This window comes from Mesorhizobium sp. 01N446 (genome assembly GCF_056399285.1).
The window spans coordinates 276,684-332,418 of record NZ_JBFTRA010000002.1; the positions used below are offsets into that span (position 1 = coordinate 276,684).

A 55,735-nucleotide genomic window follows, 5' to 3' on the forward strand; every position below is an offset into this window, starting at 1 on the left:
AAATTCTCCGGCGACAGGCCCTCGGGATTCTCGACCACCTTCTGCAAGGTGGTGCGGGCATTCGGGCCCCAGATGCCGATGGTGACGTATTTCTCCGTCACATCGGTGATGGTGGCGTCAAAGCCCTTGTCCTGCGCGGTGCGCTGCATGTAGCGGAAGTCGCGCGGGCCGGCGTCGGCGCCGTCGATGACGCGGCAGCGGTCGGCCATGCGGATCACGGTGAAGTCGGCGCGCACCATGCCTTCCTCGTCGAGGAAGTGGGTGTAGATGCCTTTGCCGATGTTGTTGTCGCCGCCGATCTTGGCCGCGCACAGCCATTCCAGCAGCGCGACATGGTCAGGCCCTTCGACGTCGTACATCGAGAAATGCGACAGGTTGACGATGCCGCAATCCTCGCTCATCGCCAGATGCTCGGCATTGGAGACGCGCCAGAAATGGCGGTTGTCCCACTCGTTCTCGCGTACGGGTACCCGGTCGCCATACTTCTCAAGCAGGTGCTCGTTGGCGGCATAGCCGTGTGCGCGCTCCCAGCCCCCCAGTTCCATGAAGTAGCCGCCGAGTTCCTTCTCGCGCTCCCAGAACGGCGAGCGCCTGATGTTGCGGGCCTTGGAGAATGGCTCGCGCGGATGCACCGCGGGATTATAGACCTTCATCGCCGTCTCGGTGCAGCGATCCCAGATGAACTGCTCCTTCGTCTGGTGCGGGTAGAAGCGCGCATAGTCGATGGCGTGGTGATCGATCTCGGTGCGGCCGTCGGTCATCCAGTCGGCGATCAGCTTGCCCATGCCGGGGCCGTCCTTGACCCAGATGGCGACGGCATACCAGAGACCCCTTACCTTCTGGCTTTCGCCCATGGACGGGCCGCCATCGGCGGTCACCTGCAGCAGGCCGTTGAAGGAATGGCTTTCATTGTAGCCTAGCTCGCCCAGGATCGGCGTCAGTTCCATGGCGCGCTCGAGCGGCGCCAGGATCTGCTCCATGTCGAGGTCGCGCTGCGACGGCGACAGCCGGGCCTCATGCTTTTCCAGCAGGTCGCGCGGATGGCAAAGGCGCGGGTTGTTTTCCTCGTAGTAGCCCCATTCGATCTGGCCGCCCTCGGCGGTCTTGGGGTCGCCGGTGTCGCGCATATAGGCCGAGTTGCCCTGGTCGCGCAGCAGCGGCCAGCCGATCTCCTTGCCGGTGCCGGCGAACTCGTTGTAGGGGCCGAAGAAAGTCAGCGGATGGTCGATCGGCATGACCGGCAAATCCTCGCCGACCATTTCCGCGATCAGCCGGCCCCAGATGCCGGCGCAAACGATGACATAGTCGGCCTCGATGGTGCCGCGGTCGGTCACCACGGCGCTGATGCGGCCGTCCTTGACGACGAGCGACTTGGCCGGCGTGTTGGCGAAGGATTTTAGCTTGCCCGACGCTTCCGCCTGGTCGACCAGCTTGCCGGCGACCGTTTGCGAGCGCGGGATGACCAAACCGGCGTCCGGATCCCACAGGCCGCCCTGCACCATCCCCTCTTCGATCAGCGGAAACTTTTCCTTGATCTCGGCCGGTTCTATCAGACGCGCACGCGTGCCAAAGGCCTTTGCCGAGGCGATCTTGCGCTTGATTTCGTCCATGCGGCTGTCGTCGCCGACGCGGGCCACTTCGAGACCACCAATGCGGGCGTAATGGCCCATCTTCTCGTAGAAATCGATGGAATAGAGCGTCGTCCAGCAGGACAGGAAATCGTGGCTGGTCGTGTAGCAGAAATCGGACGCGTGCGCGGTCGAACCGATATCGGTCGGAATGCCCGACTTGTCGATGCCGACAATATCGTCCCAGCCACGTTCGATCAGATGATGGGCGATCGATGCGCCGACAATACCGCCGAGGCCAATGATGACGACCTTCGCCTTTTTCGGAAACTCTGCCATTGCCCGCGACTCCAGATGCTATTGCGGGCAGCGTCGGCGCCCGTTGATCGGCGCACAATATGCAGACGACAGGGACGGCGCTACCGCCTGTTTGCGACACGCCGCAGGTGCAGCGCGACCCCAATTCGGATCGGGAAAACGCTGGCCGTCAGGCGAAGGCCCAGACGTCCTCGGCCTGGAAGCCGACCTGGTAGCCCGCCGTCTTCAGCTTGACCACGACCTGGCCGATCTCGGTGGCCGGCAACGCGCCGACCTCGACCTTGATCATCCCGGGGCGATAGCGGTTCAGATCAAGCTGTTCGAAGACGATCCAGTCGGCTCCCTCGCAATCGACGAGGAAGGCATCGATATGGCTGATGCCGTTGCGGTCGAGCAGTGTCTGGAGCGTTTCCGACGGCACCTCGATATCCCTCAGATGCGGCGCGAATTTATTGAAGTTGGCGTCGGCCTCACCCCAGGCATTCTTGCCCGACATCAGATTGGTGTCGGTGACCGAGGAGCAGCCGATGAATTCGATCGGCAGCGTGCCCGCCTCGAGCGCCGCGGCGTCGAACGTGTGGACCGTGATCGTGCCCTTGGTCTTTGTGACGGCCACCGGCTCGATGATGAAGCGGCCCGTATCGGGATAGTTGGCGCGCAGCCGCTTCTGATTGTACGGGATCGGCTCGACCAGCATGGCGCGCGCGCCGGCAATCCTATGGAGCCACGGCGTCACGTCGTCGAACAGCGCGCCGTCGCAGGCGCCGACATTGACCATCTGGAACGGCTGCCCTGCCCCACCGAAGCGCGCCTTCAGCGCCGCCTTGGCGAGGAATTTCGTGCCGCGCAGCGACGGCCCGCGATCGAGCAGGCCGGAGGGCAGGCCGAGCGACAAGGCAATGCGCGCCAGGCTGGATAGCGAACTCATGGCTTGTCTCCGGGAATGATTTGCAAGGCGGCGCGATGCTGGCCGCGGGCCACGGCTGCCCACAGCGCCATGAACGGCGGCGCCAGCAGCAGGAAGGGCGGGATCAGATGCGGGAAATAGATACGCGTGTCGTGGATCGGGAAGACCGTGAACTTCGCCAGCGCACCCAGCACCAGCGCGGCGAACAAAATGCCGGCGCGGCGATCGAGGCGGAAGCCGGCATGGGCGGCGGCGAACCAGCCGGCCAGCGCCAGGACAGAAACGCCGACCCAGCTGTTCAGATTGACGGCGCGCAACAGCGACGTCGCGAACGCCCTGAGATAGGCGGTGACCGAGAAGGCCGGCTCGAACCCGTCCATATTGTAATGCTGTTCGATGCTGGAGAACCAAAGATGCGGCCACCAGCCGGGATGCTGGGCCCAATGCGAAATGGCGAAATAGGCGACGAAGGACGCGGCGAAGCCGGCCAGCGCGCCCCAGGCCTTCTGCCGGAAGGCGACCAGCAGCACCACGAAAATCGCAAGGAAAACAATATTGTCCGGCCGCACCATGAAGGCGAGGAAGAGCAGGATCGCCGTCGCCACCTCGCGGCCCCTGACATAGGCGTAGAGCCCGCCGAGCAGCAGCGCCGACGTCAGCAGGTCCGGCGTCGAGGCCCGTGCCGCATCGCCGAAATCGGCCATGATCAGCACGGCGCCAACCGCCGGCGCCAAGGCCAATGCCTTTTCCCTTCGCAGCCAGAGCAGCGTAATCGCGCCGAACAGCAGCACCGAAAACACCTGCACCAGACGCATCGCCTCGACCGGCGACATCACCGCGCTCAGCGTCGACAGGATCTCGGCATAGAGGAATTTGATCCGGTACATGCCGAGCAGCGAATGGAAGTCGGCGGCATTGTCCGTCATGTGGCTGCGGAAACCGCCGCCATCGTCGGTCAGCGCCTTGTAGTCGCCCGCCGAAACGCCCGCCTTGACGGTGCTGTAGGCATAGTCGTGCAGCGCCTGCGCATCGGGATAGCTGCCCTCTTCGGCGATGGCGAGGTACGGCAGCATGTCCCAATTGGCATCGGGCATCACCCATGCCGTGAACGCCGTCAGAAGGATGTAGAGCGCGAAAGCCGCCGCGCCGATCGGGGCGGCCAGCCTGGAATAGGTCCCCTCGCTCCACGCCAGGCCGGTCTCGGCGAGCCGGTCGAGCATGTTCTGCGAAGCGGGTGACTTGGTCAGCATCGTTCTGCCCAATCAGCTTTCTTTTAGCGGACCTGGCTTTTGACGAAATCCTTCACGATCGACACGATGCCGCGCGACAGCAGGCTGTCGAAGGCATCGACGAAGCGGTCGACATGCTCGCGCTGGCAGATCAGCGGCGGCTCGAGCCGGATGACGTTGCGGTTGTATTCGGTAAAGGCGACCAGCACATCGTAGTCGCGCAGCAGCAGCGCGCCGACGAAACCGGACAGCGAGCCTTTCAGCTTGTCGTCGAGCACGCTGACGATCGGGCGCAGCACCATCGGCAAGGTCTGCGAGAAGTCGTGGAACTCCAGCCCGACCATGAGGCCCTTGCCGCGCACGTCCTTGATGATCTTCGGGTATTTGTCCTTGAGGGCATGCAGCCGCTGCAGCAGATAATCACCAGTGACGGCGGCATTGTCGATCAGCCCCTCGTCATAGAGCACGTTGAGGCCCTCGATCGCGGTAACGCAGGCTTCGCCCATGCCGCCGAAGGTCGCCATGGCATGGATCATCGCCGTCTTCGGCGTGCCATAGGCCTTCATATAAATTTCGCGCCTGGCGATCATCGCGCCGACCGCCGCCTTGCCGCCGCCGAGCGACTTCGCCAGTGCCGTCACGTCTGGCACGACGCCGTAATGTTCGAAGGCGTAGAAGCGGCCCGAGCGGCCATAGCCGCACTGCACTTCGTCGGCCACCCACAGCACGCCATACTGGTCGCACAGCGCGCGCAGCTTCTGCCAGTATTCCGCAGGTGCCTGGATGATGCCACCGCCGCCCTGGATGGTTTCCAGCACGATGACGCCAACCTCAGGATCGCTGCGGAACAGGCGTTCGACCGCTTCGATGTCGCCGAAGGGAATGCGCACAGTGTTCTCGGCCATCTTGAAGTCGGCGCGATAGAGCTGGCCGTCGGTGATGCCGAGCACGCCCTTGGTCTTGCCGTGGAAGGAATTCTCGGCATAGACGATCTTCGGCCGCTTCGGGCCGGCAGCGCGTTCGGCGAGCTTCACCGCCGCTTCCATCGCTTCCGAGCCGGACGAACCCAGAAACACCATGTCGAGATCGCCGGGCGAGCATTTGGCGAGGTTGTGCGCCAGCGCCGCCGCATATTGCGACATGAAGGCGATGGCGATTTCCTGGCGCTTCTCCTCCTGGAACTTCTTGCGCGCTTCGAGGATGCGCGGATGGTTGTGGCCGAAGGCCAGCGAGCCGAAGCCGCCGAAGAAATCGAGAATCTTGCGGCCGTTCTGGTCGATATAGAACATGCCCTCGGCGCGCTCGATCTTGATCTTGTGGAAGCCGAGCAGCTTCATGAAATGCAGCTGGCCGGGATTGAGATGCGCCCTGAACAGGTCGGTCATCGCGGCGACATCCATCGCCTTGGCCTGCTCGACGCTGATCAGATCTGGCTTGGCGATGGTGGCGGGCGACAGCGCCGGCGCGCTCACTAGGGTGCGCGCATTCGTCTGTTCCGGCTTGGCCATGACGGTCATTTCAATCTCCTGTCCGCGCTACGACGACCAGCGTCGTGCGCCATAAAATTGTTTGGCGGACCTGCTACTCGGCGGGCACATGTTTGGTGACGACAGCTGGCCCGGCCTTCTTGGCGCGGTATTCGCTGTAGGCGGCGATCAGCATGTCCTCGTCGCGATATTGCGGCACCCAGCCGAGCTGACGCTCGGCCTTGGACACGTCGAGCACGCATTCCTCGTCGGCGATCAGATATTGCTCCGGATCCATGATCGGCATGTTCATGACGTCGAGCAGGTCGAGCGTGCGCTTGACCGCCCAGCCGGGTGTCGGCAGCAGGATCGACTTGGAGCCGGCATGCCGGATCAGGTCGCCGAGCAATTTCTTCACCGGCGGCGGGTTGAGGGAACCCAGATTATAGGCCTCGTTGGGCACGCCGGCCTTCCAGGCCGCGCGGGCAGCTTCCGCGCAATCGAACACGGAGATGAACTGATAGGGGTTCCTGCCCGAGCCGATCATCGGCACCGGAAGGTTCCAGTCGATCAGCTTGAACAGTTTTTCGAGAATGCCGAGCCGGCCGGGACCGATGATCAGCCGCGGCCGGAACAGCGCGATCGACATGCCGCGCTTACGCCATTCGACAGCGAGTTCCTCGGTCTTCTGCTTCGACCAGCCATATTCGCCGAGCGGCGCGACCGGATGCTCCTCGGTCATCGGCTGGGTGACCGTGTGGCCGTAGATCATGTCGGTCGTGTAGTGGACGAGCCTTGGCGCACCGGCCTTGTCCATGGCCTGCATGATGTGCTCGGTGCCATGGAAATTCACCGGAAAGAAGAAGTCATGCCGCTTGGCCCGTACCTGGATCGGCGACAGCATCTTTGCCGACAGATTGTAGACCATGTCGTCGGCCTTCAACCCCACGGCGGCGACCGAGGCCGGATCGGTGACGTCGCACTTGATGAAGCGGACGTTGCGATAGTGCGGCAGGTCGCTCTTGACGATGTCGGCGACGACGACCTCTTCGCCATCGGCCACGAGCTTGGGCGCAAGGTGGCGGCCGACGAAGCCGTCACCGCCGAAAATCACATGTCTCATCGAAGGGTCTCGCTTGCAGGGATCTTGTCGGGTGCGATGGAAGCGGTCTGGTCTTCATGCCCTCGCCCGCTTTGCGCGATCAGCACCGTGCCGACGCAGATGAAAGCAATGCCGGCGACGCGCCAGCCATTGAGATCCTCGCGAAAGACGAAATAGGCAAAGATGGCGACGGCGACATAGGCGAGGCTGAGGAAGGGATAGGCAAAGGAAAGCTCGACCTTCGACAGCACATAAAGGTGCGAGGCCATGGAAATCACGAAGGTGCAGAGCCCGAGGAACACCCAGGGGCTGAAGACGATCTGCAGCAGCTTGACGAGCGGATTGACGCCCTCGAACGAGATCGGCCCAAGCGACATCATGCCTTGCTTCAGCATGAGCTGCGCGGCGGCATTGGTCATGACCGTAAAGAGAATGAAGACGATATATTTCATGCCTGCTCACCACCCCGCGCCATCGATTAATACAAAGCTGAAAAGATTTCGTGAACTCGCATGAATATTTTCAGTAAACCTTGCCGTTAATCGTTCGATAACCATAATTCATTCCAATTTTATCTATTCGGCGGCCTCGGCCCCGCGCCGCCGCAGGTCGACTCTGCCGGCCGTGCGCGCCCAGAAATCGGACATGAAGGCAGGGTCGCGCAGCGCTTCCAGCCTCGGCCAGTCCGCGAACGAAGCAGCAAAGGTTACCGCGCCCATGCGCGCATCCTTGTAGGGATTGACCGCCCCGCCGGCCGCGACCGTGATGCGGTCGAGCTCGCCAAGCAGGGTAAGCGTCGCCGCTCCCTTGTTGGGGAAATCCAACGTCAGCGTGTAACCCGGGCGCGGGAACGACAGCAGCGCCGGCGAGCGGATCGAGCCGAAGCGTTTCAGCACGGTGAGGAAGGAGCCCTGCCCGGCCCGCCGGGCAGCGGCAAGCAATTCGGGCACGACGGTGCGCGCAGCCTCTTCCGGCACCACGCTCTGGTGCTGGAACAGTCCTTTGGGGCCATAAAGCCGGTTCCAGTCCCGCACGCCGTCAAGCGGGAAGAAGAAGCCCTGGTAGCCGGTGTGGCGCGGCACCGTGGCCCGGCCCTTCTTCCACCGGTAGGCGGCATTGAAAGCAGTCAGGAACGGCCGGTTGAGCATATTGAACGGCGGCTGGAACGGCACGGAAAGACTGCCGCCGGCGCGCGCGGCCGTGTGCGAGCCATGCTCGGCGTGGTTCCCGGTAAACAGCAGCCCGCGCCCGCTGTTGCGGCCACCGGCGAGCTGGTCGATCCAGGCGACCACATATTCATTGGCCTGGTCCGCCGCCGCGGCCAGATCGAAGAATTCGCCGAGGTCGCGAAACGGCATCGTCTTCTCGACGATGTCGAGCGAAGGCACCCGCATCAGTCGGATCGAGGCCGACAGGATGAGGCCAGTCAGCCCCATACCGCCGATGGTCGCCGCAAACAGGCGCGGATTGTCTGATACCGAGCAGCGATAGGTCTTCCCGTCGGACCGCAGCAGCGTGAAGCTTTCGACATGGCAGCCGAACGTGCCGCGCCGGTGGTGGTTCTTGCCGTGCACGTCATTGGCGATGGCGCCGCCGAGCGTCACGAATTGCGTGCCCGGAACCACCGCTGGGAAGAAGCCGTAAGGCGCAGCATGCGCGATGATATCGGACAGCAGCACACCGGCATCGGCTTCGAGCACGCCGGTCTCGGCGTTGAAGGCGCGGATGCGGTTCAGCGTCCGCATGTCGACGACCGTGCCGGCCTGGTTCTGGCAGGAATCGCCATAGGAACGCCCATTGCCATAGGCCAGCAGCGACCCTTCCTTCGTCTTGCCACCCTTCAGCAACGCAATGGCGTCGTCGGCGCTTACCGCGCGTGACGCCGGCGGCGTGGCAAGGCCGAAGCTCAGAAAACGCTCGGCCATGCCTACCAGCCTCCGATGACCAGCAGCACGGCGCCGATCGCGACCACGATCTGGCTGCGCCAGTCGCGGATGATGAAGACGACCGGGTCGTCATTCATCTCGTCGCGCCGCGCCAGGATCCAGACGCGCATGGTGAGGTAGAGCACGATCGGCGGCAGCGGCCAGATCAGCCAGGGATGCGGATAGAGCTCGCGCACCGCGACGCTGTCCATGTAGAGCGCCAGCACCAGTGCTGAGGAGAAGGCGGAGGCCATGCCGGCCTGGGCGACGATCTCCTGGTCCTCGGTACGATAGCCACGCCCGGCAATGCGTTCGCCGGGCGGAATGGCGGTGGTGCGCAGTTCGACGAAGCGCTTCACCAGCGCCAGCGACAGGAAGAAGAAGATCGAGAAGGCGAGTAGCCAGAACGAAACGTCGACGCCGGTCGCGGCAGCACCCGCGATCACGCGGATCGAATAGAGGCCGGCCAGCGTCAGCACATCGACCAGCAGCATGCGCTTGAACGACAGCGAATAGGCCGTGGTGACGACCATGTAGCCGCCGAGCACACCGAGGAATTCGATTGGCAAAAACAGGCCGGCGCCGATGCCGATCGCCACCAGCACCGCCATCGCGCCGAGGCCGAACGGGATCGACAGCGCCCCGCTGGCGAACGGCCTGTTGCGCTTGGTGGCGTGCTTGCGGTCGAGCGCGAGGTCGAAGAAGTCGTTGAGGATATAGATCGCCGAGGCGACCGCGCTGAACGAGATGAACGCCAGCAGGCATTGCCAGATCATGTTGGTGTTGAAATATTCGTGCGACAGCACCATCGGCACGGCGATCAGCGAGTTCTTCAGCCACTGATGCACGCGCAGCATCTTGACGACGGTCCGCAAGGTCGGCTTCGGCGCCGGCATGGTTTCGGCGCCATGCGCCGCCTGCCAGCGCGCGGCATGGCGGTCGGGCGCAACGACGATTGCATTGCGAGCGGCATCGAAGACCTGGAGATCATGGCGGCTGTTGCCGGCATAGTCGAAGCCGCCATCGCCATAGGCCGATATCAGCGAGGCCCGCTTCTTGCCGGAGGTGAGATTGTCGAGGCCGTCGGTCGCCAGCACACGGTCGAAAATGCCGAGATGACAGGCAATGGCATCGGCGAATTTGCGCGGCGTACCGGTCGCCAGCACGATCTTGCGGCCCTCGCCGTGCTCAGCGCGCAGCCGCTCGAGCAGTGGCGCGCGATAGGGTAGCGTCGCGGGATCGATGTCGATGCGCTGTGCGATCGCCTGCTTCAGCCGCGCCGGCCCGCCGGCCGCCCAGAACGGCACCAGGAAAATATAGAGCGGGTTCTTCTTGAGGAGGAGGAACAGGCCTTCCCACAACAGGTCGGTCGCGATCAGCGTGCCGTCGAGATCGACCGCAAGCGGTATTGCGTTCCTGTCCGACCGCGCATCCATGCCCGTCCTGCCCTGCCAGCGTATGATCCGAAAAAACCGGAGTTCCGTTGCGCGCCGCTTTTCGGCGTCTTGACGCTGGTATAGCGGGGGATGGCGTAGCGAACGTTAAAACGCCTGGTTGCAGGCGGCTGCCGCGGCTGTATTTCCGGCGTCATTGTTAAACAACCGCTACCGGAAACGATAAAAGGCCGAGCAAATGCCCGGCCTTTCCAATCATGCTGCCGACACTACTTGATGCGGGCGACGCCGCCGGAAATTTCAACGGTTTCCGAGCCCGTCAGGGCCTCGAGGTCGCCGTTCGGCAAGGTGACGAAGCAGCCGTTCTGGCAGAATTCGACGGTTTCACCTCCGGCCAGCGCAAGGTCGGTCTTGCTGCCGCCTTCCGTCACGACCAGCGTGCGGGTCTCGGCGTCCTTGTTGACCGCGCTGGCGGCATGGACCGAGCCGCTCACGGCGAGCAAGGTCACGGCAGCGACGAGAGACTTCCACATGTTGCAATATCGGTGTTCCCACCGCCTCTGTTGCATTTCGCAAGGCATTTTCGCCCTTTGCATGGGAGCTTATATGAGATGGAAGCTGAACCGCAACTGAATGCCGCATTCATGCCGCAATTGGTTTTGGCATTCTCCAATGCCGGCTGCGGGCGCTCGCCCAGCTCTGTTAATTTCGCCAGACGGCACGATATGAACCGAAGGCAGCAACGCGAAGAAAAACCCATGCACGACAACTGGCTCGAAACGATCGGCGTTGGAGTTGAGCAGCGAAGGATTGCCGCGCGGCTGACCCACTATGTGCCTGCATCCGTCAACCATCGGCTTGGAATCCACGTCGGTGCGCCGGTCAACGCGTCGTGCCAATGCGACGGAAGGCATCACCGGCGGGTCCAGTCGGATGGCGATATCGATATTGTACCCGCCGGGCTCGATGGTGACTGGGAAGATGACGCGGACTGCACCATCCTGCGGCTCTGGGTCAGTCCCGCGCTGGTTCGGCGTGCCGCCGAGGATCTCGAAATCGATCCGGACAGGGTCGTCGTCCATCCGCAGTTCCAGCGCCGCGATCCGAGGATCGAACATATCGCCCATGCCCTGGCGACCGGGCTGAACCCTGACGTGGCATCCGATCGGCTGTATTTCGAAAGCCTGGCCAAGGCGCTGGCGGTGCAACTCATCCAGGGCGCCGCCTCAAGGCCGGACGTTCCAGCCAGGCAAACGCTCTCCTTCGGCCAGAGGCGCAGATTGGCCGATTTCATCCAAGCCAATCTCGACCAGGACCTTTCGCTGGATGAGCTGGCGCAAGTGGCTGCCATCAGCGGCTCGCATCTGAAGGTACTGTTTCGCCGCACCTTCGGCATGCCTCCCCACCAATATGTCATCCATCGCCGGGTCGAACGGGCCAGGACCCTGCTGCATCAGGGGAAAATGCCGCTGAGCCAGATCGCGCTGGAGGCAGGCTTTTCGCATCAGAGCCACATGGCGCAGAGCATGAAGCGCATCCTCGGCGTCACGCCCGCCGCCCTTATCCGCATGCAGCGGTAACCGGCGGTCCGACATTTCGCCGTCGTACCGTCACCCTGATTCCGATCATCCGTTTTTGTCTTCCGCCGTCCATATCTGGGCGACCCGAGCGCACCCATCCGGCATTGCTGACATCCCATTGATCAGGATGAAGGGATACGGACATGTTTGTTGTGTTGGGCGCTGCTGGAAAAATCGGAAGGGCGACCATCGCCGCGCTGCGTCGGCATAACGTTCCGATCAGGGCCGTGGTGCGAAACCCGTCGCATGCCGAAGAGTTCCGTGCGCTTGGTTGCGAAACAGCAATCGCCGATCTGCGCGATGCCCTGGCATTGGCGCGGGCAACAAAGGGCGCCACCGCTGTTCAGGTTATCTGTCCCACCGGCATCCGCGCCGCTGATGCGTCGGCGGAAATGCAATCAACCATCCGGTCCATCGTCGACGCACTTGATCAGGTCAGGCCGGAAAGCATTTTGGCGATTTCGGACTATGGCGCCCAGCTTGCCGCCGGCACCGGCATCACGCTCACCTTCCACCATCTGGAATCGCAGTTGAAGACAATCCCGGCGGCGCTGACGGTGCTGCGTTCGGCCGAGCACATGCAGAACTGGAACCGCCTCGTTGGTCGCGCGATCGAGACCGGCGTGCTACCGAGCCTGCATCATCCCGTCTCCAAATCCTTCCCGACGGTCTCGGCAGGTGACGTCGGCCTGATGGCCGCCGATCTCCTCCTTTCAGGCAACGGCGATGCACTGCGCGTGGTCCACGCCGAAGGGCCTGACCGTTACAGCGCAACCGATGTGGCGCGGACGCTTGGCGAGATTGCCGGCCGCGAGATCGTTGCCCGCGAATTGCGGAGGCAGGACTGGGTTCCCGCCCTCGTTGGCGGCGGCATCAGCACGAGTTACGCCGAACTGGTCGCCGCGATGTTCGATGCCCACAATGCCGGCCGCATCGATGCCGAGCACGGCGCAGGCGAGATCAGGCGCGGCGAGACCGATCTTCGGACAGCACTTGCCGCCCTGATCGCCAAAAGCTGACAGGGCCTGGCCTCTAATCGGGGTCGGGTTTGCGTACCTTGCGTCCTGATTTGGCCAGCTTTTTCGCCTCGACTGCGGCGTCGACCTTGGCCTGCTCCTGTTCGACGAAGTCGGCCTCGATCTTGTCGTCGTCGGTCGGCCATGCCTTCGCATTCTTGGTCTCGATAACGGCGCGCGGCGTCGAGGGGATTTCGATATGCTGGTCGCTGAATTTCTCCAGCACAGCGAAGCGGACGTCGTTTTGCACGATGTTGCCGTTCATCACATCGGCCAGGAACACACGAATTTCGAATTCGAGCGCCGCGGGACCGAAATTGGAAAACAGTACGAAGGGTTCGGGGTTTTTCAGCACCATCGGGTGGCCGCGTGCGATCTCCAGCAGGATGGCGTGAACCTGCTTGACGTCGCTGCCATAAGCGACGCCGACTTTGATGTCGATGCGGCCGAGCTTGTTGCGATGCGTCCAGTTGCCAACGGCGTTGTTGATCAGGTTTGAATTGGGCAGGATCACCGACTGCCGCTGGAAGGTTTCGATCTCGGTGGCGCGCACGCTGATCTTCTTGACCGTACCGCTGACGTCGCCGGCGACGATCCAGTCGCCGACCTTGAACGGCCGCTCGGCCAGAAGGATCAGGCCGGAGACGAAATTCGAGACGACATTCTGCAGACCGAAACCGATACCGAGGGAAAGCGCGCCGGCGACCAGGGCCAGGCTGGAAAGATCGATACCCGCCGCCGATATGCCGACCAGCCCCGCCACGGCGACGCCGGCATAGCCGACCGCCAGCCGGATCGAATTGCGCACGCCCGTATCGACCTTGCCGCGCGCCATCACCGACCCGTCGAGCCAGCCCTGAAACCAGCGCGTCAGGAAATAGCCGATGATGAAGACGACGATGCCCGAAAGGATGCCGGTGACCGATATCGTCACCGAACCGATGGTGATCCCGGTCGCCAGCTTGTAGGCCCAGGCCTGGATGTCGCCGGGCTGGAACCCCCACATCAAAAGGATCAGCGGCAGGAAAACCAGCACGATCATCAAATTGATGGCGACACTGACGACGAGGCCGAGCTGGTCGAGTGCTGCCTCCTCGTAGCTGGAGTTGGCCGACAGCCAGCGCCCGACAGTGGTGTTGGCGAAAGCGCCCTCCTCGCCGATCGCCTGCGCCGACAGGAAGCCGATATAGGCGGTGATCAGCGCCGTGCCGGTGACCACGACCTGCAGCGAGACGAAAAGCGCAAGGCCGATAAAGCCAAGCAGCGCGGCGGCGATGGTGAACAGGCCAAGCGCCAGCGCCAGATAGCGCAGCCAGGCCGGCCACGGCCGCCAGCTTCCGTCGCGTGCCTTGAACGGCCGCAGCATTGCCATCAGGATCAGGATGATGCCGACGACAATGGTGGCGACGAAACTGCGGGCGATGGTCAGCGACAGTGGCGAGCCCATCTTGTCGTTGACGATCGACAAGAAATTGTTGACACCGATGACCACGGCCATGGCGGTTGTCAGCCGCACCAGCCAGCGCGCCGGGCCGGTTTCGACAGGAATGAGCCGCCAGTTCGGCAGCCGCGGCTCAAGCGCGGCATTGGTCAGCCGGTTGACGCAGAACACCACCGCGATGACGGCTGCCAACGCATTGAGGAAGACGCCGATGTCGCCGCGCAACACATTGTAATAGTTGAAAAAGAACACCGTGGAGGCCAGGAACACGCCGACCGCCAGCGTCGGCAGCAAGGTAGACCAGAACGCTACGGACAGGCGGCTGAGATAGGACGGATCCTCGACCGCCGGATCAGCTTCGAATATGCGCCCGAAGAGCCGCCTGCCGCCGACCAGCAGCACCAGCGCCAGTCCGAGCGCCACGAAGGTCGCCGCCAGGACGGCCTGGAACTTGAACTTGAACGCAAAGCTCAGCCAGGACGACACCGCTTTGTAAAAATTGGCGTATTCATCCTGGGCGTCGGAAAACACCTGTGGGCTCAGCGCCTCGGACAGCGCGTAGCGCTTGGTCAAAAAGTTGCGGAACTGCTCGCTGCGCATATTGCCGATCTTGTCGATCAGTCCGCTGATGCGGATCGACAGGTTCTGCGCGCTGGCGACGACCGCGTTGATCTCGGCCTTCTCCGACGCCAGCGCCTGGCGTTCGCCGGTCACAATGTCGGGCTCCTGCGGCTGGCCCGCCGCCGGCGGCGGACCCAGCACCTCGATGCGGTTGTTGATGTCGGTAAGCCGCGAACGAAACGCCAGTGCACTGGTCAGCGCCGCCCGCGACAGGTCCTCCAGCTGCAGGCGGATATCCACGAGCGAGGCATCGTCCTCACCGTCCTGCTGTATCTTCTTCTCGAGATCGTCGGTCTTGGCCGTCAGGCCCTGGATGACTTTCTGCTGATCGGTGATCAAGCCGGCGGCGCCCTGGCCAAGCGCCTGCGCCATCACTTCGAGCGAAGGCGACGCCGAAATGACGAGCGTGAAAACCAAAATGAGGCGAAGCAATCTCAAAAGCATGATTTGTTGGCGACTCACACGCGGCAAAGGCATTCAAAAAGCCTCTCCTTGATAAAGACGGCCATATCGTGGGGCAAGCCGTCGCGTCCGATCGCGCTTGGATCGCGATCCGAGCGTCGGCCAGTCGAAAGGCCATGGCGCAATATTGGCTTTGCGGGTGCGGCCTGCTCTATAGTCTGCCGCATCGCCCGAACCGGATGACAATGATGGCAGAGTACTCGGCCTTTTCGCTGCTCGCGAACGCGCTCAAGGGAAACAAGGACTGGAAGCCGGCCTGGCGCAAGCCCGACCCGAAGGCCTCCTATGACGTCATCATCATCGGCGGCGGCGGCCACGGGCTGGCGACCGCCTACTATCTGGCCAAGGAACACGGCATCACCAACGTCGCCGTGCTGGAAAAGGGCTGGCTCGGTTCCGGCAATGTCGGCCGCAACACCACGGCTGTTCGCTCGAACTACCTGCTGCCGGCCAACACCCGCTTCTACGAACATTCGATGAAGATGTGGGAGGGCCTGTCGCACGAGCTCAACTACAACGTCATGTTCTCGCAGCGCGGCTGCCTGAACCTGGCGCACACGCCGGCCCAGTTCGACGACTATGCCCGACGCGGCAATGCCATGCGCCATCTCGGCGTCGACGCCGAACTGATGACGCCGGCGCAGATCAAGCGCCTGATTCCGGCGCTCGATATCTCCGGCGACGCACGCTTTCCCGTCGTCGGCGGCCTGATGCAGCGGCGCGCCGGCACCGCCCGCCACGATGCCGTGGCCTGGGGTTATGCGCGCGGCGCCGACCGGCGCGGCGTCGACATCATCGAGAATTGCGAGGTCACCGGTTTCCTGCGCGACGGCGACCGCGTCACCGGCGTCACCACGTCGCGCGGCGATATCCGCGCCAGGAAAGTGGCGGTCGCGGTCGCCGGCAGCACCGGGCGCGTCATGCAGTTGGCCGGCGTCGAGACGATGCCGATCGAGAGCCATGTGCTGCAGGCCTTCGTGACGGAATCGCTGAAGCCCTTCATCGATACGGTCGTGACCTTCGGCATGGGGCATTTCTACATGTCGCAGTCCGATAAGGGCGGCCTTGTCTATGGCGGCGACATCGACGGCTACAACAGCTACGCCCAGCGCGGCAACCTGCCCATCGTCGACGAAGTGATGAGCGAGATGCTGGCGCTCTTCCCGGGCCTTGCGCGTGTGCGCATGCTGCGTTCGTGGGGCGGTGTGTGCGACATGTCGATGGACGGCTCGCCGATCATCACCACCGGCCCCCTGCCCGGCATGTATCTCAACTGCGGCTGGTGCTATGGCGGCTTCAAGGCGACGCCGGCCTCCGGCTGGACCTTTGCCTGGACCATCGCCAAGGACGAGCCGCACGATTTCAACGCGCCGTTCACCCTTGACCGCTTCCACCGCGGCCTCGTCATCGACGACAAGGGCCAGGGCGCGAACCCGCGGCTGCATTAGGAACATTCGATGCTGATCACCTGTCCCTATTGCGGCCCGCGCGACGTTATCGAGTTCACCTACCAGGGTGACGGCAACCGCGAACGTCCCGACCCCGCTTCGCAGAATTTCGAGGCGTGGAACGCCTATGTCTATGACCGGCTGAATCCGGCCGGCGACCACAATGAGATCTGGCAGCATTCCGGCGGTTGCCGCGCGCATCTGCGCGTCGTGCGCAACACGCTGACGCATGAGATTTCGAGTATCGCCTTCGTGCGCGGCGATCATGGCTCGGCCGCACGCCGCAAGGCGGAGGACAAGGCATGAGCCCGCGCCGCACCGACACCGGCGGCCGCATCGACCGGCTGAAGACGATCCGCTTCACCTTCGACGGCGTTGCCTATACCGGCCATGCCGGCGACACGCTGGCCTCGGCGCTCATGGCCAAGGGCGTCACGCTTTTCGGCCGCTCGTTCAAATACCACCGCCCGCGCGGCCTGCTGACCGCGGGCGTGGAGGAGCCCAACGCGCTGGTGACGGTGCTGAAGGGCGAGGTGCGCGAGCCCAATATTCCAGCGACCATGGTCGAGATCCATGACGGACTGGTGGCGATCAGCCAGAACCGCTTCCCGTCGCTGGCCTGGGACATCAACGCCGTCAACCAGCTTGGCGGCAAGATCCTGTCGGCCGGCTTCTACTACAAGACCTTCATGGGGCCGGTGATCGGTCCGCTGAAAGGCACGCGCTTCTGGATGTTCTGCGAGCATTTCATCCGCCGCGCCGCCGGTCTGGGCAGCGCCGGATCGGCGAAGGATCCTGCCCGCTACGAGCGCATGAACGCCTTTTGCGACGTGCTGGTGGTCGGCTCCGGACCTGCCGGCCTGATGGCCGCCAAGGCGGCCGCCGACCAGGGCGCGCGTGTCATGCTGGCCGATCTCGAACCGCGTTTCGGCGGCTCGACCAACTGGTCGGGTGAAACCATCGACGGTGTGCCGGCCGCCGATTGGGCGCGCCGCACCGTCAACCAGCTCGAAGGCCGCGACAATGTCCGGCTTTTGCCGCGCACCACGGTGTGGGGCTATTACGACAACAACACGCTTGCCGCACTCGAACGGGTCAGCGACCACAAGGAACAGCCCGCCAAGGGCGAGCCCCGCCATCGCTACTGGGCGATCCGAGCCAGATCGGTGGTTCTGGCCACCGGCGCCTTCGAACGCCCGCTGGTCTTCCCGGGCAATGACAGGCCAGGCGCGATGCTGGCCCATGCCGCCGAACGCTACGTCAACGAATTCGGCGTGCTGCCGGGCGAGCGGATCGCGCTGTTCACCAACAATGACAGCGCCTACCGGGCGGCCGTCGCCTTGAAGAAGGCGGGGGCGGCGATCGTCGCCATCGCCGACGTCAGGTCCGAGCTTTCGCCAGAGATGCGCAAGCTGGCGACGGAGGCCGAGGCCGAAGTGTTGGCCGGCCATGCCGTCATCGCCACCGAGGGCGGCAAGGCGCTCTCCGGCGTCAAGGTTCAGCGTTTCGACATGGTCACCGGGGCGCTCACCGGTGACGAGCGCAGCATCCATGCCGACTGCCTGCTGATGTCGGGCGGCTGGTCGCCGACCATCCATCTGGCCAGTCAGGCCGGCGCCAAGGCGGAATGGAATGCCGCGCGGCAGGCCTTCCTGCCGCCAAAGCCGACGCAGCAGTGGTCAACACAGCAGTGGATTGGCGCCGGGGCCTTCACCGGCAGTTTTTCGACCGCCGAGGCGATCGCCGAAGGCCGCGCCGCCGGCCTTGCGGCGGCCGGTGGAACGAGTACGCCGGCGGCATTGCCGACGGCCGAAGCGGTACCCGGCGATCCCGATCCGGCGCCCGTCTTCGAGATCAGAGCCAAGGGCAAGAGCTTTGTCGACTTCCAGCACGACGTTACGGCTGAGGATGTGCGGCTGGCGCACCGCGAAGGCTTCGTCTCGGTCGAGCATCTGAAGCGCTACACCACGCTCGGCATGGCGACCGATCAGGGCAAGAGCTCCAACGTTCCCGGCCTTGCCATCATGGCCGAGGCGCTGGGCAAGCCGATCCCCGAAGTCGGTACGACACGTTTCCGGCCGCCCTTCGCACCCGTTTCGATCGGCTCGCTGGCGGCGGAACGCTTCGGCGACCTCAAGCCCGAGCGGCTGACGCCAATGCATGACTGGCATGTCGCCAACGGCGCGACCATGTATTCCGCCGGCCTCTGGTACCGGCCGATGATCTACGGGCTTTCAGGCGAAACCATCGAGCAGGCCTATGTGCGCGAGGCCAAGGCGACACGCGAAAGCGCCGGCATTGTCGATGTCTCGACGCTGGGCAAGATCGCCGTGCAAGGCCCCGATGCCGCAACCTTCCTCGACCGCGTCTACACCAACATGTTTTCGACGCTCGCCGTCGGCAAGGCGCGCTACGGGCTGATGCTGCGCGAGGACGGCCTTGCCTTCGACGACGGCACCACCTGGCGGCTCGGCGAACAGGATTTCCTGATGACCACCACCACCGCCAATGCCGGCAAGGTGATGCAGCATCTGGAGTATTTCCTCGACGTGATCTGGCCGGACCTCAAGGTTCACGTCACCTCGGTGACCGACGAATGGGCGGGCGCCGCGATCGGAGGACCGAAGGCCCGGCAGATCCTCGCCGCCTGCGTCACCGGCACCGCGGTTGACAACTCCACCTTGCCCTTCATGGGCATTGTGCGTGGTGAGATCGCTGGCGTTCCGGTGATGATTTGCCGGCTGTCCTTCTCCGGTGAAATGGCCTTCGAGGTCTATTCCGGGGCCGGCCACGGCACGCATGTCTGGGAAGCCCTGATCGAAGCCGGCAAGCCGTTCGGCCTGGTCACCTACGGGCTCGAGGCGCTGGGCACGATGCGCATCGAGAAGGGCCATGTCACCGGCGCCGAGATCGACGGACGCACCACGGCGCGCGACCTGCATCTCGACTGGATGCTGTCGAAGAAGAAGCCTTTCATCGGCTCGGCGATGATGGACCGCGAAGGCCTGATCGCGTCTGACCGGCTGGAACTGGTCGGCCTGATTGCGCTCGACAACCGGCCGCTCAATGGCGGCGCGCATATTGTCGAAGAGCTTGACGAGGCCAATCCGCACGGCTCGATCGGCCACATCACCGCCTGCTGCTATTCGCCGGCGCTCGGCAAGCATATCGCGCTGGCCCTGGTCGAGGGCGGCAAGGCCAGGCACGGTACCCGTGCCCATGTCTCCGATCCCTTGCGCAGCCGTTTTGGACCGGTCGAGATCGTCTCCAACCATTTCTACGATCCGGAAGGGACCCGCATGCATGGTTGAGCGCCAATCCCCCCTCGAGCCGGAGTTTCATGTCGGCTCGCATGGCAATTTCGAGCATGGCGTCGAGATCCTGCTGACCGAGACCAGGCCGGGCTCGATCGTGCAGATCGCCGCCTGGCCGGGCGAAGAGAAGAGACTGATCGCCGCCATCCGCACCGTCACCGGCCTTGCGCTGCCCGACGGCGCCGGCGGCGGCCTGAGCGACGGTGTGAAATCGGTGTTCGGCTTCGCGCCGGGAAAATTCACCGTGGCCGACGAGGCCGAAGGGCTGGCCGCGGCTTTTGCCAAGGTGGTGACGCCTTCCATCGGCACCGTGACGGACCTGTCGCACGGCCGTACCGCCATACGCATCGCCGGGCCGAAGGCCGAATGGGTGCTGGCGAAATTCTTCGCCATCGACTTCGCGCTGCCGGCATTCCCGGTCGGCGCCGGTCGCTCGACCACGCATCACGACGTTTTCGCCCAGATCCAGCGCACCGGCGCCGACCAGTTCGACATCTATGTCTTCCGCTCCTTCGCGCGTTCGTTCTGGAAGGCGCTTTGCCATGCCAGCGAGGAAGTCGGCTACGAGGTGCAGTAGCGCCACCTAGCCTGGTGCCTGCTAAGACTGCGCGACGGCGTGCCAGTCGGCGTTCTGCAGGACGACGCGATAGCCGTCGCAATCCTCGAAGGTGACGCCCTGCCTGTCCCAATAGGGATTGAAGGACGGCACGGTGGCGTAGCCGTGTTCCTTCATGCGCTGGATGGCTGCTTCCCAAGCGTCACGATCCGGCATGTAGAAGACGACCAGATTGTCCGCTGTGGGCGCCCTGCCCGCATCGTGACCATGGGCGTGGGTGAATTCGAAATGATAGGTGTCGCCGGGCCGCCCGAACATGACGCCGTCGAAGCCGTCATGATCGCTAAAGCGGAACAGTTCCTGCAGGCCAAGGCCATCCCGGTAGAAGCGGGTGACTGCCGCGAGATCGTTCGTTGGCCGCGCAACGCGCAGCACGAGCTGAGTTTTCATTTGCTGTCTCCTTTATGGACAGGATTGAAGTCGAGTTGGGTTGCCTGTGGTGCAATCGTGCTTGCCCATTGCGTGACGATCAGCCCGCCGATAATCAGCGCAAGTCCGGCGAAACGAGCTACTGTGACCGGTCGATGGGCAAAGCCCATCAAGGCAAAGTGATCGATGACCAGTGACGCCATCATTTGGCCGGCGCTGACGGCAACGATGAAGCTCGCGGCGCCGAGCTTCGGTGCCAGAAGCAGTGCGGCGGTGATGTAGACCACGCCTGCCGCGCCGCCGATCCAGATCCACCACGGACCTTTCAGTGCCACCCCGACGGCTGGAACCGGCAGCCTGAAGACCATCATGACCGGCACGATCAGCACGACGCTGACCCCCAGCGAAACGAAGGTTGCCCAGAGCGGATGACCGAGCAGGCGGCCAAGCATGGCGTTCGCCCCCGCCTGGAAGGGAACGGCGGCCCCTGCAAGCAGGGCGGCGATCAGAAAGGAAAAGGTGCTCGGCATGAGATTGTCTCCATATCGATCATGCCGAAATAGACCATCAGTTTCACGTATGGAAATTCGATTGTCATACGAGTAATATGCATGAAATGAATAACCTCGCCGGTGTCGATCTGAACCTGCTCGTCGTGCTGGAGGCCTTGCTGGCCGAACGCCACGTCTCGCGGGCGGCAATCCGGCTAAACAAGAGTCAGCCCGCCGTGAGTCATGCGCTCGCCAGGCTACGTCACCTTCTCGATGATCCGCTGCTGGTCAGGCGACAAGGTGGCTTCGACCCGACGGCGCGCGCCTTGGAAATCACCCCTGCGCTCACCGAGGCGCTCGACCGCATGCGGCACCTTCTGGCACCGGCCGGGTTCGACCCGGCGACGGAGCGCCGGACGTTCCGGCTCGCCATGTCGGACTATGGCGCGGCGGTCATCCTGCCGGCACTGCTGCCGGTCATGCGGGCGCAGGCACCGCAGGTCGACCTTGTGGTCAGCCAGGCGAGCCGCGAGGTGATGGTTTCGCAAATCATCGACGGCGAGATCGATCTTGCCTTTGGCGTCTTTCCCAGCCTCGATCGGTCCGTGCGCTCGCATCGCTTGTTCGACGAGCGCTTTGCCTGTCTCGCCGATGCGGCAAGTCTTGGCGGCAGAAAGACGATAGATCTGGCGAGTTATCTCGAACGGCCCCACGCGCTGGTCGATCTGCGCCCCGAACGTCAGAGCGAGGTCGACAAGGCCTTGGCCGAAATGGGCCACAAGCGGCGGCTCTGTCTCATCATCCCGCATTGGGGCGTGGCGCCGCGCCTGATCACCGGCACCGACCTGGTGCTTACCGTCGCCCGTCGGATACTGCCGGCGCCCGACAACCGGCTTTGCGTGTTCGCCCCACCTTTCGAAATTCCGGCCTTCCAGTTCACGCAGATCTGGCACAAGCGACGGGATGGCGACCCGGCGCACCAATGGCTGCGGTCGCTGCTTCAGCATCTGCTTGACGGTTGAGCTCGGAAAACCTTCTGGCCTCAATGCCGGCCGGTTCTGCCGCTAGAGAATCGCTCCGCGGGCGGCCATGGTGGAAAGACATGGCCGCCAGATCGGCCCAAGGGATAAGAAATCCCGTCTCAGACTCGGCACATTCGTTTGGTTCGAACATCCCCATGACCGCAGAACTATCCGCCGGCGCCACGGATCGCGCCGATGTGTCGGCCAGAGCCTTGCTCCTGCTGCCGCTGACGGTCGCCTGCGGCGTGTTCATGACCAGCCTCGACCAGAATGTCGTGGTGACGGCGCTGCCCGGCATTGGCGAAAGCCTCGCCCGCCCGCCGAGCCAGCTCGGCCTGCTGATCACCGTCTATGTTGCCAGCCTGATCATCTCGATGCCGCTCGGCGGCTGGGCGGCCGACCGCTTCGGCCTGCGCAACGTCTACTGCTTCGCCTTGCTGGTGTTCGCCACCTCATCGGCGCTCTGCGGCCTGTCCAACGACATCTGGACGCTGGTCGGCGCCCGCGCGCTGCAGGGGTTTGGCGGCGCGCTGATGGGCACGCTCGGCCAGGTCGTCATCCTGTCGAGTTTCCCGCGCAACAGGACGCTGAAGATCAACATGTATATCTCGGTGGCCAGCCAGACCGGGCCGCTGGTCGGGCCGCTCGTCGGCGGCGCGCTGACCACCTACATTTCCTGGCGCTGGATCTTCTTCATAAACGTCCCGTTCGCGCTGGCGGCGGCGGTCCTTGCCGCCTCGCTGTTCCCGACGGTGACCAAGCCCGTGCGTACGCGGTTCGATTTTCCAGGTTTCCTGCTAGTCGGCAGCGGCATGATCCTGCTGGTCTTCGGCATGGATTCGCTGGCCGCCAAGGATGCTGCCGGCGGCATGATCGCCGGCGAACTGGCGCTGGCGGTCGTCATCCTGTCGATTGCCTCGCTCTACTGCCTGCGCGTGCCAAATCCCCTGCTCGATTTGAAGCTCCTGCGCATCCGCACCTTCCGCATCTCGTTCCTCACCGGCGGCGGGCTGGACACGATCGGCCTGAGCTCCGTCGCCTTCCTGCTGCCGCTGATGTTCCAGCTCGGCTTCGGCATGAGCGCGGTGCAGGCGGGATCGCTGACCTTCGTTGCCGCGCTCGGCTCGGTGATCATGCGTTTCTTCATGCCGCGCGTCCTCAACCGGTTCGGCTTCCGCCGCGTGCTGGTCTTCAACACGCCGGTTGTTGCCGCCATGGTGGCCGGCTTCGCCTTGATGCAGGCGACGACGCCGGTGTGGATCGTGCTTGGCTACATCTTTGCTTTCGGCGTCTTTCGCTCCGTCCAATGGGCCTCGACCGGCAACCTCGCCTATTCCGACATCGCCCCCGACCAGCTCGCCCGCTTCAGCGCGCTTTATTACATCCTCTGGCAGCTCGCGGTGGCGGTCAGCGTCGGCCTGGCGGCGGCCATGCTGTCGTTCCTGGCCGGCGGTGGCCCTGCCGTGACCAATGATTTCCGGGTCCTGTTCGCGATCGAGGGCGTCATCACGCTCTGCGCGCTGCTTGCCTATCTCAAGCTGACGCCGCAGGACGGCGCCCATGTCAGCGGCCATGGCATGCAGATGAATACGGAATAGCCGGCAAGCGCCGCCAGGCCGGGCAGCCGCTCTACTCGCTGAACGTCACCCACTCTTCCAGCGGCACGCGGTCGGTGCGGAAGGCGTTTTCCGGCTTGGAGGTGTCCTCATAGCCGAGCGCCATGCCGCAGACGACGATCTCCTCGTCGGGAATGTTGAGCACCGGCCGGATCTGCCGGTGATAGGGCGCGAAGGCGGCCTGCGGGCAGGTGTGCAGGCCCCTGCCCCGCGCCGCGACCATGATGTTCTGCAGGAACATGCCGTAGTCGATCCACGAACCCTGGTTGAGCCGGCGGTCGATGGTGAAGATCATGCCGACCGGCGCGTCGAAGAAGACGAAGTTGCGGTCATGCTGGGCACGCATCTTGTCGACCTCGCGGCGGCCGATGCCGAGCGCGCCATAGAGGCCGAAGCCGTTGGCGCGTCGCCGCGTCAGATAGGGTTCGAAGAACTGGGTGGGATAGTAGCGGTACTCGTCCCAGTCGGCCTTTTCGGCGCGGATACCGGAATTCAGGATGGCATCCGAGATCTGTTGCTTGGTCTCGCCCTTGGTGACGTAGACCCGCCATGGCTGCATATTGGTGCCGGAAGGCGCGCGAGCCGCAACCGCCAGAATGTCGCGGATAGTGTCGTCTTCGATCATGTCAGGCAGAAATGCGCGCACCGAACGTCGCGACACGATCGCCTCGTCGACGATCTCGGCCTCATCCGCGATTCGAGCCTTCTTTTCCAACATGGGCCGTCCCTTAGCCTTTGCGTCGATCGGACGTCCCCACTCGCCGCTCGCGGCGGAGCCTTTGCATGAACCGTCAAAATCCTGCAAGCAAATCTTGAGCATTGGTGAAAATCTACTTGATTTTTTCATGAGCTTGATTTCTCATGAAATTCGGTTTGAAATTTTCATGAAGTGAGCGTTTTGGCGTCTCCTACCGCACGAACATTACAGGGACCTGACGAACGCGTGCTGGCTGGCGATATCCGGGCGCTGCGCAGGGCGCGCGGGCTGACGCTCGCCGAAATCGCGCTGAAACTCGGCCGTTCGGTCGGCTGGGTCAGTCAGGTCGAACGCGGCCTGTCGACGCCGTCGCTCAGCGATCTCAGGGCGTTCGCCGAACTGTTCGGCGTGCCGATCAGCCTGTTCTTCAGCCATGACGTGCCCGTCGAGAGCGAGCGCGGCGTGGTGGTGCGGGCCGGCAGGCGCCGCACCCTTGGCACCAGCGAATCCGGCCTGGTGGAAGAACTCCTGTCGCCCGATCTCGGTGGTAGCTTCGAAATGGTGCGCTCGATCTTCGCGCCGGGCGCGGAAATGAAGACCGAGCAACTGCGGCCGACCGAGGAAGCAGGCTATCTTGCCTCCGGTATTTTCGAGATCGAGATAGCGGGTATCTGGCACCGGCTCGTCGAAGGCGATTCCTTCCGCTTCGAAGGCAAGCCCTATCGCTGGCGCAATCCAGGCACCGAGCCGGCGGTTGTCATCTGGGTGGTTTCGCCACCGGTTTATTGAGTCAATTTTGGGAGAAGAAGATGGCGGGGTTGCCGAGCACGGCGCGCGTGGTGATCATCGGGGGTGGCGTGGTCGGCACCTCCTCGCTCTATCATCTCGCCAAGGCGGGCTGGACCGACTGCGTGCTCCTGGAAAAGAACGAGCTGACATCAGGCTCGACCTGGCATGCCGCCGGCAATGTGCCGACCTTTTCCTCGTCCTGGTCGCTGATGAATATGCAGCGCTATTCGACCGAGCTGTATCGCGGCCTGGCCGACGCGGTCGACTATCCCATGAATTACCACGTCACCGGTTCGCTGCGGCTCGCCCATTCCAAGGAGCGCATGCAGGAATTCCAGCGCGCCAAGGGCATGGGCCGCTATCAGGGCATGAATATTGAAGTGGTCGGCGTCGACGAGATCAAGCGCCGCTATCCCTTCATCGAGACGCATGATTTGGAGGGCGCGCTCTACGATCCGAGCGATGGCGACATCGACCCGGCGCAGTTGACCCAGGCGCTGGCCAAGGGCGCGCGCGATTTGGGCGCCAAGATCATCCGCTTCTGCCCCGTCACCGGCGTGCGCCGCGAGAAGGATGAGTGGGTGGTCGCCACGCCGCAAGGCGAGATCCGCTGCGAAATCGTCGTCAATGCCGCCGGCTACCGTGCCGCCGAAGTCGGCAAGATGTTCGGCCGCGAAGTGCCGATGATGGTGATGAGCCACCAGTACATCCTGTTCGAGGAAATCCCCGAACTGGCCGCATGGTCGAAGGAACAGGGCAAGAAACTGCCGCTGCTGCGCGATGTCGACACCTCCTACTATCTGCGCCAGGAAAAGACCGGCATGAATCTCGGCCCCTATGAGCGCAATTGCCGCGCGCATTGGGCCACCCCCGGCGATCCGATGCCGGAGGATTTTTCCTTCCAGCTCTTCCCCGACGATCTCGACCGGCTGGAACATTATTTGGCCGATGCCGTCGCCCGCGTGCCGATCCTGGGCACCGCCGGCCTGTCCAAGGTCATCAACGGGCCCATCCCCTATGCGCCGGACGGCAATCCGCTGATCGGCCCGATGCCCGGCGTCCCCAACGCCTTCGAGGCCTGCGTCTTCACCTTCGGCATTGCCCAGGGCGGCGGCGCCGGCAAGGTGCTGGCCGAATGGGTCACGCAGGGCCAGACCGAATGGGATATGTGGTCCTGCGATCCGCGCCGCTTTACCTCCTTTGCCTCGGCGCCGGATTATTGCGTCGCCAAGGGCATGGAAATCTACGGCAATGAATACGCCATCCAGTTCCCGCGCCACGCCTGGCCCGAAGGGCGCGACCGCAAACTGTCGCCGATCCACGACCGCACCAAGGCGCTCGGCGGCCGCTTCGACGCCTATAATGGCTGGGAACGTGCCACCTGGTATGCGCAGCCGGGCGACGACATTTCCGAGGAAGCGACGCTGACCTTCCGCCGTGAAGGGCCCTGGCAGCATCGCGTGCGCGAAGAGTGCCTGGCCGTGCGCGACGCCGCCGGCATCCTCGACCTGCCCGGCTTCTCGCGCTTCAACCTGGAAGGACCCGGCGCCGCCGAATGGCTGAGCCTGCAGGTCACCGGCCTGGTGCCGAAGCCCGGCCGCATCGGCCTCGTCTATTTCGCTGACGACAAGGGCCGCATCGTCACCGAAATGTCGGTCGTGCGCCACGGCGAGGACCAGATGACGCTGATCACCGCGGCGGTCGCGCAATGGCATGATTTCGAATGGCTGAAGTCGCGCATGCCGAAAGACGCCGCCTTCACCCTGACCGACCGCACCGAGGACTATTCCACCCAGATCCTGGCCGGCCCCAACTCGCGCAAAATCCTCGCCGATGTCTGCGACGCCGACCTCACCCTGCCATGGCTGACGCATCAGGAAACCACCATCGCCGGGCGCTGGGCGAAGCTGGTGCGCGTCTCCTTCGCCGGCGAGCTCGGCTGGGAGATCCACACCAAGGTCGACGACACATCGGCCATCTTCGACGCCATCTGGGCGGCCGGGCAGAAGCACGGACTGAAACCGTTCGGCATGTACGCGCTGGATTCGCTCCGGCTCGAGAAGGGCTACCGCACCTGGAAAGGCGATCTGTCGACCGACTATTCCATCCTGCAGGGCGGGCTTGAGCGTTTCGTCAAATGGGAGAAGCCCGACTTCCGTGGCAAGGCCGCATTGCAGAACGAAAAGCAGCAAGGCGTGAAGAAGCGCTTCGTCACGCTGGTCGTCGAAAACCCCGGCGATTGCGACGCGCCCTACATGTCGACGCTGTGGCATGGCGGCCAGATCGTCGGCGAGACCACGTCGGGCGGCTGGGGCCATCGCATCGACAAGTCCATCGCGCTCGGCATGCTGCGCGTGGACTTGACCGAGCCCGGCACCTCCGTCGAGGTCGAAATCTTCGGCGACCGATTCCAGGCGGTGGTGCAGAAAGACGAGCCACTCTGGGATCCGAGGAACGAAAGGCTGCGGGCATGAAGAATGTCATCCTTACCGATGGCGGCATGGGCCAGGAACTGGTCCGCCGCAGCAAATCCGAGCCGACGCCACTGTGGTCGGCCAGGGTCTTGATCGACGAGCCCGATCTGGTGCGCGACCTGCATGCCGAATTCATTCGCGCCGGCGCCCGCGTCATCACCCTCAACACCTATTCGGCAACGCCCGAACGGCTGGCGCGCGAGGGTGCCGAGGAGCTGTTCAAGCCGTTGCAGAAGCGCGGCATCGAACTGGCCAGGCAAGCTTGCGACGCAGCCGGCGAGGCAGCGATCGCCGGCTGCCTGTCGCCGCTTTTCGGCAGCTACGCGCCGGCGCTGACCATCTCCTATCAGGAAACGCTCGACATCTATCGCCGCATCGTCGCCGAGCAGGCGGATGGCGTCGATCTCTTCCTGTGCGAAACCATGGCCTCGGCCGATGAAGCACGCGCGGCCGTCACCGCGGCATCGGAAAGCGGCAAGCCGGTCTGGGTATCCTGGACGCTCGCCGATCACGGCGCGCCGCGGCTGCGCAGCGGCGAAACAATAGCCGCCGCGGCAAGCGCGCTCGATGGCCTGCCGATAGCGGCGCGGCTGCTCAACTGCTGCCGGCCGGAAGCGATCGCCGCCGCCTTGCCTGAGCTGATCGAACTCGGCGGCCCGGTCGGCGCCTATGCCAATGGCTTCACCTCCACAGAGGCGCTCAAGCACGGCGGTACCGTCGACGTGCTGCACGCCCGCCACGACCTCGGCCCCGACGCCTATGCTGATCAGGCCATCGGCTGGGTCGAGGCCGGCGCAGAAATCGTCGGCGGTTGCTGTGAAGTTGGTCCCGCCCATATCGCGGCGCTGCGCAGCCGGCTCGAACAGGCCGGCTACCAGATCTCGGGAGTTCAATGATGCCCAGACCATCATCGCGTATTTCCGGCATCGTGCCTTCCGGCAAGGATGGCTGGGAGGTTCATTCCGCCGCCTGGGCCCGCAAGGAAGCCGGCGAGGACATCATCATGCTGTCCGTCGGCGACCATGATTTCGACACGCCCTCTGAGACGATCGAGGCCTGCGTCACCGCGGTTCGCGGCAGCAACCACCACTACACGCCGCTGCCCGGCCTGCCGCGCCTGCGCCAGGCGATGGCGGTCGCTTCGAGCGCCTGCACCGGCGTCGAGACAACACCGGATCAGGTCATCGCCACACCTGGCGGCCAGGCCGCACTTTACGCGGCCGTGCAGGCCGTGCTGGATCAGGGCGACCACGCCATCGTGGTGGCGCCGTACTATGCTACCTATCCCAACACGTTCAGCGCCGCCGGGGCCAGCTTCACCGTCGTCGAGACGCCGGCCGAGGACGGGTTTCAACCCCGCGCCGACATGATCCGCGCGGCACTCAGGCCCAACACGCGCGCCATCCTCATCAACACGCCGAACAACCCGACAGGTGCGGTCTATTCGCGCGAGCGGCTGGAACAGCTGGCGCAAATCTGCCGCGAGCACGATCTCTGGCTTCTGTCGGACGAGGTCTACTGGACGCTGGGCGGCGGCGAGCATGTCTCGCCGCGCTCGCTGCCCGGCATGGCCGAGCGCACGCTGGTCATCAATTCCATGTCCAAGAGCCACGGCATGACCGGCTGGCGCATGGGCTGGCTGACTGGCCCGCAAGAGATGATCACGCTGCTCACCAACCTCAATCTGGTGACGACCTACGGCCTGCCGGCCTTCATCTCGATCGCCTGCACCGAGGCGCTGGAGAACCGCTACGGCGTCAAGGAGATCGCCGAGCGCTACGCGGCGCGCCGCACCGTCTTCCTCGATGCCGTGCGCGGCATGAACGACGTCACCGTGCGCGGTTCCGAAGGCGGCATGTATGTCATGCTCGACATCTCCGATGTCGAACCCGACGACGAAAAGTTCGCCTGGGCCCTCCTCGACCAGGAGAAGGTCGGCGTGATGCCCGGCTCCAGCTTCGGTGACGCCGCCGCCGGCCATATCCGCATCAGCCTCTGCCAACCGGAACCGGTGCTGCAGGAAGCAGCGGCTCGGCTGCGCCGTTTTGCTTCCACCTATCGCCGCGAGGCCGCATGACCAAGAGCATCCCCACCAAGGCCCGCGCTGTCATCATCGGCGGCGGCGTCTCCGGCTGTTCGGTTGCCTATCATCTGGCCAAGCTCGGCTGGACCGACATCGTGCTCTTGGAGCGCAAGCAGTTGACCTCGGGCACGACATGGCATGCCGCCGGCCTGATCGGCCAGCTGCGCGGCTCGCAGAACATGACGCGGCTGGCGAAATATTCAGCCGACCTCTACGTCAAGCTGGAGGCCGAGACCGAGGTCGGCACCGGCATGCGCCAGGTCGGCTCGATCACCGTCGCGCTGACAGAGGAGCGCAAGCACGAGATCTACCGGCAGGCGTCGCTGGCGCGTGCCTTCGATGTCGATGTGCGCGAGATTTCGCCCAATGAAGTCAAAGAGATGTATCCGCATCTCAACGTGTCCGACGTCGTCGGCGCCGTGCATCTGCCGCTCGACGGCCAATGCGACCCCGCCAACATCGCCATGGCCCTGGCCAAGGGCGCGCGCCAGCGCGGCGCCACCGTCGTCGAGAATGTGAAGGTTACCAAGGTCCACACCAGGGCCGGCCGCGTCACCGGCGTGTCCTGGGCGCAGGGTGACGAAAAAGGCATGATCGAGGCCGACATCGTCGTCAACTGCGCCGGCATGTGGGCGCGCGAACTCGGCGCCCAGAACGGCGTCACCATACCGCTGCACGCATGCGAGCATTTCTATCTCGTCACCGAGCCGATCCCCGGCCTCAGCCGCCTGCCGGTGCTGCGTGTGCCGGACGAATGCGCCTACTACAAGGAAGACGCCGGCAAGATGATGCTCGGCGCCTTCGAGCCGGTGGCCAAGCCCTGGGGCATGGACGGCATCCGCGAGGATTTCTGCTTCGACCAGTTGCCCGAGGACATGGATCATTTCGAGCCGATCCTCGAAATGGGCGTCAACCGCATGCCGATGCTGGCCACCGCCGGCATCCACACTTTCTTCAACGGCCCCGAAAGCTTCACCCCCGACGACCGCTACTATCTCGGCGAGGCGCCGGAACTGCGGGGCTACTGGATGGCGACCGGCTACAATTCGATCGGCATCGTCTCCTCCGGCGGCGCCGGCATGGCGCTGGCGCAATGGATCAACGACGGCGAAGCGCCGTTCGACCTGTGGGAAGTCGACATCCGCCGCGCCCAGCCGTTCCAGAAGAACCGCCGTTATCTCAAGGAGCGCGTCTCCGAAACGCTCGGCCTGCTCTACGCCGACCACTTCCCCTATCGGCAGATGGCGACATCGCGCGGTGTGCGCCGCTCGCCGCTGCATGAGCACCTGAAGGCGCGCGGCGCCGTGTTCGGCGAGGTCGCCGGCTGGGAGCGCGCCAACTGGCTCGCCCGCGAGGGACAGGAGCGCGAATATCGCTATTCCTGGAAGCGGCAGAACTGGTTCGACAACCAGCGCGACGAGCATCTGGCCGTCCGCAACAAGGTCGGCCTGTTCGACATGACCTCGTTCGGCAAGATCCGCGTCGAGGGCCGCGATGCCTGCGCCTTCCTGCAAAGACTGTGCGCCAACGACATGGACGTGGCACCGGGCAAGATCGTCTACACGCAAATGCTCAACCAGCGCGGCGGCATCGAGAGCGACCTCACCGTCTCGCGGCTGTCGGACACGGCCTACTTCCTCGTCGTGCCGGGCGCCACGCTGCAGCGCGATCTGGCGTGGTTGCGCCGGCATGTCGGCGAGGAGTTCGTCGTCATCACCGACGTCACGGCGGCCGAAAGCGTGCTCTGCCTGATGGGTCCGGATGCGCGAAAGCTCATCCAGAAAGTCAGCCCCAACGATTTCTCCAACGAGAACAACCCGTTCGGCACGTTCCAGGAGATCGAGATCGGCATGGGGCTGGCCCGCGCCCACCGCGTCACCTATGTCGGCGAACTCGGCTGGGAGCTCTATGTCTCGACTGACCAGGCGGCTCATGTCTTCGAGGCGATCGACGAGGCCGGTGCGGATGTCGGCCTGAAACTCTGCGGCCTGCACACGCTCGATTCCTGCCGCATCGAAAAGGCCTTCCGGCATTTCGGCCACGACATCACCGACGAGGACAATGTGCTGGAAGCAGGCCTCGGCTTCGCGGTGAAGACGGCCAAGGGCGATTTCATCGGCCGCGATGCCGTGTTGAAGAAAAAGGAAGCCGGATTGAGCCGCCGGCTGGTCCAGTTCCGGCTGAAAGACCCGCAGCCCCTGCTCTTCCACAACGAGGCGATCTTGCGTGACGGCAAGATCGTCGGCCCGATCACCTCAGGCAATTACGGCCACCATCTCGGCGGCGCCATTGGGCTGGGCTATGTGCCATGCCAGGGCGAGAGCGAGGCGGAGGTGCTGGCCTCGTCCTTCGAGATCGAAATCGCCGGCGAGCGGTTTGCGGCTGAAGCGTCGTTGAAGCCGATGTATGACCCGAAGGCTGAACGGACGAAGATGTAACGCCTCTTCCCTTCTCCCCTTGTGGGAGAAGGTGGATCGGCGCGTAGCGCCGAGACGGATGAGGGGTGCGTGACGAAGCGCGGTGTGAAAGGATCGAAGGGTCTGAAGCACTTATTTCTGCAAAGCAGAGATCCTTCACGCACCCCTCATCCGACCTCGCTTCGCGAGGCCACCTTCTCCCACAAGGGGAGAAGGGAGAGTCGCGCATCCCCTAAAACCTTTCCAGCTTCGTCCGCACCTTCGCCAGAAACGCCGCCCGCGTCTTGGGCGTCGAGGCGTCCATCAGATAGTGCGCCAGGAAGAACGTCTTGCAGCGTCTCGCGCACAGCGCCCGCATGCCGCGCAGCAAGGTCTTGCGTCCGGGCTGGCCGACGACGACGCTCCACCAAGTCGGCGCGCCGCAGGTGGTGATGACGCCGACCTTGGTGACATGCGTCATCAGCGACGTGATCCGCCCCTTGCCCACAGGCAGCTTGAAGGCGACATCGGTCGCCCACACCCGGTCGAGCCAGCCTTTCAGCATCGCCGGCAGCCCGTACCACCAGGTCGGATAGACGAACAGGATCGCCTCGGCCCAGGCGAGCAGTTCGAAATGCGGCTTCAGCGCCGGGTCCTGCGGCGCCTGATTGTTGTAAGTGCGCCGCTCGTCGCAGCCCATCACCGGGTCGAATTTCTCGGCATAGAGGTCGAGCAGCCGCACCTCCCAGCCCCTTGCCTTGAGCACATCCAGGGCGGTGTCGCGGATGGCGGCGCAAAAGCTTTCCGGCACCGGATGGCAATAGACCACGAGGACACGCATCAGAATGCATCCATGCTCGCCGCGACCTTCGTCATGAAGGACTTTCGCGTCTGGTCGGTCGACAGGTTCATTGCGTAATGCGCGAGATAAGTCACCGGCGCGCCCGGCTTTACGGTGGCGCGCAGCATGCGCTTGATCAGCCTGCGTGGCGGATCACCCATCACCATGGCGCGGAACCGGCTCCCGCCATAAGTGGTGACAGCCGCCACCTTCCTGATGTTGTGCAGCGACGGCTGCACCTTGCCGTCGACCAGCCTGAACGACACGCCGGGCAGGAAGACGCGGTCGAAGAAGCCTTTCAGGATCGCGGGAAAGCCGTAATTCCAGACCGGATAGGAAAGCACCAGCGCCTCGGCACGCAGCAGGCGCTCGACATAGGGCGCCGCCGGGTCGGCGGAACCGCGCGGGCTGTGATAATCCAGCCTCTCCTGGCGCATCAGCCGCGGGTCGAAATCCTCGGCGTAGAGGTCGCAATCGTCGACCGCATGGCCCGCCGCCGTCAGCCGCTCGACGATCAACCGGTGCAGGCCGGCATTGAAGCTGGTCTCGACCGGGTGCGCGTAGAGGACGAGGATGTTCATCAGCCTGCCTTTTGCAGTCCCTTGAACAGAAAAGTCCGTCCGGAACGATAGTCATAGTCCGGGTTTTCCCAAGCGATCATCTTGCCGGGATTGAGCAGGCCCTGCGGATCGGTCTCGCGCTTGAAGGCGAGTTGCACGGCATCGGTCTGCTTCATGCCGCCCTCCTCCAGCGTGTAGCGGTGCGGGTTGAAGATCGGACAGCCATTGTCCTCGTGCAGCCGCACGATCTCATCCAAACGTGCCTCGGTGGTGAACTTCACCAAGGGCAGGCCAAAGCAGGTGATGTTGCCGTCCAGCCGCACGAATTCGAGATGCGAGAAGACTTCGCCGGGGAACATCGCATCCATCTTCTCGACCAGCGCCAGCTGGTTGGGAAAGGGATAGAGCGACTGCAGATAGGTGATGTCGGGATCGACGCGCAATGCCCTTAGCGTCGTATGGTTCCAGGCCAGCTCATAGGCCGGCGGCAGGCCCTTTTTCTCCTCCGCCGTCGCGGTGGCGGCGTTGAAGATCACCTCGCCGCCGGCGCGCCGGGTGAAGGCGAGGAACGCATCCAGCCCATGCTGCGCCACCATGACGACGCAGATGCTTTGCCCTTCCCTGAAAAACTTCTGGTGCCGCTTGAAATAGAGCTGTGGCACCGGTGCGGCGATCGGCGTGATCAGCTTGGCAAGGATGCCGTCCTGGCAGGCCAACGCGTTGCCGTAGCGCGCAGCGTCCATGAAGGCATCGAAGCCGACGATGACATCGACCCATTCATAGGCCGCGGTCAGCGGCATCTCGACTTCCGTGATGATGCCGTTGGTGCCGTAGGCGTGCGTCACCTTGTGCAGATCCTCGCCGGTGAGTTCGAGCACTTTCGGCTCGGCCTCCATGGTCACCACGCGCAGGCGCAGTACATTGCCGAAATCGCGCAGGCCGCCGAAATTGATCGAGCCGACGCCGCCCGACCCGCCCGCGATGAAGCCGCCGATCGAGGCGGTGTTGTAGGTCGACGGCGACAGCCGCAGTTCCTGCCCGGAATGCGCGCGTGTCGCCTTGTCGATATCGGCCAGCACCGCGCCCGGCCCGGTCACCACGCGCCCAGGTGCGATCGATTTGATCTCGTTCATTTCGGCGAGGTTGAGCACCACGCCGCCCGACAACGGCATCGCCTGACCGTAATTACCGGTGCCGCTGCCGCGCGGCGTCACTGGCACGCCGTGCCGGTGACAGGCGGCCAGCACGCGGATCAGCTCGGCTTCGGTCTTCGGCGTCACGATCAGGTCGCCGGTGACATGGTCGAGCTGCTGTTTCAGCACCGGGCTGTACCAGTAGAAGTCGCGGCTCTTCTGCTGGACGATGGCCGGATTGTCGTCGAGCTTTATCCCCTCGAGATCGCGTTTGAGCGCCGAAACATCCATCATTCCACCATCAGTTCGTCGAGTTCGGCATAGTCGGGCAATTGCCGCTCGATCGCGCGGCCGCCGCGCACGACGATGCGATCCGATTCGGGCCGCGACAGCAATTCCGTCCAGTTTCGACCTTTGAACAGGATGAAATCGGCATCGCCGCCGGCGGCAAGCGTGCCGGAACCATCGAGCCGCATCACCTTGGCCGGCGTGGCAGTGACCGCTTGTGGCCAGTCGGCGACGGGATGATCGAAATGCAGGATGCGCGTCGCCATGCGGTAGACCTCCAGCATGTCGAGATCGCCATAGGCATAGAAGGGGTCACGCGTGTTGTCGGAGGCCACCGCGACCGGAATGCCCCTCGCCTTCATCTCGTGCAGCAGCGTCACGCCGCGCCAGCGCGGCGTGGTCTGGTTCCCGCGCCGATCCTGCAGATAGAGATTGCACATCGGCAGCGACACCACCGCCAGCCCAGCCTTCGCCACCTTGTCCAGCGTGTCCAGCACCTCGAGATCAGGCTGCCGCGCCAGCGAGCAGCAATGGCCGACGAGGATCTTGCCCTCGAAGCCGCTCCATAGGGCCGCCTCCGCGATCTTCTTCAGCGAGATCGCGGCAATGTCGTCGGTCTCATCGGCATGGAAATCAAGGTCGAGCCCATGCTTGATCGCCTGGGCGAAGACGTGGTCGAGCAGCTCTTCCAGATCCGGCACCATATAGGTGACGACGCCGAGCACGCCCTTGGCGGCGGCGACTCGTCTCGCCAGCCTGTCGAACCATTTCTTGTCGCGCACGCCCTCGATGCCGAGCAGGCAGGCGCCCTGCAATTCGATGCGGCCGCGCCAGGCTTCGCGCATCGTCTCGAACACCGGCCAGGAGATTTCCTCCTGCGGCGCGACGCTGTCGAGATGGGTGCGCAGCGCCCTGGTGCCATGCGCATAGGCCGAGCGCAGCGAGAAATCCATGCGTTTGGCCAGGTCCTCGGCGCTCCAGCGCGCGACGCGGTCGGCACCCGCGGCATTGAGCGCGCCCATGAAGGTGCCGTCGGGATTGGGCTTTCGCGGCCAGATATGGCCCTTGTCGATATGGGTATGGCAGTCGACGAAGCACGGCAGCACGATACGACCGGCGAGGTCGATAGCCTCCGTCGGCGCTTTCGATTTGCCATGCGGGGCCATGCGGGAGATCTTGCCGTCGGCAATGGCAATGTCGGCCAGCGTGAAACCGTCATTGTCGTAAGCAGCGGCAAGACCCGGCGTCAGCGATCGATGAACGCGGGCGTTGGCGAGTTGGTATGAGGCTGAGTCCGGAATCACGGCGCTACCGCTCCTGCTTCAGCGCGCTTTCGTGCCAGCGCCGCAAAATGAGATGCGAGATCAGCGACAGCACGAGGAAGATCAGGATGCCGGTCAGCGAAATCAGGAACAGCGCCGCGAACAGCCTTGGCGCATTGAGCCGGTAGCCGGCCTCGATGATGCGCGAGGCAAGCCCCGACGACTGGCCGGTGGCGCCGGCGACGAACTCGGCCACCACGGCGCCGATCAGCGACAGGCCGCCGGCGATCTTCAACCCGCCGAGGAAATACGGCATCGCCGCCGGCAGCCGCAAATACCGCAGTTGCTGCCAGCGAGTCGCGCCATTGAGCTTGAACAGGTCGCGCAGATTGCGGTCGACCGAATTCAGGCCAAGCGTGGTGTTGGACAGGATCGGGAAGAAGGCGACGATCCAGGCGCAGAGCAGGAGCTTGGTCGTCTGGTTGTTCACATAGATGTTGATCAGCGGAAAGATCGCCACGATCGGCGTCACCTGCAGCACGATGGCGAACGGGAAGAACGACATCTCCACCCATTTCGATTGCGCAAACAGCACCGACAGGCCGACGCCGCCGATGACCGCCAAGGCCAGACTGAGAAAGGTGATGCGCAAGGTGACCAGCAGCGAGGAGAACAAAAGGCCGGCATCGTTGTAGAGCGTCTGCAGCACCACGCCGGGGCGCGGCAGGATATATTGCGGGATCTCGTTCCACACGCAGATGCGATCCCACAGCCAGATCGCCAGGACCATGATCGCCAGCGGCAGCACCCAGCGGCCGATACGCTCGAACCGCTCCTGGCGCACACGGCGCGCTTCCTCGGGGTCGAGTTTCAACGTGCCGTCAATGACCGTCATGATGCGAGCCCGCTGTTGAATTGATGGCATTGACCAGCACGTCGGAAGCCTGGCGGCAAAGGGCTGCATAGTCGGGCGAGGTGCGAAACGCCTCGTCGCGCGGATAGGGGGCCTCGATGGCGAGTTCGTCGAACACCCTGCCCGGCCGTGCCGCCATGACGACGACCCGGTTGGACAGAAACACGCTTTCGAAAACGCTGTGGGTGACGAAGACGACGGTGAAGCGTTCGTCCTGCCAAAGCTCCAGCAGATCGTTGTTGAGCTTGAAGCGGGTGATCTCGTCGAGTGCCGCGAACGGCTCGTCCATCAACAGCACGCGCGGCTTGGTCACCATGGCGCGCGCAATCGAGACGCGCATCTTCATGCCGCCCGACAGTTCGCGCGGTACGGCATCCTCGAAGCCGGTCAGGTGCACCCGCGCCAGCATCTCTCTGATCGCAGGCGCCGCCTTGGCGCGGGAAATGCCCTTCAGCCTGAGCGGCAGCCAGACATTGTCGAAGACGCTGGCCCAGGGCAGCAGCGTCGGCTCCTGGAAGACGAAGCCGATATTGGCACGGTCGAGCGAGCCGCCGCCGCGCCAGTCGAGCACGCCGGAAGTCGGCGTCGACAGGCCGGCGATCAGCCGCAGCGCCGTCGACTTGCCGCATCCGGACGGCCCGAGCAGGCTGAGGAAATCGCCTTCCCGGATCGTCAGGTCGACATCGCTCAGCGCCGTCACGCCGTTGGAAAACACCTTACCGACGCCGCGCAGCGCCAGCAAGGTCGGAGCGACGTCCGATGCCGGCGCTCGCGCCACCTTTTCCCCTATCATGCCCAGGCCGACCTATTTCTTCAGGTCAAGCCCGACGCCCTTGTTGACGAAGGCCAGCGTGTAGGCCTTCGAAATGTCGATGCCTTCCGGCGTGACTTTGGCCTTGACCATCTTGTCGTAGAAACTCTTGATGCGCGCGTCGGTCATAGCGCCGATGCCGAGCTTCTCGGTGTCGCCGGAATCGGCGAGGCCGAACTTCTTCATCTGCTCGATCGAGAAAGCGATCTGCTCGTCGCTCATGTCGGGATTGTCTTTCTTGATCATGTCGTTGGCGGCCTTGTTGTCGCCGTAGAGGTACTTGTACCAGCCCTTGGCCGAGCCATCGACGAAGCACTGGACCACCTCCGGCTTCTTGTCGATCGTGTCCTGCATCACCTCGATCGTCGTCGAGTAGGTGTCCCAGCCATAATCGGCGAGCAGGAACTGGTTCGGCACGAAGCCGCCCTCCTTCTTCACCGCGAACGGCTCGGAGGTGACGTAGCCCTGCTGGATCGACTTCTTGTTGGCGAGGAACGGAGCGGTGTTGTAGGTGTAGGGCGCGCGCTTGGCGGCGTCGAAGCCGAGTGCGGTGACCATCCACTGGAAGAAGGTCTGCACGCCTTCGTCGCCAAGGATGTACTGGTCGGCGTTCTTCAAATCCTCCCATTTGTCCAGCCCCTCGCCGGGATGGGACATGATCACCTGCGGGTCCTTCTGGAAATCGGCCGCCACCACGCGCATCGGAATGCCTTGCTGGACGGCATCGAAAGCCGACAGCAGATTGCCACCCATGTAGAAATCGATCTTGCCGGCCAAAAGCATCGGCCGGCCGCTGACCTGCGGGCCGCCCTGCATGATGGTGACGTCGAGGCCGCAGGCGGCGTAGGTGCCGTCCGCCACGGCCTGGTAGTAACCCCCATGTTCCGGCTCGGCCAGCCAGTTGGTGCCGAAGGTGACTTTTTCATTCGCCGCGGCGCCCAGCGTGCTGGCCGCCAGCAGGGCCACCGCCGCTACCGAGATCTTCTGTTTTGCGTACATCGACAACCACCCTCTGTTTGCTCCGGCGCCACGCGCCAGGCTCGACACCAAAGATTCAAGAAGCAAGACACATGCCACCGGCGTCTCGCGCCGGAACCCGCCCGCCTGCACCACAGCCATCTGCGAAAGCCGGAAAGGTCGTGCTGCACCGAAGGCATCGTGCCTATTTTTTGAACGCCTGTCCACAATCGCACCGGCGACATCCCAAGCCATCTTGAAGCTGTAGTGAATACGGCCTTAGGCTGACGGCATCCAGGAGATTGCCATGTTCAGATTCCTTACCCCGAAGTCGATCAAGCCGCCCTTTGCCCGCTACAGCCACGGCGTCGAAGTGCCGGCGGGCAAGCGGCTGGTGCTGTGTTCGGGCCAGGTCGCGATCACGGCGGACGACCAGATTCCCGAGGACGCCGGCGCACAGGCCGAACTCTGCTTCCGCAACATCGAGGCGATTCTCGCAGAGGCGGGACTGGGGCTCGGAGACATCGTTCGCATCAACGCCTATGTCACCGACCGCGCGCATCTGCGGCCCTATATGGATGTCCGCGACCGGCTGTTTTCGAGCCCGGCGCCGGCCTCGACGCTGATGATCGTTTCCGGCTTTGCCCGGCCCGAATTCAAAGTCGAAGTCGAAGCCATCGCGGCCGGGTGATCGACAGAACGCCTGTCCCGCGCTAGGTCTCATCGATCATCGAAGAGGCATGATATGACCGCAGCCAAAAGACGCGTCTGGTGGGGTGACTACCGGACCACCGAATACGCCTCGATCGATCCCGAGGCGACGATCGCCGTTCTGCCGGTGGCGGCTATCGAACAGCATGGGCCGCATCTGCCTGTCTCGACCGACACCTCGATCATGAACGGCATGCTCGACACGGTCATTTCGCGCCTGCCGGACGATCTCGACATCCGCATCCTGCCGGTCCAGGCGGTGGGCAAATCAAACGAACATCTGCATGCGCCGGGCACCCTCACTCTGCCGGCAACGACGCTGGTCGAAGCCTGGACCGAACTTGGCGTGTCGATCGCGCGCGCCGGCGTGCGCAAACTCATCGTCGTCAACTCGCATGGCGGCAATGAAGAGATCATGGGCATCATCACGCGCGAATTGCGCGTGCGCGAAAAGATGCTGGCGGTGAAGACGAGCTGGCAGCGCTTTGGCCGCCCGGCCGGCATGTACACCGACCTCGAGGACCGCCACGGCATCCATGGCGGCGATGTCGAGACCTCGCTGATGCTGCATTTCCGGCCGGACCTCGTCGACATGGGAAAGGCCGACAATTTCGTTTCCAACGTCGCCAGGGCCGAAAAGGAATTTTCGCTGCTGCGCCACACCGGCACCCACGCCTTTGCCTGGATCGCCAGTGATCTCAACCCCAATGGCGTGGTCGGCGACGCCGGCATCGCGACATCGGAAAAAGGTAGGCTGACGGCAGAACATCAGGCCGACGGTTTCATCAGCCTGGTCAGGGATGTGCGTAAGGCGAAGCTCGCCGACTGGCTGAAGTAACTAACCGTCTATATCAAGCTCGAACGGCGTGCCCTCAAACGCATCCGCCCCGCGCCCGATCGACTGGATCGCCTCGATCATGCGGCCATTGCGATCCAGCAGCGCGTCCGCCACGGCAATCAGCCGCGGATTGGGTGTCGCCGAAGGTGACAGCGCCCGCAACGTCCGGGCCAGTTCGGCCTCGTCGCGTTTTGGCGCCAATGCGGCGGCGATGATGTAGGCCGAGGCAGTCGAACGGCTGATGCCGGCATAGCAATGCACGACCATGGGCTTGGCCCGATCCCAGCGGCGCGCGAAATCGAGCACCTCGCGGACATGCTCCTCGCCAGGCATGGTCATGCCGTCCTGCGCCACCGCGATGTCGTGCATGACGAGATGCAGATGGTTTTCCCTCGCTATCGAGACCGGACGCGTCAACTCGGTTCCGACTGAGAGCAGCGACAGCATGCGATCGGCGCCGGTCCTGGCCACCGTTTCCTCGACCTTCGCCAGCGAGCAGACATGGATCATTGTTTTGAACCCTTTTTACGATCCTCGCGCCGCGTCGCCCAATCGGCAAGAGCCGATTCGAGCCGCTGCCACTCCTCCTCACTCCCCGGCAGGCCGGCCCGCAAGACAAACGGCCAGTCGTTGAAGTGGCGAAGCAGAATGCCCCTCTCGCCAAGCGCGGAAAACAGGCCGGCGGCATCCGGTAGGCCGAGATAACGGAACAATGTGGTGCCGCCCGCGACAGGCGCGCCGAAACGGCCGAACAATGCGTCCAGCCGAGCGGATGCCTCGGCAAGCGATGCCCGCATCGCGTCCTGCCAGCCAATATCGGCAATCGCGCGAATGCCGTATTCCAGCGCCGGGCCGGCGACCGCCCATGGCCCGAATTGCGTCTCCAGCCGGCCAACCGCTGCTACATCGGTAAGCGCGAAGCCAAGCCGTAGTCCGGCCAGCCCAAAGAACTTGCCGAACGAGCGCAGCACGACGAGCCCGCCTCGATTGACGTCGCCGGCGAGGCTGTGCTCGCGCGGGCCGACATCCATGAAGGCCTCGTCGACGACCAGCAGCCCGCCTCTGGCGCGCAGCCCGGCGGCCAGCGCCAGCAACCGGTCGCGCTCGATGACGCGCCCATCCGGGTTGTTCGGGTTGACGATGATGGCAAGGTCGGCCTGCGCCAGCTTGGCAAAATCGCTGACTTCGGTGACCTCATGCCCGGCGATCGCCGCTGCGCGCGCATGTTCGGCATAGGTCGGTCCCAGCACCAATGCCTTGCCGGGTCCGACCAGAGACGCCACGCGCGGCAGTAGGATCTGCGTGCCGGGCGCCGCGACCACATTGGCCGGCGATGGCGCGCCATAGGTGCTGGCGGCGATCTCCGTCAGCTCGCGCGCCCGCGCGGCTTCCGGCAATCGCCACAGCGAGGTGGCGGGCAGGTCGAAAAGCGGGTAGGAGTGCGGGTTGATACCGGTCGAAAGGTCGACGAAAGGCTGAGGGGCGTTGGGGAAAAGCGCCCTCGCCCGGCCAAGACTTCCACCATGGTCCACCGCTCCTTCAAGAAGCTTCATGTCAGTCCTGATCGCTTTCCTGTCACTGGCCGTCGAATTCGTCCTGGGTTACCCGGACTGGCTCTTCCGCGCCATCGGCCATCCGGTGACGTGGTTCGGCAGGCTGATATCCTTTCTCGACTTGAGGCTCAACCGCGCCACTGATCCCGACGCGTTGCGTCGCCAACGTGGCGTCCAGGCGCTGCTGGTCATCGTGCTGGTTCCGGCGGTGATCGGCCTCGGCGTGCAGCTTGTCCTGCTCTGGTTCGTTCCCCTGGGATTCTTCATCGCCGTCCTTCTGGCAACATCGTTTCTGTCGCAAAAGAGCCTCTACGAACATGTCGAGGCCGTGGCTGACGCGCTCGATTCGGGCGGCCTCGCCATGGGTCGTGTCGCCGTCTCGCGCATCGTCGGCCGCGATCCCGAAGCGCTCGACCGCGCCGCCGTCTGCCGCGCGGCGATCGAGAGCCTGGCTGAGAATTTTTCCGACGGCATCGTCGCGCCCGCCTTCTGGACCGGTCTCGGCGGGCTGGCCGGCGGCGCCGCCTACAAGGCCGCCAACACCGCCGATTCGATGATCGGCCACCGCACACCACGCCACGAGGCTTTCGGCTGGGCGGCGGCGCGCTTCGACGACTGGATCAATCTGCCGGCGTCGCGGCTGACGGCGCTGCTGATCGTGCTGGCGTCTTTCCTGGTCAAGGGTGCCGATCCCGCCAGCGCCTGGCAGGCGGTGTGGCGCGATGCGAAAAAGCACCGCTCACCCAATGCTGGCTGGCCGGAAGCGGCCATGGCGGGCGCGCTTGGCCTGGCGCTGGCCGGGCCGCGCAGCTATGGCGGCATCATGGTCGACGACGTCTTCATGGGCGAAGGCGGCCGCCGCGACGTGGACAGCGGCGACATCCGGCGGGCGCTGAAACTCTACCGCGTTGCCGACTATCTGCTGATCGCGCTGTTTGGACTGGTTTCGGTCGTCGTCATCCTGGCGTGACCTCACCCTCCCCCTTGTGGGGAGGGTCGGCGCGTAGCGCCGGGGTGGGGGTGCGGCGCCAAGGCCCCCACCCCGCTCCGCTTCGCGGATCGACCCTCCCCACAAGGGGGAGGGTAAAAGGCTCAAAACTCTATCCCCTGCTGCGCCTTCACGCCTGCTGAAAAGTGGTGCTTGGTCACGCCCATTTCGGTAACCAGGTCCGCCGCTTCGACCAACGCCGGCTTGGCGTTGCGGCCGGTGACGACGACATGCAGTCCCTCGCGGCGCGCCTTCAGCTCGGCAACCACCTTGTCGAGATCGAGATAATCGTAGCGTAGCGCGATGTTGAGTTCATCGAGCACGACAAGGCTGATCGAGGGATCGGCGATCAACTCCAGCGCCTTGGCCCAGGCGGCCTCGGCCGCAGCAATGTCTCGCTTCAGGTCCTGCGTCTCCCAGGTGAAGCCTTCGCCCATCGCGTGCCAGACGACACGGTCGCCGAAGGCGGAAAACGCATCCTTCTCGCCGGTGTGCCACTTGCCCTTGATGAACTGCACGACGCCGACGCGTTTGCCGTAGCCGAGCATCCGCAGCGCCAGGCCGAAGGCGGCCGTGGTCTTGCCCTTGCCCGGACCGGTGTTAACGATCAACAACCCCTTTTCGATCGTCTTGGCCGCCACCTCGGCATCCTGCACGGCCTTGCGCTTGGCCATCTTGGCGCGATGGCGCTCTTCGTCCTTATTGTCGATGTCGGTCATGTCACTTCACCTTGAGCGGCAGCCCCGCCACCATCAGCAGCACCGTGTTGGCGACCGCCGCGACCTGCTGGTTGAGCCGGCCGGCGTCGTCGCGAAAACGGCGCGCCAGGGCATTGTCGGGCACGATGCCTTGCCCGACTTCGTTGGAGACCACGAACCAGGGTCCGCGCGGCCGCGACAGCACATCCGCCAGCCGCCGGCACTCGGCGCCGATGTCGTGATCGGCGAGCATGTGATTGGTCAGCCACAGCGTCAGGCAGTCGACCAGTACCGGCTGGTTGTCGGGCAAGGCCTCGAGCGCGGCGGCAAGATCGAGCGGTGCGTCGACTGTCGTCCAGCCCTCGCCGCGCCGCGAGCGGTGCAGCGCGATGCGCTCGCGCATCTCGTCATCATAGGCCTGGGCTGTCGCGATATAGGTCCATGGCGCGGGCAAGGCCGTCGCCAGGGTTTCGGCATGCGCGCTCTTGCCGGAGCGCGCACCGCCGATGATGAAGGTCAGTTCGTTGCGATCAGGCAAAGCTGTCGCGCAGGCTGGTCGCGGTGCCGGTGAAGCGTCCGCGCACCACGCCGACGACGGCGCCGAGCACCAGCCAGAACACCAGATTGGTCAGCGTCACCGCCACCACGAACTGGTGATGCAGGCCTTCCGGGATCGGCGTCTCGAAGCTGTCGGGCTGCGGCGCGCCGACAATGTGCGGAGCAACGATCAGCGCCACGGCTAGGATGGCCAGAGGCAGCGACTTGCGGAACGCGATCAGGCCGAGCCCGATAGCGGTTGCAATCACGGTCGCCACCCACCAGATCTGGCGCTGCGTGAGGTCCGCCGCCGGCATGGCCGGCAGTTCCGGCGGCAGGCCGAGACCTGGCGCCAAAGTGAAGATGGCAAAGCCGGCCAGGCCCCAGAACACGCCCTGGCGCCAATTGCCGATGCCGCCGGCGAATTCCGACACCGCGACCAGGATCAGCGCGAAGCCGATGCCGGTGACGACATTGGACATCACGTTGAAGGCGAAGCGCTCGAAGCCGTCGGCCGGCGCCCAGCCCTCGTCTTCGGCCGGAGCGGCGGCTGCGGCCGAAGCCGGGGTGGCGGCGCTCATGGCGTTCGATGCCGCCGGTGCGGCGGAACTCATGGCGTTGCCGCTGGCAGCATTGGCCGGCGCCGCGGGCGCGGCGGCATGGTCATGGCTGTGGCCGCCTTCGGCCTGTTCGTAGACTTCCGCCTTGAGGATCAGCGGCACGGTGGCATAGGCCTGCATGCAGGCGAGGACGACGCCGGCCACAAGCCCTGCGATCGCCGCGATGAACACGACGTTGCGAAACAGATTCATGATGTCAGATCCTCGTCAGTGGCAGGGGAACGCCATCGAATGCCGGTTGTCATGACCGGCATTGTGGACCGCTTCGATATGCGAGAAGCCGACAAAGCCGATGATGAACGTGCCGAGCAGCGCGGCAAGCGCCAGCTGCATGAAGCGCGACTGCGAGGAGACGGAGGCGCCGAGGGAGACGGAAGCGGTATTCATATCTTGTCCTTTCACCCTCCACCCGAGGGCCTGTCAGTTTTGCCGTCGTCGGCAGGTCTCCTGGCTCGCGGATCAGCGCCCTTCCCCACCTTCCCGAAGACGAATCTTCAGTGGCATATGGAGAGGACTACCGCACACAGTTGCGGGGGCAGCCACGGCATTGGGCAAGAACTTCGCCCGCACCGCATTCCCTCTTGGCTCCAAAACGGAACCGACGACTGCATGACTATAGGGAAAATCGCGACACGCGGCAAACCAAATTCCGCCGACAACCAGCGCGATTGCGCCATGCCGTCTCCAGGCACGACAATTGACAATTCTCCTGGCCGGGTGTCGGCTGATCGCTTCACAGGAAGCCAGCCATGCAGCCCACTGCCAGCGAGCGCGCCCCTTACAATGGCCTGACCCGGGTCGAATCGACCCTGCCCTCGTCGGCCTATTGGGATGAAGCGGCTTACCAGCGCGACCTCGACGCCATCTGGTACAAAAACTGGCTGCTCGTCTGCCGCGAGGCCGATTTGGCAGAGCCGCTGGCCTTCCGCCGATTCCGCATCGGCACGCAGGACATCATCGTGCTGCGCGACGACACCGGCGAACTGCGTGCCTTCCACAACACCTGCCGGCATCGCGGCTCGCAGCTTTGCCAGGAGAGCGAAGGCCGGCTGAAGGCGCGGCTGATCACGTGCCCCTACCATGCCTGGTCCTATTCGCTGCGCGGCGACCTCGTACGCGTGCCTTCAAAATCGCTGCCGGACGGCTTCGACAAGGCCGACCATCCGCTCTATCGCGTCGCGCTCTCAGTGTGGCGCGGCTTCGTCTTCGTCAATCTGCAGGAGGATGCGGCGGGCTCCGCGCAGGCCTCCTTCGACCCGGCCTCCGGCGATCTCGGCAACTGGCCGCTGGAAACGCTGCTATCGGGCCATGTGCTGCGCAAGGTGATGCACTGCAACTGGAAGATTTTTTGGGAAAACTTCAACGAGTGCCTGCATTGTCCGGGCGTGCACAAGGACCTGTCGCGGCTGGTGCCGATCTATGGCCGCGGCCTGATGAGCCGGCACGACGATCCCGAATGGACACGCCACGCCGACAATGACGCGCCGGAATTTTCCGGCGGCCTGCGCGCCGGCGCCGAAACATGGTCGAGTGACGGCAAGACGCATGGGCCGGTCTTCTCAGGCCTGACACCAGCCGAACGCGCCGCCGGCCAGACCTACGCCACCAGCCTGCCGTCGATGTTCATCGTCGGTCATGTCGACTATGTCAGGACCGTGCGCCTGGTGCCGCTCGGTCCCGAACAGACGGAGCTTGTCGCGGAATGGCTGTTCGCGCCCGAGGCGCTGGCCGTGACCGACATCGACAACATCGTCGCCTTTGGCTCACATGTGCTGGAAGAGGACGCGGCGATCTGCGAGGTCAACCAGAGAGGCCTGCGCTCGATGCGCCACGCCGCCGGCGTACTGATGCCCGAGGAGTATGAGCTGCACCGCTTCCACAACTGGGTGCGCGAGCGCCACGCTGCACTTTCTGCCTGATCCTCACAGAGACTTCGGCAGATACCGCCAGGTGACAAAACCGCAAACCGCCGCCAGCAGGCCGAGCGTGACGAACACCGAACCCAGTCCGAAGAAGGCCAGCACCACCGAATAGACCAGCGGCGGCGTCAGTTCGGAAAAATCGAGATAGGTGCGGTAGACCGCCGCCATCTGCGCCCGCTCATAGGAGCGCACCGAACGCATGAAGGCGGTCGACCCCAGCGCATCGAGCGCGATGGTGAAGAACGCGCCGCACAGCAGGAAAGCGCCGGTGAGCAGCGGCACGGTTTCGCCGACCGTGCCTGCCGCCAGGAGCATCGCCGACATGGCGAAATAGGCAAATGTCATGGTACGCCGGCCGCCAAAGCGTTTTCCGGCCTTGCCCCAGAAGATCGCCATGAACAAGAGCGCGTTGCCGGCCGAGACCAGCAGGCCGCCGGCGAGCTTGCCCTCGCCGGTGATCACCATGAACAGCGGCCCGTAGACGAAGAACGTCGTCCAGAAGCACGAGCGGCCGAAGGCGATCAGCCAGGCGAGCCTCAATCTCGGCTGCGCGACGAAGCGGCCGATATTGGCCAGCGGATTGGCCGGCCGTGTCTTGCCGGGCCGGATCGACGGGTTGTCGCCCAGCCGATAGGTCCAGAACAGCGCCAACAGCGCCAGCGCGAACACCGCCACCGCACCGTGCGCGGCATAGATGCCGAAGCGCGTGTAGAGGAAGATGCCGAGTGTCGGCCCACCGGTCCAGGCCAGCATCGACCACGCCATGCGCAGCGATTCGGCCTGCATGAAATCGGTCTTGCGGATGTGGTCCATGATGTAGAGGTTGAGCGTGATCGAAAGCGCGCTGGCGCCCATCACCCGGCACAGCATGCCCGCCAGTTGTCCGGCCAGCGTGTGGGTGACGAAGAACAGAGAGCCGATGGCGAGCAGGCAGGCGCCTGCCGTGTAGACCCAGCGCCGGGCAAAGCGGCGGATCAGCATCGGCATGAACAAGGTCACCGACAGGCCGAGCAACGCCACGATGGTGTAGAGAATCGAGACGATCTGCTCATTGTGCAGGATCTCGTATGCCTGGATCGGGATCACGCTCGACACCGTGGCGCGGGCAAAGGATTCGACCGCGTAGAGCGAGGCGAAGGTACGCGCATCCGCGGCCCTGAGGGCCGGGAGCCAGATCGGATGGCGCACATGGGTGGACATTGCTTCCCCAAAGCAGAATCACCGGTCAAATCTGCCTTGGTCGTTCCCGGACGATTAAGAGGAAACCGACGCATACGCCGTGAAAAGCGAAGTCGGTCAAAGACTTCCCGGCGCTGGCCTAAAGCGACGCATGATCGGACGCCCTGGCTTCTTCTGTCCCGTCCAACCGTGATAGTCCTCAGGCGGGGCTGAATCAGATCGTGAGACCATGACCATCGATACGCCGACCGCACCCGTTCCGGAACCATCCAGGCGCATCGTCGCCATCGACATCGTGCGCGGCATCGCGCTGCTGGCCATGGCGAGCTACCATTTCACCTGGGACCTGGAATTCTTCGGCTACACCGATCCCGGCCTCACCGCCTTCGGCTGGTGGAAGATCTATGCGCGTTGCATCGCCTCGACCTTCCTGTTCCTGGTCGGCGTCAGCCTCTACCTCGCGCACGGCCGGCAAATCCGCTGGAACGGTTTCTGGAAACGTTTCGCCATGGTCGCCGGAGCGGCGATCGCCATTTCGGTGGTCACCCGCATCGCGACGCCAGACGGGTTCATCTTTTTCGGCATCCTGCACGAGATCGCGCTCGCCAGCCTGCTCGGCCTCGCCGTCCTTCGGCTGCCGGCCCTGCTGACGCTTGCCGTTGCAGCGCTCGTCATCGCCGCGCCCGTCTACCTGCGCTTCGAGGCGCTGGATCATCCCTGGCTGTGGTGGATCGGCCTATCGGCGATCAATCCGCGATCCAACGACTATGTGCCGCTGTTTCCATGGTTCGGCGCGGTGCTTGTCGGCATCGGGACAGCGAAACTCGCTTCCGCAGCCAGCCTGCGAGCCCGCCTGGCGAGCCTCATGCCCGGCCGCTGGGCCAATCCGCTGGTCTTCATCGGCCGCCACAGCCTCGCCTTCTACCTGATCCACCAGCCGCTGCTGATCGGCTGCGTCTGGCTGTTCTCGCAAGTCATGCCGGCCCAGGTCGAAAGCCTGCAGGTCAATTTCCTGAAAACCTGCCAGCGCTCATGCGAGCAGACGCGCAACGCGACCTTCTGCACGAGCTATTGCAGTTGCATGCTGACGACGCTGGAGGGCGAAGCCGCGCTTGATCGGCTCGAGAACAACGACCAGACTGCGGAATTCCGGGCGCATCTGGGCGACCTGGCCGCCAGTTGCACCGCCCAGACCGAGGAAAAGATGGACGAGGGAGGAACGCAATGACCGAAACCCAGCCGAAGCCGGGTGTGATACCGTGGCCGCCGGTGATCTACGTCGCGGCGATCGCCATCAGCGTCATTCTCGGCCTGCTCTATCCCCTGCCCTGGATCGGCGACCTCCTGGGCGACCTTCTGTTCGCCGCCGGCTGGGTGGCACTGTTCGGCGTCGCCGCACTCTGGTTCACCGCCATCCGCACCATGATCCGGGCCCGGACGACGCTCAACCCCAACGCGGTGCCTGATCACCTCGTCACCACAGGCCCTTTCGGCATCACCCGCAACCCGATGTATCTCGCCAACACGCTGCTTTTGATCGGCGTCGCTTTTGTCACAGGGATCGTCTGGTTCCTGCCGCTGGCGTTCATCGCCGCCTTCGTCACGCAGAAGGTCGCCATCGAACGTGAGGAAAAGGTGCTGGCGGCGAAGTTCGGCAAGAAATACCGGGATTACGCCAAGCGCGTGCGGCGCTGGATCTGAGCGGCGTTACGTATTGACGCCGAGTTCTACCAGCCGCTCGACGCAGGATTCCTCGGCCTGGTCGAGTTCGGCCAGCGTCTCCTCGAGATCGCGGCGTTTCTGCCTGAGATCCTCGCGCTTTTCCTCGATGCGCTTGATCATCAGCTTGAGCTGGCCGACCTCGCCCGGCGGCTCCTTGTACATCTGGATGATTTCGCGGATTTCGTTGATCGAGAAACCGAGCCGCTTGCCGCGCATGATCTGTCGGATGAGATGGCGGTCGGACGGGCGAAACAGCCGCGTGCGGCCGCGCCGCACCGGTTGCACAAGCCCCTCATCCTCATAGAAGCGCAGCGTCCGCGTCGACACGTCGAATTCGCGGGTCAGTTCGGTGATCGAATAATATTCCCGCATTGTCACTCCAAGTCGGAATCCCGGACGATCGCCCGGCGGCATCGCCTTCTGTCCCGAACCAAACCCTTGCCCGTCGGAATCGACGCGGCACCCCGCACGAGCGTCGCACGGCATTTACGTAAAAGTCAATTGAGGCTGCTACCTCACCCCGAACCACCAGCTTGCAAGGCCGAGGAAGGCGAAAAACCCGACGCAGTCGGTGACGGTGGTGACGAAAACCGCCGACGCCACGGCCGGATCGATCTTGAACCGGTCGAGCATGAGCGGGATCAGGATGCCGGCAAGGGCGGCCGCGAACATGTTGATGATCATGGCCGCGCCGATGATCCCGCCCAGATTGGGATCGCGAAACCAGAGGGCGGCGACGATGCCGATCAGAACGGCAAAGACAACGCCGTTGATGAAGCCCACACCCATTTCGCGGCGGATGATGCGGGCGGCATTGTAGATATCGAGGTCCTTCGTCGCCAGCGCCCGCACGGTGACGGTCATGGTTTGCGAGCCTGCATTGCCGCCCATGCCGGCCACGATCGGCATCAGCACGGCGAGCGCCACGATCCGCTCGATCGTGTGGTCGAACAGGCCGATCACCGATGCCGCCAGGAATGCCGTGACAAGGTTGACCAGCAGCCAGGGAACGCGCGAACGCGAGGTTGCGAACACCGTGTCGGAGAGTTCCTCGTCGCCGACGCCGCCCATGCGCAGCAGATCTTCCTCGGCTTCCTGCTGGATGACGTCGACGACATCATCGATGGTCAACACGCCGACCAGCCGGTCGTTCTCATCGACGACGGCGGCCGACAAGAGGTCGTACTGCTCGAATTCCCGCGCCGCCTCTTCCTGGTCCATGGTGGCCGGGATGGCGTGCCGCGTCTCATGCATGACATCCTCGACCTTCACCGCGCGCTTGGTGCGCAGGATCTGGTCGAGGTCGATGGCGCCGACGAGCTTGAAGGTCGGGTCGATGACGAAGATCTGGCTGAAACGGTCCGGAAGGTTCTTGTCCTCGCGCATGTAGTCGATCGTCTGGCCGATGGTCCAGAACGGCGGCACCGCGACGAACTCCGTCTGCATGCGCCGCCCGGCGGTCTCCTCCGGATAGTCGAGCGAGCGGCGCAGCCTGATCCGTTCGGTGAACGGCAGTTGCGACAGGATCTCGTCCTGGTCTTCCTTTTCGAGGTCTTCGAGAATGTAGACGGCGTCGTCGGAATCGAGTTCCTGCACCGCCTGCGCGATCTGCGCATTGGGCAGATGATCGACGATCTCCATGCGGATCGCCTCATCGACCTCGGTCAACGCGGAAAAGTCGAAATCGGCGCCCAGCAGCTCGACCAGCGCCCGCCGCTGTTCGGGATGCAGCGCCTCGATCAGGTCGCCCAGTTCCGACTGGTGCAGATGGTCGACTTCATGCTTGAGGGTGAGCGTATCGCGGTCGGCGATCGCAGCGCCGATCTGGGCGAGGAAGGACGAAAGGACCGCGCCGTCCTCGCCATAGATGTCGGCGTGGGCGTCATCAGCCGCCTTGGCGGAGATCGTCTGCTTGTCCTCCACCAGCGCCTCCCGCCATCCCGGAAAAATTCTGTCTCAGGTCTAGAGCATCGGACCTTAAAGCGGAAACCGGTTTCGCGGAAATCCGATGCCTCCCGCCCGAAGACGCGATTCTATCTGGGAACTTATCGCCCTAAGGCACGGAATATCAAACGAAACGCTGGCTCCGCGCCACCCGGTACGCGTATCACGGATGCCTGACCTGGCAATGCCTGTCCCATCAAGAACCGGCGAATTCCGGCTTCAGACGGCGCGACAGCCGATGTCGCTGGGGAAAGAGCACCCCGGCGTGATTGGGTCAGAATTGTCATGATACGGGTCCAGGCCTGAAGCCTGGCCTCGGAGTGCGGCACGATCAGCCCAGGACAAAAACGGCCCTTGAACAGCAAGCCCGGGAAAACGAGCAAGGCAATTGGCGACCGGCGGATGCGCATTGTCGTCGCCGAGCGCAATCCATTCGTCATATCGGCGCTGCGCGAAATGCTCGAATGCGACGGCCGCTTCGAATTGCTGGGCAGTGTGCACAGCGGCAAGCAATTCCTCGATCTTGCTGCCAAGGGCGGGTTCGACGTCGCAATCATCGGCTGGAAGCTCGCCGACATGGACGGCGCGGATGTGCTGGCCGAGGTCCAGAGCCGCAAGCTCGACGTGCGCATCACTGTCTTTTCCAACGACCACGACATCGGCATCCTGAAGCAATGCGTGCGGCTCGGCGCCCAGGGCTACTGTTTCCAGTTCGACGATCCGGCAATCATCTTTGATACGATCCTGGCGGTCGCGCACGGCCGTATCTGCATTCCCTATATCGACATCAACAAGGTCAACGACACGCCGCTGGCGCAGCTCACGGTGCGCGAGCGCGAGCTGCTGGCGGTGCTTTCAGACGGCTGGACCAATCTGCAGATCGCCACGCGGACCGGCATTTCCGAGAATACGGTGAAGTACCACCTGAAGAATCTCTACGACAAGCTCGACGTCCGCAACCGGGCGATGGCTGTCGCGCTCTATGCGCGCGAAAGGCGCACCCAGAAGCAGCCTTTCGGGTAGGCCAACCGGGTAGTCCCGCCCCACCCGCGCGCGGCGAGATCTTACCCGCCAAGGTGTTGCTGGCTTTAGCCGTCGAAACGAAACTCCCCCCACCGCTTTGCTGGATCAGGAGGAGTTCGCATCATGGCCGGTTTCACCCATCTTTTCATTCCCGGGCCGACCAACATTCCCGAGCAGGTTCGGCAGGCGATGAACCTGCCGATGGAGGACATGCGCGCCGCGTCCTTCCCGGATCTCACCTTGCCGCTGTTCGAGGACATCAAACGCGTCTTCAAGAACGAGACCGGCCGCGTCTTCATCTACCCGTCCTCGGGCACCGGCGCCTGGGAAGCGGCGATGACCAATGTGCTCAGCCCCGGCGACCGCGTGCTGATGTCGCGCTTCGGCCAGTTCTCGCATCTGTGGGTCGACATGGCCGAACGCCTCGGCCTCGAGGTCGATGTCATCGACTGCGAATGGGGCACCGGCGTGCCACTCGAGCTCTATGCCGAGCGGCTTAAGGCGGACAAGGCGCACCGCATCAAGGCCGTGTTCTGCACGCAGAACGAGACGGCGACAGGCGTGACCAGCGATGTCGCCGGCTGCCGCGCCGCGCTCGACGATGCCAACCACCCTGCCCTGCTCTTCGTCGACGGCGTGTCGTCGATCGGCTCGATCGATTTCCGCCAGGAGGAATGGGGCGTCGACTGCGCCGTCAGCGGATCGCAGAAGGGCTTCATGCTGCCCGCCGGCCTCGGCTTCCTCTCCGTCAGCAAGAAGGCGCTCGTGGCTTCGCGGACCTCCACCCACCGGCGCTGCTTCTTCTCCTTCGAGGACATGATCCGCGCCAACGATGCCGGCTATTTTCCTTATACGCCGGCGACGCAGCTGTTGCGCGGCCTGCGCGCCTCGCTCGACCTGATCGCGGAGGAAGGGCTGGACAACATCTTCGCCCGCCACCATCGCCTGGCCGAAGGCGTGCGCAAGGCGGTCGATGCCTGGGGCCTGAAGCTCTGTGCGAAAGCGCCGAAATGGCATTCCGATACGGTCAGCGCCATTCTGGTGCCGGAAGGCATCGACAGTGGCGACATCGTCAAGCGCGCCTACCGCACCTACCAGACCTCGCTGGGCGGCGGCCTCAACAAGGTGATGGGCAAGGTCTTCCGCATCGGCCATCTCGGCTGGCTGAACGAGGTGATGGTGCTCTCCTCGCTGTCGGCGGCCGAAATGGCGCTGCTCGATTGCGGCGTGCGGCTGTCGCCGGGTTCCGGCGTCGGCGCCGCCATCCAGCATTTCCGCGCCTCGGCCGCCGTGCCGGTCGCCGAAGCCGCTTGAGGGAGCGCACGATGAGCCACACCATCAACCATTTGAAGAAATTGCGGCTGCAGCGCAGCGAGCTGGCGGTTCCCGGCTCCAGCCCGGAGATGATCGAAAAGGCGGCCAACAGCGCCGCCGACTTCATCTTCCTCGACATCGAGGACGCGGTCGCGCCACCCGACAAGGAACGCGCCCGCAAGAACATCATCCAGGCGCTGAACGACATCGACTGGCGCGCCAAGGGCAAGACCGTCTCGGTGCGCATCAATGGGTTGGACACCCACTACATGTACCGCGACGTGGTCGACGTCATGGAACAGGCCGGCGACCGGCTCGACACCATCCTGGTTCCGAAGGTCGGCGTGCCGGCCGACCTCTACATGGTCGAGGCCATGGTCAACCAGATCGAGATGGCCAAGGGTTACAAGACCCGCGTCGGCTTGGAAGCGCTGATCGAGACAGCGCTCGGCATGGCCAATGTCGAGGCGATCGCCGCCACGCCAGGCCGGCTGGAGGCCATGCATTTCGGTGTCGCCGACTATGCAGCGAGTTGCAAGGCGCGCACCGTCAACATTGGTGGCCTCAACCCCGACTATCCCGGCGACCAGTGGCATTTCGCCCTGTCGCGCATGACGGTTGCCTGCCGCGCCTATGGCCTGCGCGCCATTGACGGCCCGTTCGGTGATTTCTCCGATCCGGAAGGTTATATCGCCGGCGCCAGGCGCGCCGCGGCGCTTGGCATCGAAGGCAAATGGGCGATCCACCCCTCGCAGATCGCGCTCGCCAACGACGTCTTCTCGCCGCCCGAAAAAGAGGTCACGCGCGCCAGGCGGATTCTCGAAGTACTCAGGGAAGCCGAGGCTCAGGGCAAGGGCGCCGCCGCCCTCGACGGCAAGATGATCGACGCCGCGTCGGAACGCATGGCGCGCAATGTTCTGGTGGTCAACGAAGCCATCGAACGCGCCGGCCAAACCGCCACGCATTGACTGTTCAGGGAGGACAACAATGGACATCCACGAATATCAGGCCAAGGAACTGCTTGCCCGCCACGGCGTGCATGTGCCGCGCGGCGGGCTGGCCTACAGCCCCGAACAGGCGACCTACCGGGCGCGCGAGATCGGCGGCAGCAAATGGGTCCTGAAGGCGCAGGTTCATTCCGGCGCCCGCGGCAAGGCCGGCGGCATCAAGCTCTGCGCCAATGACGAGGAAATCTCCAACGCCGCCGAAGCCATGCTCGGCCGCAAGCTGGTGACCCAGCAGACCGGCCCGCGCGGCAAGCTGATCTCCAGGCTCTACCTTGAGGAAGCCGTTGACATCGCCCAGGAGCTCTATGTCGGCTTCGTGCTCGACCGCAAGGAAGAGCGCGTCATGATCGTGGCTTCGGCTGCCGGCGGCATGGAGATCGAGGACATCGTCGAGAAAGAACCCAATTCCATCCTGCGCACATCGGTCGATCCCGGCGTCGGCATGCAGCGTTTTCAGGCGCGCGAGATCGCCTTCGGGCTCGGCCTCGACCACAACCTGATCGGCAAGGCCACCGAAACCATCTTCAGCTGCTACCAGGTGTTCCGCGACTACGACGCCTCGATGCTGGA

52 protein-coding genes and 1 riboswitch (2 of these 53 only partly in view) are annotated in these 55,735 nt (G+C 64.1%); of the genes, 23 read left to right on the top strand and 29 right to left on the bottom strand.

Translation table 11 applies throughout. The features are described from left to right. The 9 genes from AC1DPX_RS09655 to AC1DPX_RS09695 form a co-directional block, all read right to left on the bottom strand. On the bottom strand, positions 1-1,907 hold the 5' portion of the coding sequence (locus AC1DPX_RS09655; RefSeq protein ID WP_477236163.1) for a GcvT family protein. Its footprint begins 655 nt before the window's first position; only the first 1,907 of its 2,562 coding nucleotides appear in the window; its start codon is at positions 1,905-1,907; the stop codon falls past the left edge of the window. 148 nt (positions 1,908-2,055) lie between these two features. Further along, positions 2,056-2,814, bottom strand: a complete 759-nt coding sequence (locus tag AC1DPX_RS09660) for an FkbM family methyltransferase (RefSeq protein WP_477236165.1) — start codon at positions 2,812-2,814, stop codon at positions 2,056-2,058. Next, positions 2,811-4,043 (bottom strand): glycosyltransferase 87 family protein, encoded by a 1,233-nt coding sequence (locus tag AC1DPX_RS09665; protein WP_477236167.1) that lies wholly within the window; start codon positions 4,041-4,043, stop codon positions 2,811-2,813. Before AC1DPX_RS09665 ends, AC1DPX_RS09660 begins: the two co-directional genes overlap by 4 nt. 23 nt (positions 4,044-4,066) lie before the next feature. Then, positions 4,067-5,539: an aspartate aminotransferase family protein gene (locus AC1DPX_RS09670; RefSeq protein ID WP_477236169.1), complete on the bottom strand. Its 1,473-nt coding sequence runs from the start codon at positions 5,537-5,539 to the stop codon at positions 4,067-4,069. Positions 5,540-5,603: 64 nt separating this feature from the next. Further along, positions 5,604-6,611, bottom strand: a complete 1,008-nt coding sequence (locus AC1DPX_RS09675; protein WP_202353951.1) for an NAD-dependent epimerase/dehydratase family protein — start codon at positions 6,609-6,611, stop codon at positions 5,604-5,606. Continuing rightward, on the bottom strand, positions 6,608-7,042 hold the full coding sequence (locus tag AC1DPX_RS09680; protein WP_202353950.1) for an EamA family transporter: 435 nt from the start codon (positions 7,040-7,042) through the stop codon (positions 6,608-6,610). Before AC1DPX_RS09680 ends, AC1DPX_RS09675 begins: the two co-directional genes overlap by 4 nt. A 123-nt stretch (positions 7,043-7,165) precedes the next feature. Beyond that, positions 7,166-8,515, bottom strand: a complete 1,350-nt coding sequence (locus tag AC1DPX_RS09685) for an FAD-binding oxidoreductase (protein ID WP_477236171.1) — start codon at positions 8,513-8,515, stop codon at positions 7,166-7,168. Between the two features lie 2 nt (positions 8,516-8,517). Beyond that, positions 8,518-9,951 carry a UbiA family prenyltransferase gene (locus AC1DPX_RS09690; RefSeq protein WP_477236173.1) on the bottom strand — a complete coding sequence of 478 codons (1,434 nt, stop codon included), beginning with the start codon at positions 9,949-9,951 and terminating at the stop codon, positions 8,518-8,520. A 227-nt stretch (positions 9,952-10,178) separates the two neighbouring features. Beyond that, a complete protein-coding gene (locus tag AC1DPX_RS09695) occupies positions 10,179-10,442 on the bottom strand; it encodes a hypothetical protein (RefSeq protein WP_477236175.1) in 264 nt (87 codons plus the stop codon). A gap of 225 nt (positions 10,443-10,667) precedes the next feature. On the opposite strand from AC1DPX_RS09695, the gene AC1DPX_RS09700 reads away from it, so the two are divergent. Beyond that, positions 10,668-11,489 carry a helix-turn-helix domain-containing protein gene (locus AC1DPX_RS09700; RefSeq protein ID WP_477236177.1) on the top strand — a complete coding sequence of 274 codons (822 nt, stop codon included), beginning with the start codon at positions 10,668-10,670 and terminating at the stop codon, positions 11,487-11,489. A gap of 143 nt (positions 11,490-11,632) precedes the next feature. Further along, positions 11,633-12,508, top strand: coding sequence for an NAD(P)H-binding protein (locus AC1DPX_RS09705; RefSeq protein ID WP_477236179.1), 876 nt, complete (start codon positions 11,633-11,635; stop codon positions 12,506-12,508). Between the two features lie 13 nt (positions 12,509-12,521). Here AC1DPX_RS09705 and AC1DPX_RS09710 read toward each other — a convergent pair whose 3' ends face one another. Beyond that, a complete protein-coding gene (locus AC1DPX_RS09710; RefSeq protein ID WP_202353944.1) occupies positions 12,522-15,011 on the bottom strand; it encodes a mechanosensitive ion channel family protein in 2,490 nt (829 codons plus the stop codon). 206 nt (positions 15,012-15,217) lie between these two features. Here AC1DPX_RS09710 and AC1DPX_RS09715 point away from each other — a divergent pair, with 206 nt between their 5' ends. Genes AC1DPX_RS09715 through AC1DPX_RS09730 form a run of 4 tightly spaced genes read left to right on the top strand, consistent with a single transcriptional unit; the run spans position 15,218 to position 20,368 of the window. Beyond that, positions 15,218-16,477 (top strand): sarcosine oxidase subunit beta, encoded by a 1,260-nt coding sequence (locus AC1DPX_RS09715; protein WP_477236181.1) that lies wholly within the window; start codon positions 15,218-15,220, stop codon positions 16,475-16,477. Positions 16,478-16,486: 9 nt separating this feature from the next. Then, the gene (locus tag AC1DPX_RS09720; protein ID WP_202353942.1) at positions 16,487-16,783 is read left to right on the top strand and encodes a sarcosine oxidase subunit delta; all 297 of its coding nucleotides are present in this window, start codon (positions 16,487-16,489) and stop codon (positions 16,781-16,783) included. Next, the gene (locus tag AC1DPX_RS09725) at positions 16,780-19,788 is read left to right on the top strand and encodes a sarcosine oxidase subunit alpha (RefSeq protein WP_477236183.1); all 3,009 of its coding nucleotides are present in this window, start codon (positions 16,780-16,782) and stop codon (positions 19,786-19,788) included. The genes AC1DPX_RS09720 and AC1DPX_RS09725 overlap by 4 nt, the downstream gene beginning before the upstream one ends. Then, entirely contained in the window at positions 19,781-20,368 is a 588-nt protein-coding gene (locus AC1DPX_RS09730) for a sarcosine oxidase subunit gamma (RefSeq protein WP_477236185.1), read from the top strand. Before AC1DPX_RS09725 ends, AC1DPX_RS09730 begins: the two co-directional genes overlap by 8 nt. A gap of 21 nt (positions 20,369-20,389) precedes the next feature. Here the strand turns inward: AC1DPX_RS09730 and AC1DPX_RS09735 are convergent, their stop codons facing one another. Beyond that, on the bottom strand, positions 20,390-20,797 hold the full coding sequence (locus AC1DPX_RS09735; RefSeq protein ID WP_477236187.1) for a VOC family protein: 408 nt from the start codon (positions 20,795-20,797) through the stop codon (positions 20,390-20,392). Continuing rightward, a complete protein-coding gene (locus AC1DPX_RS09740; protein WP_477236189.1) occupies positions 20,794-21,228 on the bottom strand; it encodes a DMT family transporter in 435 nt (144 codons plus the stop codon). The genes AC1DPX_RS09735 and AC1DPX_RS09740 overlap by 4 nt, the downstream gene beginning before the upstream one ends. Positions 21,229-21,392: 164 nt before the next feature. Here AC1DPX_RS09740 and AC1DPX_RS09745 point away from each other — a divergent pair, with 164 nt between their 5' ends. Both AC1DPX_RS09745 and AC1DPX_RS09750 read left to right on the top strand, forming a co-directional pair. Continuing rightward, positions 21,393-22,289: a LysR family transcriptional regulator gene (locus AC1DPX_RS09745; protein WP_477236191.1), complete on the top strand. Its 897-nt coding sequence runs from the start codon at positions 21,393-21,395 to the stop codon at positions 22,287-22,289. Between the two features lie 155 nt (positions 22,290-22,444). Next, the gene (locus tag AC1DPX_RS09750) at positions 22,445-23,887 is read left to right on the top strand and encodes an MFS transporter (protein ID WP_477236192.1); all 1,443 of its coding nucleotides are present in this window, start codon (positions 22,445-22,447) and stop codon (positions 23,885-23,887) included. Between the two features lie 31 nt (positions 23,888-23,918). Here the strand turns inward: AC1DPX_RS09750 and AC1DPX_RS09755 are convergent, their stop codons facing one another. Then, positions 23,919-24,623: a nitroreductase gene (locus AC1DPX_RS09755; RefSeq protein WP_202353935.1), complete on the bottom strand. Its 705-nt coding sequence runs from the start codon at positions 24,621-24,623 to the stop codon at positions 23,919-23,921. A gap of 225 nt (positions 24,624-24,848) precedes the next feature. Between AC1DPX_RS09755 and AC1DPX_RS09760 the strand changes: the two genes are divergently transcribed. The 5 genes from AC1DPX_RS09760 to AC1DPX_RS09780 are packed head-to-tail and all read left to right on the top strand — an operon-like array spanning position 24,849 to position 32,386. Beyond that, positions 24,849-25,391 (top strand): helix-turn-helix domain-containing protein, encoded by a 543-nt coding sequence (locus AC1DPX_RS09760; RefSeq protein ID WP_202353934.1) that lies wholly within the window; start codon positions 24,849-24,851, stop codon positions 25,389-25,391. Between the two features lie 20 nt (positions 25,392-25,411). Beyond that, positions 25,412-27,865, top strand: coding sequence for a GcvT family protein (locus AC1DPX_RS09765; protein ID WP_477236194.1), 2,454 nt, complete (start codon positions 25,412-25,414; stop codon positions 27,863-27,865). Beyond that, positions 27,862-28,761 (top strand): homocysteine S-methyltransferase family protein, encoded by a 900-nt coding sequence (locus AC1DPX_RS09770; RefSeq protein WP_202353932.1) that lies wholly within the window; start codon positions 27,862-27,864, stop codon positions 28,759-28,761. Before AC1DPX_RS09765 ends, AC1DPX_RS09770 begins: the two co-directional genes overlap by 4 nt. Continuing rightward, positions 28,761-29,942 carry a pyridoxal phosphate-dependent aminotransferase gene (locus AC1DPX_RS09775; protein ID WP_202353931.1) on the top strand — a complete coding sequence of 394 codons (1,182 nt, stop codon included), beginning with the start codon at positions 28,761-28,763 and terminating at the stop codon, positions 29,940-29,942. The genes AC1DPX_RS09770 and AC1DPX_RS09775 overlap by 1 nt, the downstream gene beginning before the upstream one ends. Continuing rightward, positions 29,939-32,386, top strand: coding sequence for a GcvT family protein (locus AC1DPX_RS09780; RefSeq protein ID WP_477236196.1), 2,448 nt, complete (start codon positions 29,939-29,941; stop codon positions 32,384-32,386). Before AC1DPX_RS09775 ends, AC1DPX_RS09780 begins: the two co-directional genes overlap by 4 nt. A gap of 211 nt (positions 32,387-32,597) precedes the next feature. On the opposite strand, the gene AC1DPX_RS09785 is transcribed toward AC1DPX_RS09780, so the two are convergent. The 7 genes from AC1DPX_RS09785 to AC1DPX_RS09815 are packed head-to-tail and all read right to left on the bottom strand — an operon-like array spanning position 32,598 to position 39,151. Next, positions 32,598-33,185 (bottom strand): NAD(P)H-dependent oxidoreductase, encoded by a 588-nt coding sequence (locus AC1DPX_RS09785; protein WP_202353929.1) that lies wholly within the window; start codon positions 33,183-33,185, stop codon positions 32,598-32,600. Then, entirely contained in the window at positions 33,185-33,766 is a 582-nt protein-coding gene (locus tag AC1DPX_RS09790; RefSeq protein ID WP_202353928.1) for an NAD(P)H-dependent oxidoreductase, read from the bottom strand. Before AC1DPX_RS09790 ends, AC1DPX_RS09785 begins: the two co-directional genes overlap by 1 nt. Beyond that, a complete protein-coding gene (locus AC1DPX_RS09795; RefSeq protein WP_477237479.1) occupies positions 33,766-35,169 on the bottom strand; it encodes an FAD-binding oxidoreductase in 1,404 nt (467 codons plus the stop codon). Before AC1DPX_RS09795 ends, AC1DPX_RS09790 begins: the two co-directional genes overlap by 1 nt. After that, positions 35,169-36,470 (bottom strand): cytosine deaminase, encoded by a 1,302-nt coding sequence (locus tag AC1DPX_RS09800; protein ID WP_477236198.1) that lies wholly within the window; start codon positions 36,468-36,470, stop codon positions 35,169-35,171. The genes AC1DPX_RS09795 and AC1DPX_RS09800 overlap by 1 nt, the downstream gene beginning before the upstream one ends. Before the next feature lie 4 nt (positions 36,471-36,474). Further along, a complete protein-coding gene (locus tag AC1DPX_RS09805; protein WP_477236199.1) occupies positions 36,475-37,323 on the bottom strand; it encodes an ABC transporter permease in 849 nt (282 codons plus the stop codon). Further along, positions 37,310-38,134 (bottom strand): ABC transporter ATP-binding protein, encoded by an 825-nt coding sequence (locus AC1DPX_RS09810; RefSeq protein WP_202353925.1) that lies wholly within the window; start codon positions 38,132-38,134, stop codon positions 37,310-37,312. The genes AC1DPX_RS09805 and AC1DPX_RS09810 overlap by 14 nt, the downstream gene beginning before the upstream one ends. 12 nt (positions 38,135-38,146) lie before the next feature. Further along, complete coding sequence (locus tag AC1DPX_RS09815) at positions 38,147-39,151, bottom strand: ABC transporter substrate-binding protein (protein ID WP_199642407.1); 1,005 nt, start codon at positions 39,149-39,151, stop codon at positions 38,147-38,149. Positions 39,152-39,416: 265 nt separating this feature from the next. Between AC1DPX_RS09815 and AC1DPX_RS09820 the strand changes: the two genes are divergently transcribed. Both AC1DPX_RS09820 and AC1DPX_RS09825 read left to right on the top strand, forming a co-directional pair. Beyond that, the gene (locus AC1DPX_RS09820) at positions 39,417-39,800 is read left to right on the top strand and encodes a RidA family protein (protein ID WP_183460504.1); all 384 of its coding nucleotides are present in this window, start codon (positions 39,417-39,419) and stop codon (positions 39,798-39,800) included. Between the two features lie 54 nt (positions 39,801-39,854). After that, positions 39,855-40,658: a creatininase family protein gene (locus tag AC1DPX_RS09825; protein ID WP_477236201.1), complete on the top strand. Its 804-nt coding sequence runs from the start codon at positions 39,855-39,857 to the stop codon at positions 40,656-40,658. Here AC1DPX_RS09825 and AC1DPX_RS09830 read toward each other — a convergent pair whose 3' ends face one another. Then, complete coding sequence (locus AC1DPX_RS09830; protein ID WP_477236203.1) at positions 40,659-41,168, bottom strand: tyrosine phosphatase family protein; 510 nt, start codon at positions 41,166-41,168, stop codon at positions 40,659-40,661. Beyond that, a complete protein-coding gene (gene cobD / locus AC1DPX_RS09835) occupies positions 41,165-42,211 on the bottom strand; it encodes a threonine-phosphate decarboxylase CobD (protein WP_477236205.1) in 1,047 nt (348 codons plus the stop codon). The genes AC1DPX_RS09830 and cobD overlap by 4 nt, the downstream gene beginning before the upstream one ends. Between cobD and cbiB the strand changes: the two genes are divergently transcribed. Next, complete coding sequence (gene cbiB, locus AC1DPX_RS09840) at positions 42,210-43,181, top strand: adenosylcobinamide-phosphate synthase CbiB (RefSeq protein WP_477236207.1); 972 nt, start codon at positions 42,210-42,212, stop codon at positions 43,179-43,181. The two genes, cobD and cbiB, sit on opposite strands and share 2 nt — an antisense overlap. A 122-nt stretch (positions 43,182-43,303) precedes the next feature. Here the strand turns inward: cbiB and cobO are convergent, their stop codons facing one another. From cobO to AC1DPX_RS09860, 4 genes are read right to left on the bottom strand one after another with little or no spacing between them, the layout of a single operon-like run. Continuing rightward, positions 43,304-43,918, bottom strand: a complete 615-nt coding sequence (cobO, locus tag AC1DPX_RS09845; RefSeq protein WP_477236209.1) for a cob(I)yrinic acid a,c-diamide adenosyltransferase — start codon at positions 43,916-43,918, stop codon at positions 43,304-43,306. 1 nt (position 43,919) lies between these two features. Then, a complete protein-coding gene (gene cobU, locus AC1DPX_RS09850) occupies positions 43,920-44,435 on the bottom strand; it encodes a bifunctional adenosylcobinamide kinase/adenosylcobinamide-phosphate guanylyltransferase (RefSeq protein WP_477236211.1) in 516 nt (171 codons plus the stop codon). After that, positions 44,428-45,246, bottom strand: coding sequence for a CbtA family protein (locus AC1DPX_RS09855; protein WP_477236213.1), 819 nt, complete (start codon positions 45,244-45,246; stop codon positions 44,428-44,430). The genes cobU and AC1DPX_RS09855 overlap by 8 nt, the downstream gene beginning before the upstream one ends. A gap of 15 nt (positions 45,247-45,261) precedes the next feature. After that, positions 45,262-45,441, bottom strand: a complete 180-nt coding sequence (locus tag AC1DPX_RS09860; RefSeq protein WP_027046966.1) for a CbtB domain-containing protein — start codon at positions 45,439-45,441, stop codon at positions 45,262-45,264. 33 nt (positions 45,442-45,474) lie between these two features. Next, a riboswitch (cobalamin riboswitch) is annotated at positions 45,475-45,672 on the bottom strand. Between the two features lie 131 nt (positions 45,673-45,803). On the opposite strand from AC1DPX_RS09860, the gene AC1DPX_RS09865 reads away from it, so the two are divergent. Then, the gene (locus AC1DPX_RS09865) at positions 45,804-46,973 is read left to right on the top strand and encodes an aromatic ring-hydroxylating oxygenase subunit alpha (RefSeq protein ID WP_477236215.1); all 1,170 of its coding nucleotides are present in this window, start codon (positions 45,804-45,806) and stop codon (positions 46,971-46,973) included. A 3-nt stretch (positions 46,974-46,976) separates the two neighbouring features. Here the strand turns inward: AC1DPX_RS09865 and AC1DPX_RS09870 are convergent, their stop codons facing one another. Then, the gene (locus tag AC1DPX_RS09870) at positions 46,977-48,176 is read right to left on the bottom strand and encodes an MFS transporter (protein ID WP_019858762.1); all 1,200 of its coding nucleotides are present in this window, start codon (positions 48,174-48,176) and stop codon (positions 46,977-46,979) included. 208 nt (positions 48,177-48,384) lie between these two features. On the opposite strand from AC1DPX_RS09870, the gene AC1DPX_RS09875 reads away from it, so the two are divergent. Then, positions 48,385-49,383 carry a heparan-alpha-glucosaminide N-acetyltransferase gene (locus tag AC1DPX_RS09875; protein WP_477236217.1) on the top strand — a complete coding sequence of 333 codons (999 nt, stop codon included), beginning with the start codon at positions 48,385-48,387 and terminating at the stop codon, positions 49,381-49,383. Next, the gene (locus AC1DPX_RS09880) at positions 49,380-49,856 is read left to right on the top strand and encodes a methyltransferase family protein (protein WP_477236219.1); all 477 of its coding nucleotides are present in this window, start codon (positions 49,380-49,382) and stop codon (positions 49,854-49,856) included. Before AC1DPX_RS09875 ends, AC1DPX_RS09880 begins: the two co-directional genes overlap by 4 nt. 6 nt (positions 49,857-49,862) lie before the next feature. Here the strand turns inward: AC1DPX_RS09880 and AC1DPX_RS09885 are convergent, their stop codons facing one another. Beyond that, the gene (locus AC1DPX_RS09885; protein WP_006203215.1) at positions 49,863-50,249 is read right to left on the bottom strand and encodes a MerR family transcriptional regulator; all 387 of its coding nucleotides are present in this window, start codon (positions 50,247-50,249) and stop codon (positions 49,863-49,865) included. A 138-nt stretch (positions 50,250-50,387) separates the two neighbouring features. Beyond that, on the bottom strand, positions 50,388-51,800 hold the full coding sequence (gene mgtE / locus AC1DPX_RS09890) for a magnesium transporter (protein ID WP_477236220.1): 1,413 nt from the start codon (positions 51,798-51,800) through the stop codon (positions 50,388-50,390). 423 nt (positions 51,801-52,223) lie between these two features. Between mgtE and AC1DPX_RS09895 the strand changes: the two genes are divergently transcribed. From AC1DPX_RS09895 to AC1DPX_RS09910, 4 genes are all read left to right on the top strand, one after another. Further along, positions 52,224-52,844 carry a response regulator transcription factor gene (locus tag AC1DPX_RS09895; protein ID WP_202359208.1) on the top strand — a complete coding sequence of 207 codons (621 nt, stop codon included), beginning with the start codon at positions 52,224-52,226 and terminating at the stop codon, positions 52,842-52,844. 123 nt (positions 52,845-52,967) lie between these two features. Beyond that, entirely contained in the window at positions 52,968-54,158 is a 1,191-nt protein-coding gene (locus AC1DPX_RS09900) for an aminotransferase class V-fold PLP-dependent enzyme (RefSeq protein WP_477236222.1), read from the top strand. An 11-nt stretch (positions 54,159-54,169) separates the two neighbouring features. Further along, on the top strand, positions 54,170-55,126 hold the full coding sequence (locus AC1DPX_RS09905) for an HpcH/HpaI aldolase/citrate lyase family protein (protein ID WP_477236224.1): 957 nt from the start codon (positions 54,170-54,172) through the stop codon (positions 55,124-55,126). A gap of 19 nt (positions 55,127-55,145) precedes the next feature. Beyond that, positions 55,146-55,735: the start of a malate--CoA ligase subunit beta gene (locus AC1DPX_RS09910; RefSeq protein ID WP_095204071.1), read on the top strand. The gene runs 598 nt beyond the window's last position; only the first 590 of its 1,188 coding nucleotides appear in the window; the start codon lies at positions 55,146-55,148; its stop codon lies beyond the right edge, outside the window.

What these genes read in the sequence shown, in the direction of transcription:
- AC1DPX_RS09660 (WP_477236165.1), bottom strand. Translation starts at nt 2,814, where the DNA reads ATGAGTTCGCTATCCAGCCTGGCGCGCATTGCCTTGTCGCTCGGCCTG.
- AC1DPX_RS09665 (WP_477236167.1), bottom strand. Translation starts at nt 4,043, where the DNA reads ATGCTGACCAAGTCACCCGCTTCGCAGAACATGCTCGACCGGCTCGCC.
- AC1DPX_RS09670 (WP_477236169.1), bottom strand. Translation starts at nt 5,539, where the DNA reads ATGACCGTCATGGCCAAGCCGGAACAGACGAATGCGCGCACCCTAGTG.
- AC1DPX_RS09675 (WP_202353951.1), bottom strand. Translation starts at nt 6,611, where the DNA reads ATGAGACATGTGATTTTCGGCGGTGACGGCTTCGTCGGCCGCCACCTT.
- AC1DPX_RS09680 (WP_202353950.1), bottom strand. Translation starts at nt 7,042, where the DNA reads ATGAAATATATCGTCTTCATTCTCTTTACGGTCATGACCAATGCCGCC.
- AC1DPX_RS09685 (WP_477236171.1), bottom strand. Translation starts at nt 8,515, where the DNA reads ATGGCCGAGCGTTTTCTGAGCTTCGGCCTTGCCACGCCGCCGGCGTCA.
- AC1DPX_RS09690 (WP_477236173.1), bottom strand. Translation starts at nt 9,951, where the DNA reads ATGGATGCGCGGTCGGACAGGAACGCAATACCGCTTGCGGTCGATCTC.
- AC1DPX_RS09695 (WP_477236175.1), bottom strand. Translation starts at nt 10,442, where the DNA reads ATGTGGAAGTCTCTCGTCGCTGCCGTGACCTTGCTCGCCGTGAGCGGC.
- AC1DPX_RS09700 (WP_477236177.1), top strand. Translation starts at nt 10,668, where the DNA reads ATGCACGACAACTGGCTCGAAACGATCGGCGTTGGAGTTGAGCAGCGA.
- AC1DPX_RS09705 (WP_477236179.1), top strand. Translation starts at nt 11,633, where the DNA reads ATGTTTGTTGTGTTGGGCGCTGCTGGAAAAATCGGAAGGGCGACCATC.
- AC1DPX_RS09710 (WP_202353944.1), bottom strand. Translation starts at nt 15,011, where the DNA reads ATGCTTTTGAGATTGCTTCGCCTCATTTTGGTTTTCACGCTCGTCATT.
- AC1DPX_RS09715 (WP_477236181.1), top strand. Translation starts at nt 15,218, where the DNA reads ATGGCAGAGTACTCGGCCTTTTCGCTGCTCGCGAACGCGCTCAAGGGA.
- AC1DPX_RS09720 (WP_202353942.1), top strand. Translation starts at nt 16,487, where the DNA reads ATGCTGATCACCTGTCCCTATTGCGGCCCGCGCGACGTTATCGAGTTC.
- AC1DPX_RS09725 (WP_477236183.1), top strand. Translation starts at nt 16,780, where the DNA reads ATGAGCCCGCGCCGCACCGACACCGGCGGCCGCATCGACCGGCTGAAG.
- AC1DPX_RS09730 (WP_477236185.1), top strand. Translation starts at nt 19,781, where the DNA reads ATGGTTGAGCGCCAATCCCCCCTCGAGCCGGAGTTTCATGTCGGCTCG.
- AC1DPX_RS09735 (WP_477236187.1), bottom strand. Translation starts at nt 20,797, where the DNA reads ATGAAAACTCAGCTCGTGCTGCGCGTTGCGCGGCCAACGAACGATCTC.
- AC1DPX_RS09740 (WP_477236189.1), bottom strand. Translation starts at nt 21,228, where the DNA reads ATGCTTGGCCGCCTGCTCGGTCATCCGCTCTGGGCAACCTTCGTTTCG.
- AC1DPX_RS09745 (WP_477236191.1), top strand. Translation starts at nt 21,393, where the DNA reads ATGAATAACCTCGCCGGTGTCGATCTGAACCTGCTCGTCGTGCTGGAG.
- AC1DPX_RS09750 (WP_477236192.1), top strand. Translation starts at nt 22,445, where the DNA reads ATGACCGCAGAACTATCCGCCGGCGCCACGGATCGCGCCGATGTGTCG.
- AC1DPX_RS09755 (WP_202353935.1), bottom strand. Translation starts at nt 24,623, where the DNA reads ATGTTGGAAAAGAAGGCTCGAATCGCGGATGAGGCCGAGATCGTCGAC.
- AC1DPX_RS09765 (WP_477236194.1), top strand. Translation starts at nt 25,412, where the DNA reads ATGGCGGGGTTGCCGAGCACGGCGCGCGTGGTGATCATCGGGGGTGGC.
- AC1DPX_RS09770 (WP_202353932.1), top strand. Translation starts at nt 27,862, where the DNA reads ATGAAGAATGTCATCCTTACCGATGGCGGCATGGGCCAGGAACTGGTC.
- AC1DPX_RS09775 (WP_202353931.1), top strand. Translation starts at nt 28,761, where the DNA reads ATGCCCAGACCATCATCGCGTATTTCCGGCATCGTGCCTTCCGGCAAG.
- AC1DPX_RS09780 (WP_477236196.1), top strand. Translation starts at nt 29,939, where the DNA reads ATGACCAAGAGCATCCCCACCAAGGCCCGCGCTGTCATCATCGGCGGC.
- AC1DPX_RS09785 (WP_202353929.1), bottom strand. Translation starts at nt 33,185, where the DNA reads ATGCGTGTCCTCGTGGTCTATTGCCATCCGGTGCCGGAAAGCTTTTGC.
- AC1DPX_RS09790 (WP_202353928.1), bottom strand. Translation starts at nt 33,766, where the DNA reads ATGAACATCCTCGTCCTCTACGCGCACCCGGTCGAGACCAGCTTCAAT.
- AC1DPX_RS09795 (WP_477237479.1), bottom strand. Translation starts at nt 35,169, where the DNA reads ATGGATGTTTCGGCGCTCAAACGCGATCTCGAGGGGATAAAGCTCGAC.
- AC1DPX_RS09805 (WP_477236199.1), bottom strand. Translation starts at nt 37,323, where the DNA reads ATGACGGTCATTGACGGCACGTTGAAACTCGACCCCGAGGAAGCGCGC.
- AC1DPX_RS09810 (WP_202353925.1), bottom strand. Translation starts at nt 38,134, where the DNA reads ATGATAGGGGAAAAGGTGGCGCGAGCGCCGGCATCGGACGTCGCTCCG.
- AC1DPX_RS09815 (WP_199642407.1), bottom strand. Translation starts at nt 39,151, where the DNA reads ATGTACGCAAAACAGAAGATCTCGGTAGCGGCGGTGGCCCTGCTGGCG.
- AC1DPX_RS09820 (WP_183460504.1), top strand. Translation starts at nt 39,417, where the DNA reads ATGTTCAGATTCCTTACCCCGAAGTCGATCAAGCCGCCCTTTGCCCGC.
- AC1DPX_RS09825 (WP_477236201.1), top strand. Translation starts at nt 39,855, where the DNA reads ATGACCGCAGCCAAAAGACGCGTCTGGTGGGGTGACTACCGGACCACC.
- AC1DPX_RS09830 (WP_477236203.1), bottom strand. Translation starts at nt 41,168, where the DNA reads ATGATCCATGTCTGCTCGCTGGCGAAGGTCGAGGAAACGGTGGCCAGG.
- cbiB (WP_477236207.1), top strand. Translation starts at nt 42,210, where the DNA reads ATGTCAGTCCTGATCGCTTTCCTGTCACTGGCCGTCGAATTCGTCCTG.
- cobD (WP_477236205.1), bottom strand. Translation starts at nt 42,211, where the DNA reads ATGAAGCTTCTTGAAGGAGCGGTGGACCATGGTGGAAGTCTTGGCCGG.
- cobO (WP_477236209.1), bottom strand. Translation starts at nt 43,918, where the DNA reads ATGACCGACATCGACAATAAGGACGAAGAGCGCCATCGCGCCAAGATG.
- AC1DPX_RS09855 (WP_477236213.1), bottom strand. Translation starts at nt 45,246, where the DNA reads ATGAATCTGTTTCGCAACGTCGTGTTCATCGCGGCGATCGCAGGGCTT.
- AC1DPX_RS09860 (WP_027046966.1), bottom strand. Translation starts at nt 45,441, where the DNA reads ATGAATACCGCTTCCGTCTCCCTCGGCGCCTCCGTCTCCTCGCAGTCG.
- AC1DPX_RS09865 (WP_477236215.1), top strand. Translation starts at nt 45,804, where the DNA reads ATGCAGCCCACTGCCAGCGAGCGCGCCCCTTACAATGGCCTGACCCGG.
- AC1DPX_RS09870 (WP_019858762.1), bottom strand. Translation starts at nt 48,176, where the DNA reads ATGTCCACCCATGTGCGCCATCCGATCTGGCTCCCGGCCCTCAGGGCC.
- AC1DPX_RS09875 (WP_477236217.1), top strand. Translation starts at nt 48,385, where the DNA reads ATGACCATCGATACGCCGACCGCACCCGTTCCGGAACCATCCAGGCGC.
- AC1DPX_RS09880 (WP_477236219.1), top strand. Translation starts at nt 49,380, where the DNA reads ATGACCGAAACCCAGCCGAAGCCGGGTGTGATACCGTGGCCGCCGGTG.
- AC1DPX_RS09885 (WP_006203215.1), bottom strand. Translation starts at nt 50,249, where the DNA reads ATGCGGGAATATTATTCGATCACCGAACTGACCCGCGAATTCGACGTG.
- AC1DPX_RS09895 (WP_202359208.1), top strand. Translation starts at nt 52,224, where the DNA reads ATGCGCATTGTCGTCGCCGAGCGCAATCCATTCGTCATATCGGCGCTG.
- AC1DPX_RS09900 (WP_477236222.1), top strand. Translation starts at nt 52,968, where the DNA reads ATGGCCGGTTTCACCCATCTTTTCATTCCCGGGCCGACCAACATTCCC.
- AC1DPX_RS09905 (WP_477236224.1), top strand. Translation starts at nt 54,170, where the DNA reads ATGAGCCACACCATCAACCATTTGAAGAAATTGCGGCTGCAGCGCAGC.